The sequence below is a fragment of the Paraburkholderia sp. UCT70 genome (assembly GCF_050434085.1).
In the GTDB taxonomy this organism is placed as follows: Bacteria; Pseudomonadota; Gammaproteobacteria; order Burkholderiales; family Burkholderiaceae; genus Paraburkholderia; species Paraburkholderia tuberum.
Genome location: NZ_JBNPVZ010000002.1, coordinates 1,888,513 through 1,946,183 on the forward strand (window position 1 = coordinate 1,888,513; position 57,671 = coordinate 1,946,183).

Annotated in this window: 47 protein-coding genes and 4 pseudogenes (2 of these 51 only partly in view); 38 read left to right on the forward strand and 13 right to left on the reverse strand. The window is 65.5% G+C overall.

All coding sequences use genetic code 11. From position 1 onward, the window contains the following. From OKW41_RS11020 to OKW41_RS11040, 5 genes and pseudogenes are all read left to right on the forward strand, one after another. Positions 1-4,766, forward strand: a pseudogene (locus OKW41_RS11020) (SDR family NAD(P)-dependent oxidoreductase); it begins 2,886 nt to the left of the window's first position. Continuing rightward, on the forward strand, positions 4,766-5,680 hold the full coding sequence (locus OKW41_RS11025; RefSeq protein ID WP_429572492.1) for a UDP-3-O-acyl N-acetylglycosamine deacetylase: 915 nt from the start codon (positions 4,766-4,768) through the stop codon (positions 5,678-5,680). The pseudogene OKW41_RS11020 and the gene OKW41_RS11025 overlap by 1 nt, the downstream one beginning before the upstream one ends. Positions 5,681-5,703: 23 nt before the next feature. Beyond that, on the forward strand, positions 5,704-7,041 hold the full coding sequence (locus OKW41_RS11030; RefSeq protein ID WP_429572493.1) for an aminotransferase class I/II-fold pyridoxal phosphate-dependent enzyme: 1,338 nt from the start codon (positions 5,704-5,706) through the stop codon (positions 7,039-7,041). A gap of 28 nt (positions 7,042-7,069) precedes the next feature. Continuing rightward, the gene (locus OKW41_RS11035) at positions 7,070-7,780 is read left to right on the forward strand and encodes a GNAT family N-acetyltransferase (protein ID WP_429572494.1); all 711 of its coding nucleotides are present in this window, start codon (positions 7,070-7,072) and stop codon (positions 7,778-7,780) included. A 98-nt stretch (positions 7,781-7,878) separates the two neighbouring features. After that, positions 7,879-9,309, forward strand: a complete 1,431-nt coding sequence (locus tag OKW41_RS11040; protein WP_429572495.1) for a mannose-1-phosphate guanylyltransferase/mannose-6-phosphate isomerase — start codon at positions 7,879-7,881, stop codon at positions 9,307-9,309. Between the two features lie 220 nt (positions 9,310-9,529). Here the strand turns inward: OKW41_RS11040 and OKW41_RS11045 are convergent, their stop codons facing one another. The 4 genes from OKW41_RS11045 to OKW41_RS11060 all read right to left on the reverse strand — a co-directional run bounded on the left by OKW41_RS11045 (position 9,530) and on the right by OKW41_RS11060 (position 14,112). Further along, positions 9,530-9,784: a hypothetical protein gene (locus OKW41_RS11045; RefSeq protein WP_429572496.1), complete on the reverse strand. Its 255-nt coding sequence runs from the start codon at positions 9,782-9,784 to the stop codon at positions 9,530-9,532. A 208-nt stretch (positions 9,785-9,992) separates the two neighbouring features. Then, positions 9,993-10,679, reverse strand: coding sequence for an HAD family hydrolase (locus OKW41_RS11050; RefSeq protein ID WP_429572497.1), 687 nt, complete (start codon positions 10,677-10,679; stop codon positions 9,993-9,995). Positions 10,680-10,778: 99 nt separating this feature from the next. Next, a complete protein-coding gene (locus tag OKW41_RS11055; protein ID WP_429572498.1) occupies positions 10,779-12,224 on the reverse strand; it encodes a cytochrome-c peroxidase in 1,446 nt (481 codons plus the stop codon). 163 nt (positions 12,225-12,387) lie between these two features. After that, the gene (locus OKW41_RS11060; RefSeq protein WP_429572499.1) at positions 12,388-14,112 is read right to left on the reverse strand and encodes a phospholipase C; all 1,725 of its coding nucleotides are present in this window, start codon (positions 14,110-14,112) and stop codon (positions 12,388-12,390) included. 289 nt (positions 14,113-14,401) lie between these two features. Here OKW41_RS11060 and OKW41_RS11065 point away from each other — a divergent pair, with 289 nt between their 5' ends. The 6 genes and pseudogenes from OKW41_RS11065 (at position 14,402) to OKW41_RS11090 (ending at position 19,269) form a co-directional block, all read left to right on the forward strand. Next, complete coding sequence (locus OKW41_RS11065; protein WP_429572500.1) at positions 14,402-14,719, forward strand: YXWGXW repeat-containing protein; 318 nt, start codon at positions 14,402-14,404, stop codon at positions 14,717-14,719. A gap of 244 nt (positions 14,720-14,963) precedes the next feature. Then, positions 14,964-15,554 (forward strand): annotated as a pseudogene (locus OKW41_RS11070) (RNA polymerase sigma factor); the annotation flags it as partial. Then, positions 15,551-15,967, forward strand: coding sequence for a hypothetical protein (locus tag OKW41_RS11075; RefSeq protein WP_429572501.1), 417 nt, complete (start codon positions 15,551-15,553; stop codon positions 15,965-15,967). The pseudogene OKW41_RS11070 and the gene OKW41_RS11075, both read left to right, overlap by 4 nt. Further along, the gene (locus OKW41_RS11080) at positions 15,964-16,476 is read left to right on the forward strand and encodes a periplasmic heavy metal sensor (protein ID WP_429572502.1); all 513 of its coding nucleotides are present in this window, start codon (positions 15,964-15,966) and stop codon (positions 16,474-16,476) included. The genes OKW41_RS11075 and OKW41_RS11080 overlap by 4 nt, the downstream gene beginning before the upstream one ends. 82 nt (positions 16,477-16,558) lie before the next feature. After that, a complete protein-coding gene (locus OKW41_RS11085; RefSeq protein ID WP_429572503.1) occupies positions 16,559-18,115 on the forward strand; it encodes a DUF1800 domain-containing protein in 1,557 nt (518 codons plus the stop codon). Between the two features lie 5 nt (positions 18,116-18,120). Further along, on the forward strand, positions 18,121-19,269 hold the full coding sequence (locus OKW41_RS11090; RefSeq protein ID WP_429572504.1) for a DUF1501 domain-containing protein: 1,149 nt from the start codon (positions 18,121-18,123) through the stop codon (positions 19,267-19,269). Between the two features lie 221 nt (positions 19,270-19,490). Here the strand turns inward: OKW41_RS11090 and OKW41_RS11095 are convergent, their stop codons facing one another. Next, on the reverse strand, positions 19,491-20,054 hold the full coding sequence (locus OKW41_RS11095; RefSeq protein WP_429572505.1) for a flavin reductase: 564 nt from the start codon (positions 20,052-20,054) through the stop codon (positions 19,491-19,493). Then, a complete protein-coding gene (locus tag OKW41_RS11100) occupies positions 20,047-21,459 on the reverse strand; it encodes an LLM class flavin-dependent oxidoreductase (RefSeq protein WP_429572506.1) in 1,413 nt (470 codons plus the stop codon). Before OKW41_RS11100 ends, OKW41_RS11095 begins: the two co-directional genes overlap by 8 nt. Before the next feature lie 294 nt (positions 21,460-21,753). Here OKW41_RS11100 and OKW41_RS11105 point away from each other — a divergent pair, with 294 nt between their 5' ends. From OKW41_RS11105 to OKW41_RS11115, 3 genes and pseudogenes are all read left to right on the forward strand, one after another. Further along, positions 21,754-22,044, forward strand: a complete 291-nt coding sequence (locus OKW41_RS11105) for a nucleotidyltransferase family protein (protein WP_429572507.1) — start codon at positions 21,754-21,756, stop codon at positions 22,042-22,044. Between the two features lie 242 nt (positions 22,045-22,286). Next, positions 22,287-22,403: pseudogene (locus tag OKW41_RS11110) on the forward strand (recombinase family protein); the annotation flags it as partial. Between the two features lie 14 nt (positions 22,404-22,417). Next, complete coding sequence (locus OKW41_RS11115; RefSeq protein WP_184046833.1) at positions 22,418-22,987, forward strand: helix-turn-helix domain-containing protein; 570 nt, start codon at positions 22,418-22,420, stop codon at positions 22,985-22,987. 18 nt (positions 22,988-23,005) lie between these two features. Here OKW41_RS11115 and OKW41_RS11120 read toward each other — a convergent pair whose 3' ends face one another. Then, positions 23,006-23,383 carry a BON domain-containing protein gene (locus OKW41_RS11120; protein ID WP_429443443.1) on the reverse strand — a complete coding sequence of 126 codons (378 nt, stop codon included), beginning with the start codon at positions 23,381-23,383 and terminating at the stop codon, positions 23,006-23,008. Positions 23,384-23,628: 245 nt separating this feature from the next. Beyond that, positions 23,629-24,051, reverse strand: coding sequence for a hypothetical protein (locus tag OKW41_RS11125; RefSeq protein WP_429572508.1), 423 nt, complete (start codon positions 24,049-24,051; stop codon positions 23,629-23,631). Positions 24,052-24,333: 282 nt separating this feature from the next. Here OKW41_RS11125 and OKW41_RS11130 point away from each other — a divergent pair, with 282 nt between their 5' ends. The 5 genes from OKW41_RS11130 to OKW41_RS11150 all read left to right on the forward strand — a co-directional run bounded on the left by OKW41_RS11130 (position 24,334) and on the right by OKW41_RS11150 (position 29,182). After that, complete coding sequence (locus tag OKW41_RS11130) at positions 24,334-24,645, forward strand: DUF4148 domain-containing protein (protein WP_026226638.1); 312 nt, start codon at positions 24,334-24,336, stop codon at positions 24,643-24,645. A gap of 66 nt (positions 24,646-24,711) precedes the next feature. Then, on the forward strand, positions 24,712-25,839 hold the full coding sequence (locus OKW41_RS11135) for a VIT1/CCC1 transporter family protein (RefSeq protein ID WP_184072966.1): 1,128 nt from the start codon (positions 24,712-24,714) through the stop codon (positions 25,837-25,839). 259 nt (positions 25,840-26,098) lie between these two features. Then, positions 26,099-27,274: a quaternary amine ABC transporter ATP-binding protein gene (locus tag OKW41_RS11140; protein ID WP_184038311.1), complete on the forward strand. Its 1,176-nt coding sequence runs from the start codon at positions 26,099-26,101 to the stop codon at positions 27,272-27,274. After that, entirely contained in the window at positions 27,267-28,169 is a 903-nt protein-coding gene (gene choW, locus OKW41_RS11145) for a choline ABC transporter permease subunit (RefSeq protein ID WP_429443452.1), read from the forward strand. Before OKW41_RS11140 ends, choW begins: the two co-directional genes overlap by 8 nt. 20 nt (positions 28,170-28,189) lie before the next feature. Beyond that, entirely contained in the window at positions 28,190-29,182 is a 993-nt protein-coding gene (locus OKW41_RS11150) for a GlxA family transcriptional regulator (protein ID WP_429572509.1), read from the forward strand. Positions 29,183-29,213: 31 nt separating this feature from the next. On the opposite strand, the gene OKW41_RS11155 is transcribed toward OKW41_RS11150, so the two are convergent. After that, complete coding sequence (locus OKW41_RS11155; RefSeq protein ID WP_429572510.1) at positions 29,214-30,296, reverse strand: GlxA family transcriptional regulator; 1,083 nt, start codon at positions 30,294-30,296, stop codon at positions 29,214-29,216. Positions 30,297-30,621: 325 nt separating this feature from the next. On the opposite strand from OKW41_RS11155, the gene OKW41_RS11160 reads away from it, so the two are divergent. The 6 genes from OKW41_RS11160 to OKW41_RS11185 are packed head-to-tail and all read left to right on the forward strand — an operon-like array spanning position 30,622 to position 37,593. Continuing rightward, the gene (locus tag OKW41_RS11160; RefSeq protein ID WP_429572511.1) at positions 30,622-32,016 is read left to right on the forward strand and encodes an L-serine ammonia-lyase; all 1,395 of its coding nucleotides are present in this window, start codon (positions 30,622-30,624) and stop codon (positions 32,014-32,016) included. A 39-nt stretch (positions 32,017-32,055) separates the two neighbouring features. Then, positions 32,056-33,300: a sarcosine oxidase subunit beta family protein gene (locus OKW41_RS11165; protein ID WP_429572512.1), complete on the forward strand. Its 1,245-nt coding sequence runs from the start codon at positions 32,056-32,058 to the stop codon at positions 33,298-33,300. A gap of 17 nt (positions 33,301-33,317) precedes the next feature. Further along, entirely contained in the window at positions 33,318-33,653 is a 336-nt protein-coding gene (locus tag OKW41_RS11170) for a sarcosine oxidase subunit delta (RefSeq protein WP_429572513.1), read from the forward strand. Next, positions 33,650-36,652: a sarcosine oxidase subunit alpha family protein gene (locus OKW41_RS11175; RefSeq protein WP_429572514.1), complete on the forward strand. Its 3,003-nt coding sequence runs from the start codon at positions 33,650-33,652 to the stop codon at positions 36,650-36,652. Before OKW41_RS11170 ends, OKW41_RS11175 begins: the two co-directional genes overlap by 4 nt. Continuing rightward, positions 36,642-37,298: a sarcosine oxidase subunit gamma gene (locus tag OKW41_RS11180; protein ID WP_429572515.1), complete on the forward strand. Its 657-nt coding sequence runs from the start codon at positions 36,642-36,644 to the stop codon at positions 37,296-37,298. Before OKW41_RS11175 ends, OKW41_RS11180 begins: the two co-directional genes overlap by 11 nt. 31 nt (positions 37,299-37,329) lie before the next feature. Then, complete coding sequence (locus tag OKW41_RS11185) at positions 37,330-37,593, forward strand: hypothetical protein (protein ID WP_429333907.1); 264 nt, start codon at positions 37,330-37,332, stop codon at positions 37,591-37,593. A 12-nt stretch (positions 37,594-37,605) separates the two neighbouring features. On the opposite strand, the gene ampC is transcribed toward OKW41_RS11185, so the two are convergent. Continuing rightward, positions 37,606-38,787 carry a class C beta-lactamase gene (ampC, locus tag OKW41_RS11190; protein ID WP_429572516.1) on the reverse strand — a complete coding sequence of 394 codons (1,182 nt, stop codon included), beginning with the start codon at positions 38,785-38,787 and terminating at the stop codon, positions 37,606-37,608. A gap of 281 nt (positions 38,788-39,068) precedes the next feature. On the opposite strand from ampC, the gene fdhA reads away from it, so the two are divergent. Further along, positions 39,069-40,268, forward strand: coding sequence for a formaldehyde dehydrogenase, glutathione-independent (gene fdhA / locus OKW41_RS11195; protein ID WP_429572517.1), 1,200 nt, complete (start codon positions 39,069-39,071; stop codon positions 40,266-40,268). Positions 40,269-40,287: 19 nt separating this feature from the next. Here fdhA and OKW41_RS11200 read toward each other — a convergent pair whose 3' ends face one another. Further along, entirely contained in the window at positions 40,288-41,283 is a 996-nt protein-coding gene (locus tag OKW41_RS11200) for a GlxA family transcriptional regulator (protein ID WP_429353764.1), read from the reverse strand. 418 nt (positions 41,284-41,701) lie between these two features. Between OKW41_RS11200 and OKW41_RS11205 the strand changes: the two genes are divergently transcribed. From OKW41_RS11205 to OKW41_RS11250, 10 genes are all read left to right on the forward strand, one after another. Next, positions 41,702-42,976 carry a serine hydroxymethyltransferase gene (locus OKW41_RS11205; RefSeq protein WP_429572518.1) on the forward strand — a complete coding sequence of 425 codons (1,275 nt, stop codon included), beginning with the start codon at positions 41,702-41,704 and terminating at the stop codon, positions 42,974-42,976. 18 nt (positions 42,977-42,994) lie between these two features. Further along, positions 42,995-43,966, forward strand: a complete 972-nt coding sequence (locus OKW41_RS11210; RefSeq protein ID WP_429572519.1) for a dipeptidase — start codon at positions 42,995-42,997, stop codon at positions 43,964-43,966. Between the two features lie 45 nt (positions 43,967-44,011). Then, complete coding sequence (locus OKW41_RS11215; protein WP_018425095.1) at positions 44,012-44,551, forward strand: DUF5943 domain-containing protein; 540 nt, start codon at positions 44,012-44,014, stop codon at positions 44,549-44,551. A 25-nt stretch (positions 44,552-44,576) separates the two neighbouring features. Next, positions 44,577-46,640, forward strand: a complete 2,064-nt coding sequence (locus tag OKW41_RS11220; RefSeq protein WP_429572520.1) for an FAD-dependent oxidoreductase — start codon at positions 44,577-44,579, stop codon at positions 46,638-46,640. 2 nt (positions 46,641-46,642) lie between these two features. Next, a complete protein-coding gene (locus tag OKW41_RS11225; RefSeq protein ID WP_429572521.1) occupies positions 46,643-48,568 on the forward strand; it encodes a (Fe-S)-binding protein in 1,926 nt (641 codons plus the stop codon). Positions 48,569-48,575: 7 nt separating this feature from the next. Further along, on the forward strand, positions 48,576-49,763 hold the full coding sequence (locus OKW41_RS11230; RefSeq protein ID WP_429573387.1) for an electron transfer flavoprotein subunit alpha/FixB family protein: 1,188 nt from the start codon (positions 48,576-48,578) through the stop codon (positions 49,761-49,763). Then, a complete protein-coding gene (locus OKW41_RS11235; protein WP_429572522.1) occupies positions 49,760-50,524 on the forward strand; it encodes an electron transfer flavoprotein subunit beta/FixA family protein in 765 nt (254 codons plus the stop codon). Before OKW41_RS11230 ends, OKW41_RS11235 begins: the two co-directional genes overlap by 4 nt. A 73-nt stretch (positions 50,525-50,597) precedes the next feature. Continuing rightward, a complete protein-coding gene (locus tag OKW41_RS11240) occupies positions 50,598-51,884 on the forward strand; it encodes an aromatic ring-hydroxylating oxygenase subunit alpha (RefSeq protein ID WP_429572523.1) in 1,287 nt (428 codons plus the stop codon). 34 nt (positions 51,885-51,918) lie between these two features. Next, positions 51,919-53,109, forward strand: a complete 1,191-nt coding sequence (locus OKW41_RS11245) for an FAD-binding oxidoreductase (RefSeq protein ID WP_429572524.1) — start codon at positions 51,919-51,921, stop codon at positions 53,107-53,109. Between the two features lie 183 nt (positions 53,110-53,292). Further along, positions 53,293-54,150, forward strand: coding sequence for a glycine betaine ABC transporter substrate-binding protein (locus OKW41_RS11250; RefSeq protein WP_429572525.1), 858 nt, complete (start codon positions 53,293-53,295; stop codon positions 54,148-54,150). 58 nt (positions 54,151-54,208) lie between these two features. On the opposite strand, the gene purU is transcribed toward OKW41_RS11250, so the two are convergent. Together purU and OKW41_RS11260 are read right to left on the reverse strand one after the other, a co-directional pair. Then, positions 54,209-55,084 carry a formyltetrahydrofolate deformylase gene (purU, locus tag OKW41_RS11255; protein WP_429443488.1) on the reverse strand — a complete coding sequence of 292 codons (876 nt, stop codon included), beginning with the start codon at positions 55,082-55,084 and terminating at the stop codon, positions 54,209-54,211. A 136-nt stretch (positions 55,085-55,220) separates the two neighbouring features. Next, positions 55,221-56,135, reverse strand: coding sequence for a LysR family transcriptional regulator (locus tag OKW41_RS11260; protein ID WP_429443490.1), 915 nt, complete (start codon positions 56,133-56,135; stop codon positions 55,221-55,223). 109 nt (positions 56,136-56,244) lie between these two features. Here OKW41_RS11260 and OKW41_RS11265 point away from each other — a divergent pair, with 109 nt between their 5' ends. Further along, on the forward strand, positions 56,245-56,886 hold the full coding sequence (locus OKW41_RS11265; protein ID WP_429572526.1) for a glutathione S-transferase family protein: 642 nt from the start codon (positions 56,245-56,247) through the stop codon (positions 56,884-56,886). A gap of 43 nt (positions 56,887-56,929) precedes the next feature. Further along, a pseudogene (locus OKW41_RS11270) lies at positions 56,930-57,671 on the forward strand (pyridoxamine 5'-phosphate oxidase family protein) (its annotated part continues 215 nt past the right edge of the window); the annotation flags it as partial.

Below are 57,671 nucleotides of genomic sequence, written 5' to 3' on the forward strand. Positions count from 1 at the left end.
GTCGAAATCCGTTTGCCTGTCGTATTCCAGCCGCAGCATTCGAAGCTGTTCCGCTTCACCGTCGACGTGCGGACCGCGAACTTCACGATCGAAACGCGCGATCGCATGTCGGACGAAGCGTGGTCGCTGAACGTGACCGGCCGTTTGCTCGCGAGCGGGTGCGCGCTCGGCGACGCGGCGGCCAACTTGCCGCTTCTCGATCTGACTAGCCTGCTCGCGCAGCCCGCGATGCCGGGCGACACGCTGTACGCGAACACCGCCGCGATCGGCCTGAACTACGGACCCGCGTTCCGTTGGGTGCGAGCGGTCCACGTCGACGCAAACGCCGGCATGGCGCTTGCCGAAGTGGACATGCCCGCGGCGCTCGCGCAGTCCGCCGACGCCGCGAACGCCTACGCATTGCATCCCGCGCTGATGGACAGCGGTTTTCATCCGCTGTTTGCGCTGCTCGCTTCGCCGCGGCATGGCGAGATCGAGCATGCGGCTTACGTGCCGGTGCAACTTGGCCGCATCGACTATCTGCGCGGCGACGCGATCCGCTATGTGCTCGCTCGCATCGAGCGGCGCAGCCCGCATTCGGTCGTCGCATCGTTCGAATTCGCCGACGCGCGGGGCGCGGTCGTCGCGCGTCTGAGCGCCTGCCGGTTCCGTCGCGTCGATCTGCTGAGCCGGCGCCAGCAGGCACCTGGACGCTATACGTATATCGTCGAAGCGAAGCCGCTCGCCGCCGATGTCAACGCGCACGCGTTGCCCACGGCCGCCGCGTTGCTGGCCGATGCGGCGAGCGCGCTCGCCGTGCAGGAAGACGAAGCGCGCCGGCACACGCATCTGACCGAGATGCTGCCGCTGCTCGATGTGCTTGCCGGCGCGTACGCGTTGCAGGCGCTCGATGCGCTCGACGTGTTCGCGCAGCCGGCGCTGCCCGATTGCGCGCATCCGGCGTTGCTTGCGCGGCTCGTGCAGATCGTCGTCGAAGATGGTCTCGCGCGTCGCGAGGGCACCCGCCTCGTGCGCGACGACAACGCCTGCGCGAACCTGCCCGCCATCGACGAGCTGTGGCGCGAACTGCTCGCGCAATCGCCTGCGCATGTGGCGGAACTGACGCTGCTCGCGCATTGCGGCGCGGCGTTGCCTGCCGTGCTGCGCGGCGAATTGAGTGGCGCGCAGATTCTGCCGCCGTCGCGCAGCAGCCTCGTCGAGCATTTCTTCGAAGCGTCGCCGACGTGGACGCACGCCAATGCGCTGAGCGGTGCGTGTCTGCATCGCGCGATCGAAAGCTGGAGTGAGCCGCGCCGTCTGCGCGTGCTCGAACTCGATTCGCCGCTCACCGACGTGCTGCAACCGCTCGCGATCCACGTGCCGGTCTCGCGTTGCGATTACACGATCGCTGGAACGCGCGAGCAGTTGAGCGGCTTCGACACGACTGAGCATCCGTCGCTCCATATCGCGACTGTCGAATTCGGCGATGCGCCGCGCCTCGCTGGCGTCGACGCGAGCGAACGCTACGACGTCGTAGTCGCGAGTCACGTGCTCGCTGCGCAAAGCGAGCCACGCGCATTGCTCGCCGCGTTACGCGGCTGGCTCGCGCCGGGCGCGCTGGTCGTGATCGCGGAACCGCGCAACAGCCGTTTCGCGGATCTGGTGTTCGATCTCGACGCGGACGCCGCGCATGCCAACGCGCGCCGCGCGGCGTGGCTGTCGCCGCAGGCGCTGACGCAACTGCTCGAACAGGCTTGCTTTGAACAGGTCGCGCGCCATACGGAGCAGGGGCTCGATCTCGAAGGCGCGCCGACGCTGCTGGTAGCGCGGGCGCCGCTTGAAGTGGCTGGGAACGATGCGGCGGGCGCGACTCAGGCGAACACGTCGCCTGCGCATTGGTCGTTGCTGTACGCGACGTCCGACGCGATCGACGACACGCTGAGCACAGCGCTGCGAGCCGCCGGCCACACGACGTCGAGCACGACGCTTCAGGCATTGCGTCACGATATGAGCAAGCTGGCCGCGCCGGCCGGGGGTGGGCAGCACATTGCGCATCACGTGGTATTCGTTGCGCCCGATCAGCCGTTGTCCGCCGACGCGGACGGCGCCGAAGTGATGCACGCGCAGCGGCAGACCACGCTCGCGCTCGCACAGCTCGTGCGCGACCTCGCGGTGGCGTCGAACGAAATGCGCCCGCAACTGTGGATCGTCACGCGTGGCGGCGCGCCGGTCGCGACGCCGTTCGTGGATGCCGCGTCTCTGCGTCCCGAGCAGGGCGCGCTGTGGGGGCTCGTGCGCGTGCTGGCCAACGAGCATCCCGAACTATCGTGCCGTCTGATCGATGTGTGCGCGACGCAAGCGGACGCGGGCGCGCTGCTCGCGCGCGAACTGCTTGCGTCCGACGGCGAGGAAGAAGTGCTGCTGACGCCGCGAGGCCGCTACGTGACGCGTATGCTGCCCACCCCGAACGCGGCGCTGCGCGACACATCGTGGCCGAGCCGCTGCGTGCGCGCAATGAAGCGGCAGTGCTCGGTTTCGCGTCGCCGGGTTCGTTGCGCAACCTCGAATGGTTCCCGCTGCCGCAGAGCGAGCTCGCTGCGGATGAGGTCGAGATCGAACCGGCCGCGACGGGCCTCAATTTCCGCGACGTGATGTACGCGATGGGCCTGCTGTCCGACGAGGCCGTCGAAAACGGCTTCGCGGGCGCGACGGTCGGCATGGAGCTGTCCGGGCGCGTCGTACGCGTCGGCCGCGACGTGCAGCGTTTCGCGGCGGGCGATGCGGTGCTTGGCTTCGCGCCGGCGTCGTTCGCGAGCCGAGTGCGCACGAAAGCGGAAGCGATTGCGCACAAGCCCGCGCGTCTGACGTTCGAGGAAGCGGCGACCGTGCCGACGACGTTCTTCACCGCGTACTACGCGCTGTGCGAGCTCGCGCGTCTGCGCCGTGGCGAACGGGTGCTCGTGCACGGCGCGGCGGGCGGCGTCGGGATCGCGGCGATCCAGCTCGCGCGGCATCTCGGCGCGGAAGTGTTCGCGACCGCGGGCAGCCGCGAGAAGCGCGAGTTCGTGCGTCTGCTCGGCGCCGATCATGTGTTCGATTCGCGCAGCCTCGCATTCGCCGATCAAATCCGCGAGCGCACGCAAGGCGCCGGCATCGACATCGTGCTCAATTCGCTGGCCGGCGAAGCGATGGTGCGCAGCATCGACACGCTGCGTCCGTTCGGTCGTTTCCTCGAACTCGGCAAGCGCGATTTCTATGAAAACAGCCGCATCGGTTTGCGGCCGTTCCGTAACAACATCAGCTATTTCGGCATCGATGCGGACCAGTTGATGAGCGCGTTGCCGGGGCTGACCGCGCGTCTGTTCGAAGACGTGATGCGGCTTTTCGCGGACGGCGTGCTGCATCCGCTGCCGTATCGCGCGTTCCCGGCCGAGCGCGTCGAGGAAGCGTTCCGCCATATGCAGCAGGCGCGGCAGATCGGCAAGATTCTCGTCACGTATCCGGCGGGCACGCCGAGCCCGGCGAGATCGGCGCAGGTTGATGCCACGCTGCAACTCGACCCCGCGGCCGCGTATCTGGTCGTCGGCGGCACCGGCGGGCTCGGCTTTGCGACCGCTCGCTGGATGATGTCGCGCGGCGCGCGTCATCTCGTGCTCGCGAGCCGCTCGGGCACGCTCGCGCCCGAACTGGCCGAAGAAATCGCGCGCTGGCGCGCAAGCAGCGGCGCGCAAGTACGCACGGTCGCCTGCGACGTGACCGACGCGGCCGCGCTCGATGCGTTGCTTGCCGACCTCGCACAACGCGGCACACCGTTGAAGGGCGTGCTGCATTCGGCGATGGTGATCGACGACGGTCTCGTGCGCAATCTCGACGACGAGCGCTTTGCCGCCGTGCTCGCGCCGAAGGTGGCGGGCGCGTGGAACCTGCATCGCGCGACGCGTGAGCTGCCGCTCGATTTCTTCGTGGTCTATTCGTCGGCGACGACCTTCCTCGGCAATCCGGGGCAGTCGAGCTACGTCGCGGCGAACAGCTTCCTCGAAGCGCTGATCGCGCAGCGGCGCGCGGCCGGTTTGCCGGGCACCTGCATGGCATGGGGCCCGCTCGACGACGTCGGCTTCCTCGCGCGCAACGCGGAAACACGTGAAGCGCTGCAGGCGCGGATCGGCGGCGTGTCGATCAACTCGGCCGAAGCGATGGCCGCGCTCGAACGCGCACTCGTCGCGATGCATGCGGGCGAGGCGGTGGTGCGGCTCGATTGGCACGCCCTTGCGCTCGGCATGCCGGCGGCGCGCGCGCATCGCTATACCGAGCTGCAGACGCGTGGCAGTCACGAACCGGCGCCTCAGGGCAGCGTGCAGATGCGCGAGCAGATCGCGGCGATGGCGTTCGACGATGCGCGGCGATTGGTCGAGGAGACGCTGCAGGCGCAGATCGCGCGCATTCTGCACATGTCGCCGGAGAAGATCGAAACCGGCCGCTCGATTCTCGACATGGGCATGGATTCGCTGATGGGCATGGAACTCGGCATGGCCGTCGAAGAGCGCTTCGAGGTCAAGCTGTCGATCATGACGATGGCCGAGGGCGCGACCGTGCATTCGCTCGCGCAACGGATCGTCGAGTCGATCCAGACGCAGGATGAGGCTGCCGAGCCGAACGGCGCCGCCGCGCAGATGGCGGCGCAGGTCGCGGCAGTTGCCGCGCAACATGCGCTCGATGTGGGTGCCAGCGCGCTGGCCGATGTGGCGGATGCGCTGTCCGCTCAGTCGTGCGCGACGGAGCCCGTCTAATGCGCGCGCCCGCGGGCTGGAGTCATCGAGAGGGGACGCTCGCACGCGTGCTGACGGTGAGCGGTCACGGCTTGCACACGGGCCGGCGCGTGAACGTGCGGATCCTGCCGGGCACGGCGAACAGTTCGCGCGGCATCGTGTTCAGGCGCATGCAGCAGGGTCGCGCGCTGGCCGAATTCGCGGTGAACCCCGCGTTGCGGCGCGGGCAACCGCTGTGCACGATGCTCGAATCGGCCGATGGTGTGCGCGTGCGCACGGTCGAGCATCTGCTGGCTTCGCTGCTAACGTGCGAAATCGATCGCGCGACGATCGAGCTCGATGCCGAGGAGGTACCGATTCTCGACGGCAGCGCGCAACCTTGGCTCGACGAGATTCGCGCGTGCGGACGCCTCGCGCTACCGCATGCGAAGCGCTTCATTCGCGTGCTGCGGCCCGTGAAGATTGCCGACGGCGCCGGCACGCGCGACGAGCGCAGCATGTCGATCGAACCGGCAGCCGCCTATGAATTGAGTGTGCGCAACGATCTGAAGGGCTTCGGCGAATTGCGCTGGGACGGCGCGCTGACGCCGGAGAGCTTTGCCAGCGAGATCGCGCCGTCGCGCTCGTATGGACGCGTCAAGTGGGCGATCCCGGCGATCGCGGCGGGCTACGTGCGCGGCACGCCTATTCTGCGCGGCGCGCGCCTGTCGTGCACGGCGGCGATCGTCGGCAATCGGGTGCTCGGCGGCATGCGCGTGCCCGACGAGTTCGTGCGGCACCGCGTGCTCGATCTGGTCGGCGACATGGCGATGGCCGGCGCGCCATTGCTGGGCCGCGTGAGCGCGTTGCGGCCGAGTCACGAAATGAACTACCGGCTCGTCGCCGCGCTGCTCGCGGATCGCGACGCGTGGGAATGGGCGGAATTCGCGAGCTGAACGTACAGGATTAGCCAAACACTATGGGACTGGGTGATCACCTTCGCCAGCAACTCGCCGCGAAGGCGTTGATGAGGCAGCTGGAGCGCGTGTCCGACGAGGCGCGCGAGCCAGGCGCGCCGCTCGCGTCGAACGGCACTCGCGCGGCGCAGGACGCCGCGCGCGCAGAGCTGTGCAGCTTCGAAAGCATGCCGGGTTATCAGCAGGTCGAGATCTTGCGACAGATGGGTGACAAGCTGCAGGTGCAGTCACCGTTTTTTCGCGTGCATGAAGGCGTAGCCGGCGCGACGACGCGCATCGGCGGCGCCGAGTATCTGAACTACGCGAACTACAACTATCTTGGTCTGGCCGGCGATCCGTACGTATGTGCGCGGTCGAAAGAGGCGATCGACCGCTATGGCACGTCGGCGTCCGCGAGCCGCATGGTGGCGGGCGAGCGACCCGTGCAGCGCGAACTCGAAACGGCGCTCGCGTCGTTCTACGAGGTCGACGATTGTGTCGTGTTCGTCAGCGGCCACGCGACCAATGTGACCGTGATCGGCTCGCTGTTCGGTCCTGGCGACCTGATCGTGCACGACTCGCTCGCCCATAACAGCATCGTGCAGGGCGCGCAATTGAGCGGCGCCAAACGGCTGAGCTTTGCGCACAACGACTGGCAGGCGCTCAACGCACTGCTCGCGCGCGTGCGGCACGACTACCGGCGCGTACTGATTGCGATCGAAGGCCTGTACAGCATGGACGGCGACATTCCCGATCTCGCGCAATTCGTCGACATCAAGCGCCGTCATGCGGCGTTCCTGATGGTCGACGAGGCACATTCGCTCGGGGTGCTCGGTGAGCGCGGCGAGGGCGTGCGCGAGCATTGCGGCGTCGCGAGCGGCGACGTCGATATCTGGATGGGCACGCTCAGCAAAACGCTGGCCGGTTGCGGCGGGTTTATCGCCGGCACCCAGGCGTTGATCGATATCCTGCGGCATCTCGCGCCGGGCTTCCTGTACAGCGTGGGGCTCGCGCCTGCGCTGGCGGCGGCGTCGCTCGCGGCGCTCGAGCGTCTGATCGCCGAACCCGAGCGGGTCGCGCGCTTGCGCGCACGCGGGCGGCAGTTCATCGACGAGGCGCGTGCCGCCGGTCTCGATACCGGCAAGAGCGCGGGGTATGCAGTCGTGCCGATCATTTCCGGCAGCACGCTGAAGGCCGCGCAATGGGCGAACGCGATGTTCGCCGAAGGCATCAACGTGCAGCCGATCTTCTACCCGGCCGTCGAGGAAAAGGCGGCGCGCCTGCGCTTTTTCATCTGCTCGACGCATGAACCCGAACAGATCAGCCGCACGATCGTCGCGCTCAGGCGCATCGCTCGCTAACCACACCGCAAACACGGGGCAGCCTGTCATGTATGCCGTAGATCCCGCGCGCGCGGACTCGCCAGATCGCGAATACGAACCGCCCGCGCTGCGCTGTCGCGCCGCGCGCGCCGGCGATGCCGAAGCGTGCGCGCCGCTGATCTTCGCATCGGGCGTGCGCGAATTCGGTTTCTTTCTCGGCGAGCCAGCCGATGCGTGCACCGAGTTTCTCGCGTTTGCGTTTGCATCGAAGCTCGGGCGCTTTTCGTATCGACGCCACCGTGTGGCCGTGACTGAAGGCGACCAGCCGGTCGCAGTGCTAGCGCTCCATGACGGACGCAGCACATGGTTCGACGATCCGCATGTCGCGCTGATGCTGCTGCTGTTCTTCGGCGTGCGCCGCACGGTTCGCATGCTGTTGCGCGGCCTCGTGCTCGAAAGCGAATTGCCTGCGCCGAAATCGTCGCAGACGCTGATTGCTCACTGCGCGACGCATGAGCGCCTGCGCGGCACGGGTGTTTTCAGCACGCTCTTTGCGGATGCGATGCGCTCGGCGGAGCTGATGAGTGTGCGGGCTCGCGCGGCGCGCGGCGAACACGATCGGCGGCAACTCGTACTCGACGTGCTGGTCAGCAACAAGCGCGCATACGCGCTGTACCGGCGTCTTGGGTTCGTCGAATTGCCTCGCCGGGCGCTGGTTTCCGCGCGCCTGCCGCGCGAGCTCGAATCGGTGCGGATGGAGTGGGTTGGGAAGGCATAAACGGGGGCGGACGCAAAAAGACGGCCGAAACATACGACGCACGCGCGGCAAACGCGCGATACAGTCGATTGATAAAACACAAACGAGGACCTGAAGAAATGCACATTCATCCCGTAGTTCTTTGCGGCGGCAGCGGCACGAGACTGTGGCCGATGTCGCGCGGCGGCTACCCGAAGCAGTACCTGGCACTGACCGGCGAACACACGCTCGTCCAGCAAACCGCGTTGCGGCTGCGTGGCATCGATAGTGTGACCGCGCCGATCGTCGTCACGAACAACGAGCAGCGTTTTCTCGTCGCCGAGCAACTGCGCCAGGTCGACGTCGGGTCGGCAAGCATCGTGCTGGAACCGGCAAGCCGCAACACGGCGCCGGCCATCGCCGTGGCCGCGCTGCTCGCATTGCGCGACACCCCCGACGCGTTGCTGCTCGTGCTGCCGTCCGATCATGTGATCGCGGGCGAGGCCGCCTTCGTCAGGGCAGTCGAAGCGGCGGCGCAGATCGCGAAGGACGAGCGTCTGGTCACGTTCGGCATCGCGCCGACCGAGCCGCATACCGGCTATGGTTACATCCACGCGGGCGCGGCGCTGATCGACGGCACGCAGACGTTCGCGGTCGACTCGTTCGTCGAGAAGCCCGATGCCGCGACCGCTCGGCGCTTCATCGACGAGGGCCGCTACTACTGGAATAGCGGCATGTTCATGCTGAAGGCGTCGACCTATATGGACGAACTGCGCCGCTACGAGCCGGAGATCGCGCGTCAGGCCGAGCTGTCGCTGCAGAACGCGCAGCAGGACTACGATTTCGTGCGTCTCGATGCCAAGGCGTTCGCGGCCAGCCCGAACATTTCCGTCGACCACGCGGTGATGGAGAAGACCCAGCGCGCGGCCGTCGTCGCGGTCGCCGATCTTGGCTGGAACGACATCGGTTCGTGGACCGCGCTCGCCGACATCGCCGAGCGAGATGCGCAGAACAACGCGCTGATCGGCGACGTGCTGACCGAGGCGGTGAGCAACTCGTACATTCGCGCGGAGCATCGGCTCGTGGCGGCGATCGGGCTCGAGAGCGTCGTGATCGTCGAGACCGCGGACGCGGTGCTGGTCGCGCATCGCGATCAGGCGCAGGACGTGAAGAAGATCGTCGCGCAGCTCAATGCGATGGGGCGTCACGAGTCGGTCACGCATCGTCGCGTGGTGCGGCCGTGGGGGTCGTATGAAGGCATCGATAGCGGCGAGCGCTTCCAGGTCAAACGCATCGTCGTCAATCCGGGCGCGCAGCTGAGTCTGCAGATGCATCATCATCGCGCGGAGCACTGGATCGTCGTGAAGGGCACCGCGCTCGTGACGAACGGCGACAAGGAAATCATGCTGACCGAAAATCAGTCGACCTACATCCCGCTCGGTGTCACGCACCGGCTGCTGAACCCCGGCAAGATTCCGCTCGAGTTGATCGAGGTGCAGTCGGGCGCGTATCTCGGCGAGGATGACATCGTACGGTTCGAGGATACGTACGGGCGTGTGGCGAAGGTTTAACGCCGTCGACGTTTAGCCTCGGCGACGTGTTTCAAAGGCCACCGGTCGAAGAACCGGTGGCTTTTTTCATTTGCGTGAGCGCATCCGGAATCCGACTGACCGCACGCGAAGGGGCATTCGAATAAGAGCATGAAGCGCGCGATGCGGCCCGATCGCGCCAACCCGGGCCGCAACACATGCGTGATTGCGCCGTCGTACGCAACGGCGCTGGGCCTCGTGCTTACAGCGGCACGATTTTGCCCGGCTCCGGATGGCAGACCGGGGTGTAGACCGGCCCGCAGCCGTAATGCACGGGCGGGCAGGGATTGTAGGAGGGCGGGTTGTAGTACGACGGGCCGCGAACCGGCGGTTTTTCGCCGTAACACGAAGGCGGGTATTCGTGCGGGAAACACGAGTGGCCGCCGCGCACGGACTGTGCAACTGCGTGGTCGAGGTCGTCGCAGCGCGACAGGTCGGCAAGGGTCAAGTTCGACATGATGAATCTCCGGCAACGTTGGATGGGCATAGAGCGCGCAAATGCTTTACGCTCGGGCGTTCCAGCTGCACGCACCATGCCATGCGGCGGGATTCAACGTCTGTGCTGGCTCGAGCGCTGATCGACCGTATCTGCGCAGTCGAAAACTGATCGGCGTTGGCCAACTTGCGGCAAGCCGGTGTCGTTCAACCGCCAACACGTCGGTCGATCAGCGCGTGCCCCATCCCGCGAGCAACGCCGGTAGCGCAGCCATCTCCCTGAACACGTGCACCGCGCCCACGCCATGCAACGCGGTCGCGCTGCTATGGCCGAGGTGCGTCGGGCAATAGCCGAATACCGTCGCGCCGGCCGCGACGCCCGCGGTCGCGCCCGTCACCGTATCCTCGATGACCGCACAGCGTGTCGGCTCGACGCCGAGTGCCGCGGCCGCGGCGAGGTAGACGTCGGGAAACGGCTTGCTGCGCGGCGTTTCGTGGCCGCTGAAGATGCGTCCATCGAAGCAGTCGAGGAGGCCGGCCTTCACGAGCTGCAATTCGATCTTGATGCGATCCGCGCCCGACGCCACCGCGATGCGTCCATTCAACCTCTGCTGCAGCGCGCGGACCGCGAAAGGCGCGCCGTCGATCGCGCGCAACTCATTGTCGAGCGCCACGTTGCGACGCGCACGGAACTGCGCCAGCCACTCGGCCGTGATCGCGAAGCCGGTGCGCGCCTCGATCAACGCGGCTTCGTCCCTGACCATCTTGCCGACGAAAATGCGCATCGTCTCTTCGACGCTCAAATGCCAGCCGAGCTCGCCGAGCATCTCGGTGAGCACGCGGTTCGTGATGGGTTCGGAATCGACGAGCACGCCGTCGCAGTCGAAGAGCACGGCGTCGAAAGGAAAATCGGCCATCGGGGATGGGTAGGGATAAGGTCGCGGACCGGCAAGGATACCGCACCGGGCCGCGTGCCGCGGCCTGGAAGCTGCAGCGGCGGCGTCCAGCGCGGCTGCTCAGTCCTTGTACCCGTCGCTCAGCGTCTTCATGAACGCGATGATGTCCTGGATGTCTTGATCGGTCATCGCGGGCTGGTCGCCGAACTTGCGGTCGAACGGCGCATCGGCGACATCCACGTTCGCATGGTATTGCGGCGGCAGATCGTCGTACTTCTGCACCTTGCCCGACGCATCGCGCGGATAGATTCTGTCCGGCGACGTATTGCGCAGGTTGTAAAAGTCCAACACCTGCTTGAGGTCGTGATAAACGCCATTGTGAAAGAACGTCTTGCGTTCGGCGGCATTGCGCAGTGTCGGCGTCAGGAACATGCCGCAATACTGCGTCTCCCTGGCCATGTCGGTCCGGAATGGCCCACAAATGCCCATGTCGTAGAACTTCGGATTCCTGTTCTGCGCAAGTTCGCGATTGCGCGGCACGCCGAGCGCTTCATACTGCGTGTCGGTAAAAAGAGGTGGAAGGCCGTCCGACGTCGGCTGGCTCAGGTGGCAACCCGCGCAATTGGCCTTGTCCTTGTCGTTGAACAGACGCAAGCCACGTAGTTCGGCTTGCGTGAGGCGTGCACGTCCTTCGAGCCAGGCGTCGTATTTGCTCGAGAATGGATGGAACGCCGGGTCTTCGAATTCATACCGACCGATCGCGAACATGGCTTCCGACACGAGCAGATCGGGATCGTTGACGACGTGTGGACCGAAAAGTTGTCTGAGCGTATCGATGTGCTTCGAGTGGCTTAGCTTGTCGGCAACCGAAGCCAGATCGGGGTTCGCCATCTCTACCGGGTTGGTCAGCGGCCCAAGCGCCTGGTCCTGCAGCGTGCTTGCCCGGCCGTCCCAGAAGAGTCCCCCTTGCGGCACCATAGCCGGCGCGGCAGGCGCAACGCCCGCGGTTTTCTGGGCGCGCTGCACGCCTAGCGCGGCCGATGCCTGCGTATCGAGGCTGACCGGTGCGGCGTCGGTATCGCCCTGATCGGGACCGATGCTGAACGGCGCCTGGCGATACAGGTACGCGAGCGATGGCACCGGCCGATAGCCCGCTTCCGTCATGTGAAGGCCGCCTGGTTGTACCGTCAGGTCGTTGGGAGGCGAGAAAGCGTGCGCGGCGCTGTGGCACGACGCGCACGACTGTTTGCCCGACGCCGAAAGCGACGGATCATTGAACAAGTCCCTGCCGAGTACCGCGACCGCGCTAAGGGGCGCGACGGGGGGACGCAGGAGCTTGACCGGATGGGCGTTGAGGCCCGTCAGATTCTCGACCGTATCGCCGATCGCCGCGGGCATACGCTCGGGATAGATCAGCGCGTAGCCAACCAGAGCGGCGCCCAGCAGCACGATGCCCAGCACTATCCGGAGGATCAGGCGACGCCGCGTGCTGCTCGCAGCGCGAGGGGACGGGCCGCTTCCGGTGGGTAGTTGCGAAGACAAGGTGGCGTTCGAACGACGATTCATGGCGATAGCGGTAGTCAAGCTGAACTGCAAACAAGCACGTCGAGCCACCGTACCGGCTGGCTCGACGTCATCACTGATTGACGGGCATCAACAGCTCCGTTCCCTGAACGTCACACCGCGTACTTCTCTGTGCGGCGGAACGGACGGATAAACGGGTGGCTCCCTAGTTCGTTGCAGGAGGAGCCGACAGCTTGGTGCCAAGGTTCGTGTCGAGGTACAACGCCGGCGTTTTGCCACCGTTGGTGAAGTCGAACAGCGACGCGATGCTCCCCGTCGTCGCATCGTGCGATCCGTTGCCGATGCGGCTGCCGCCGAGCCAGTTGTCTTCGATGAACCTGACAACCGAAGCCTGAGTGATCGCCGTGTGGTCAACGTAGTTGCTACGTGCGTACGGCGAGATCACCAGAAGCGGAACACGCGTTCCCGGGCCGCAACGGCCGTTGACAGCCGCGCCTGTCACGCCGACGCCTTGCTTCGCGCCCGTTGCGTTGCAGGTGCCCGCGCCGTTCAGCTGGTCGGCGGTGGCGTCAAACGACGAAGTCGTCGGCGTCGCATAAGCGTGGTCGTACCAGCCATCCGAATCGTCGTACGTGATGATGACGGCGGTGTTCTTCCAGTCCGGCTGTTGTTGCAGGAAGTTGACGACCTTCGTGACGAACGCCTGCTCGTCGATCGGATCCGAGTTGCCCGGGTGCGCATCGCCGACGGCCGGTGCCTTCAGGTAGCTGACCGACGGGAAGTTGCCCGCCGAGACGGCCGTGAAGAAGTCGTTGACGTCGTATTGATGGTGCACTGGCGTAGCCGTCGAATCGAGCGGGTCGGTCTGTCCAATCAGCGCGGTCGACGTCGGGCGCGTGTGCGCCAGGTTGGCCGTCGTAGAGTAGTACTGGAACCAGTTGTGGTGAGGTATGTAGTCCGTCTTCGTTGCGCCGAGGACCGACGAGTAGCTACTGCGCTTGCACGCCGTGGTGCCGTTAGAGTTGGTGGCGCTCAGGTCGAAGCCGCCCATGAAGCCGCCCCACGTAATGCCTTTCGCGTTGAGGAGGTCACCGATGTTTTTGTTATTCGAGCTCAGCGTGGCCTGTCCACTCGACGTCGAGGTGTTGCACACGTCCCCGGTCGGGTCGGAATCGCCGTTCATCGTGAAGCTGCCCGCGCCGTCGGCAATCACGTTGTCGCCTTGAGCGGCACCGTTCGCAGGAATAGCGCCGTTGGTCTGGCCGGAAACCACCTCGAGCGCGCCCGGTGTCGACGGACCGTACGTGTCGGTGTACATGTTGTCGCTCATCGCGAAGTTCTGCGCGTAATTCCACATCGCGGTGACCGTGTTGCCGTCGAAATAGCCCATCACGAGACCCGGCGTGCCGAACGTCGAACCGCTGCCGGCGCTGTTGTTACCCGTGTACTTGGGGAACAGGTCCGCCGCGCCGTTGTCGTAGGCGAGCTGTTCCTTCATGTAGTCGTGCGACTGGCCGTTGGTGTTGGCCTGGCTGCGGTCGAGGCGGAACGGATTGATGCCGCTGCCTGCGGAGGCCGCGTTGTTCGCCGTGTTCAGGAAGTTCGGGTTGCTCGTCAGAAGCGAATTCCGATTCAGATTGTTGATCTGGGCCGGCGTGTTCGCCGCCGTGAACGCCGGTTCACCGACCGGGTTCTGCGCGTTCGGATAGGTGCCGAAGTAGTGATCGAAAGAACGATTCTCACCGAAGATCACGACGAGGTGTTTGATCGGCGTTGCCGTGGACAACGCGTCCTGGGCGGATACGGTAGCAGCCGGTGTGGAGGCCGGCGCGGATGCAGTCGAAGGAGAGCTGACGCTGCTGCTTCCGCATGCGCTCAGCACGAACAGTGCGGCGGCAAACGGAATGGGCAAAAGGGCTTTACGAAACATTCTTTGGTGGCTCCACATTCGCGGTCCAGCCCTTCCATCGATAGGTATGAACGGTGCTGGAAATTGTTGTTAGAAGCGTAACGGCCGACGCCATTGATTGCAGCCCGTGCATTGGACCATCAAAAAGTGAAAATTTTCGGGCAATACGCCGACTATTGCCTTTCGTGAGCCCGACTGTATTCGTGCTTTTTTGCCAATAGCGCGACGGATTTCTTCCGCTGCCGCGTTCAAGTAGAAACGGGGCCGTCCTGGGCGCCGACTTGTTCCAGCTTTGAAGGGAGAAATCGACATGAACACCAACCGCATCACTCGTCTGCTCGGTTCCGCGCTGATCGCCGCGCTGTGCTGCGCGGCCACGCTGACGGCCGCGCCCGCCTCCGCACAAGTGATGATCGCGCCGATGGCACCGCCGTCGCCGCGCGTCGAAGTCGTGCCCGCGCCACGGGACGGCTATGTGTGGGATCAGGGCCGCTGGCGCTGGGAGCACGGCCGCTATGTGTGGGTGCCGGGCCACTGGCAGCCGGTGCGCGTCGGCTATCACTGGGTGCCCGGGCATTGGGCGCAACGTGGGCCGCACTGGCGCTGGATCGAAGGACATTGGGCTTGAACGAGGCTTGCGATGAAAACACTCGTGATGATTCTGCTGGCGGCCTCGCTCGCCGGCTGTGTGGTCTATCCGGCACGCCCGGCCTATTACCGGCCGGCGCTCGTCGTATATTGACTGCGTACGTGATACCTGGCCGGATAGCGGCGTAGCGGCACGACAACATAACGACACGACAGCTGAAGGAGCGGCGGCAAGTGAACGACGTTGATCCCGTGATGCGGTCCTCACGCGAAAGCGCGCGCGTGATGTCGCGACCGAGCCGCACACCTTGAGCGACGCACCACCCGATCCGGACGCCGAGCTGATCGCGCGGGTGGGCCGCGCGGAGCCCGGCGCGGTCCGCTCGCTGGTCGCGCGCAAGCTGCCGCGGCTACTTGCGCTCGCCACGCGCATGCTCGGCGATCGCATGGAAGCGGAGGACATCGCGCAGGAGGTCTTCGTGCGAATCTGGAAACAGGCGGCCCGCTGGCGTGAAGGCGAAGCGAAGTTCGACACGTGGATGCATCGGGTCGCGCTCAATCTTTGCTATGACCGTCTGCGCGGCCAGCGCGAAGACCTGAGCGACGAACTGCCCGATTCGGCCGATCCCGCCGCGCCGCCCGACGCGCGGCTCGAAGCACGTGCCGACCACGCGCGCGTGCGCGCGGCGCTCGCCGCGCTGCCGGCGCGACAGCGCGAGGCACTCGTGCTGACCTACTACCAGGAGATGTCGAACCTCGACGCTGCCGCCTTGATGGGCGTCAGCGTCGATGCACTGGAGAGTCTGCTGAGCCGCGCGCGCCGCGGTTTGCGCGCTCAACTGGCCGGCAGCGGCCTTAGCAAGGACAAGTCATGACGCCCGAAAGATTCCATCAGATCGTTGCAGCGTACGGCGCCGACGCGCGCCGCTGGCCGGAGCGCGAACGCGAAGCCGCGCAGGCGTGGGCGCGCGCGCATCGCGACGAAGCCGATGCGGCGTTGAGCGAAGCGGCCAGCCTCGACGCGTGGCTCGCCGCCGACGAGCTCGAGCCGCCGAGCCTCGAACTGCAGCGTCGCATCATCGAGCGCGCGCCGTCGCGACGCCCAGCCGCGCGCTGGCGTTTGTGGTGGTCGGGCGCGGCGGTGGCAGGTGTCGGGCTGCTCGGCGGCGTGGCGGGGGCGTTCGCGGTGTCGTTCTTCGTGCTGACCGAGAACGCGCCGGTCGTGCATGAATCCTCGTATCTGACTTCGAGCTTCGGCGGCAGCTCCGCCGATTGGAGCGGCGAATGAACGGGCGCTCGTGGAAATTTGCGCTGCTGGGCTCGGCGGTGCTCAACGTGTTCCTGCTCGGCGCGATCGCCGGCGGCGCGTATCAATGGTTCGCCGCGCACGGTGCGAATCCGCCGGCGGCGGCGCAGGACCAGCGCGCGCTGCGGTTTGCCGCCGAGCCGCTGTCGGCGCAGCAGCGGCAGGCGTTTATCGACGGCCTGAAGAGCGCGCGGCGCGACGGGCGCCAGTATGCGCGCGACGCTCGCGAAGGGCGTCGTGAGGTGCTGCGTCTGCTGGCCGCGCCGCAGTTCGATCGCGCCGCACTCGATGCCGCGCTCGCGCGCACGCGCGCGGCCGACGTCAGCCTGCGCGCGATGGTCGAAGCGAGCGTCGCCGATTTCGCGGCGACGCTGACGCCCGAGGAGCGCGTCGAATTCGCCGAGAGTTTGAAGTTGCGCGGGCAATGGCGCGAAGCGCAGCCGGCGCCGAACGCGAAAAAACCGGCGGCGAATGCCGCATCGAGCGAATAAAAAATGCGCGCGATGGCGACGGATTTCAGCGTGTCGGCCGTTTAACGGACATGCAGGTGCCCTACCTGCCGACGAGGATCGTATGGCCAACTCACCGAACCTGAATGCCGCGGCGATCGCACTGAACCGCTTCGGCCTCGGCGCGCGCACCGACGACACGCCGCCCGCCGATCCGAAGGGCTGGCTGCTCGCGCAGTTCGAGCAATATCAGCCGCGGCCCGACGCGTGGGCGAGCCAGCCCGATTCGATCGCATTGTCGACGCAGCTCGTGCAGCAGCGCATGCAGATGGAGCAGCAGTCGAAACAGAAGGCGGGCGAGGAGACCAACCCGAGCCAGAATGCGAACCACGGCGCAAACAACAGCGCAAACAACAGCGCAAACATCAGCGCCAGCAACACCGCAGCACCCAGCCAGACCGACGCGCAAGCCGCCAGGCAAGCCGAAAGAAAAGCACTGCGCGTCGAGATACTCGACATGTACCGCTCGTCGGTCAATGCGCGCGTCGCAAGCGCGCTGACCACGCAGACGCCGTTCATCGAACGCCTCGTGCATTTCTGGGCGAATCACTTCGCGGTGTCGACCGAAAAGCCCGGCGTTGCGGCGCTCGCCGGGTCGTTCGAAGCGGAGGCGATTCGCCCGCACGTGCTCGGCCGTTTCGAGGACATGCTGGTGGCCGTCGAGCGTCATCCGGCCATGCAGCTGTTCCTCGACCAGACCCGCTCGGTCGGTCCCGACAGCATGGCCGCGCTGCGCGCCGCGCAGCGCAATCCGGACAACAAACGCGGACTCAACGAGAACCTCGCGCGCGAAATCATGGAGCTGCATACGCTCGGCGTGCGCAGCGGCTATAGCCAGGACGACGTGACCGAGTTCGCGCGTGCGCTGACTGGCTGGAGCCTCGTCGGTAATCGGGGCAACGGCGCGGGGAACGGCGGCGCCAATGCAAACCGGCGCGCGCTGGAACAGAACGGCGAACCCGGCAGCTTCGTGTTTCGTCCCGCGCTGCACGAGCCCGGCTCGCGCACGATCATGGGACGCCGCTACGACGAAGCCGGCGAACAGCAGGCGCTCGCGATCCTCCACGACCTCGCGCACGCACCGGCCACCGCGCGGCATATCGGCACGAAGCTCGCGCGCCATTTCGTCGCCGACAATCCGCCACCTGGCGTCAGCGAACGTCTGGCCGATGCGTTCACGCGCAGCGACGGCGATCTGCCGACCGTCTATCGCGCGTTGATCGATACGCCGCAAGCGTGGTCGCCGGCCGCGGTGAAGTTCAAGACGCCGTGGGAGTGGACCATCTCGTCGATGCGCGGACTCGGCTGGCACGAGCCCGGCAATCTGCAGAGCGCGCCGATCCTCACGCAGCTTGGCCAGCCGGTGTGGCGGCCCGGTTCACCCGCCGGCTACGACGATATCGCCGCGAGCTGGGCCGCGCCCGATGCGCTCGTGCGCCGCGTCGAAGTCGCGCAACGTTTCGCCGCGCGCGTGGGTGACCGGCTCGATGCGCGCTCGCTCGGCCAGACCTTGCTGGCTGGCTCGCTCAGCGAGCCGACGGCCACGGCGGTGTCGCGCGCGGAAAGCGCATCGACGGCGATCGCGCTGTTGCTCGTATCGCCCGATTTTCAACGGAGATGAACGCCATGCTGTCACGTCGCCAGTTTCTGAGCGTCGCCGCCGCCGGTGCCGGCGCACTACTCGTGTCGCCGCGGATTGCGTTCGCGCATGTCGCGACCGACCGCCGCTTCGTGTTCGTGATCCAGCGTGGCGCGGCCGACGGGCTGAACATCGTCGTGCCGTACGCGGACCCCGCGTATGCGACGCTGCGCGGGCCGCTCGCGATCGATGCGTCGAACGCGCCGCATCTGGACGGCACGTTCGCGCTGCATCCGGCGCTCGCGCAGATGGCGAAGCTGTACGCGCAGCGCGAGGCGTTGTTCGTGCACGCGGTCGCCTCGCCGTATCGCGACCGCTCGCATTTCGACGGACAGAACGTGCTGGAAACCGGCGGCACGTCGCCGTATCAGACGAAGGACGGCTGGCTCAACCGGCTCGCCGCGCAGCTGCCCGCCACCCGCGAAAACGCGATCGCGTTCGCGCCGACCGTGCCGATGGCGCTGCGCGGGCCCGCGACGGTGACCTCGTATGCACCGTCGGCCTTGCCGCAGGCGCCCGATGATCTGCTCGCGCGCGTGTCGCAACTGTACGAGCAGGACGCGCAGCTGCGTCCGCTGTGGGAATCGGCGATGGCGGCGCGCGGCCTTGCGGGCGACGCTGGCGCGCGCCAGGACCCGGCGAGCCTCGGCAAGCTCGCGGCCAGTTTTCTGGCGCGCGACGACGGTCCGCGCATCGCGATGATCGAGACCGGCGGGTGGGACACGCACAGCGCGCAGAACGCCCGGCTCGCGAATCAACTGAAGGCACTCGACACGATGCTCGCGGCGTTGCGCGACGGCATGGGTTCATCGTGGAGCAAGACCACGGTGCTGGTCGCGACGGAGTTCGGCAGGACCGCCGCCGCGAACGGCACGGGCGGCACCGATCACGGCACCGGCTCGGTCGCGATGGTGCTGGGCGGGTCGGTGCAGGGCGGACGCGTGATTGCGGATTGGCCGGGCCTCGCGCCGCATCAGCTGTATCAGTCGCGCGACCTGAAGCCGACCACCTCGCTCGATGCGTTGATCGCCGGCACCGCGAGTGAAAGTCTCGGGCTCGATCCCGAACGGACGGCGTCAGCGCTGTTTGGCCGGACCATGGCGGGCAGGCCGATGACGGGCGTCGTGCGGGCGTGACGCGTTGATCGCACAACGGCGTGCAATGACGATGGCACGGAGGCGTAATGGGCGATCGAGGATTCCGTGGGCGAGCGATGTGCGATCGCGGCGGACGGGGGTTCGCGTCGCATCGGCATGGCGAGTCGCGTGAGCCGACGCTGACTGCTTTGCTCGACGCGTTGATCGTCGGTGCAGCGAGCGAAAGTATTGCGCTCGATCCGGAGCGCACCGCGGCCGCGCTATTCGGCCGGACGATCACTGCCGGGGCGTTGGCGAGGCTGGGGCGGGGCAGGTGAAGCGGCGGGCGTCGCGTGAACCGAGCGCTCGCCGACGCGATGATAGCGGCGGCCGTAGTAGATCAGCGCATCGCCCGCGCCCTGCGTGCGCGCGGCTTTCACCGCACAGAAGAACACCGTGTGCGTGCCGACTTCGGTCACCGACTCGATCTCGCAGTCGAGCGACGCGAGCGCGTCCTGCAACACCGGTGCGCCGGTTGCGAGGTCGTCCCATTGCGCGGCGGCGAAGCGCTCTTCGATCGCGAGCGCGCTCGTAGCGAAGTGCGCGGCAAGCGCCTGCTGCTCGGCGCTCAGCACGTTCACGCAGAGCTTGCCGTTGCTGCGAAACGCCGCGTTGTTGCGGCTGCTGCGGTTGATGCAAACGAGCAGGGTGGGCGGCTCGTCGGTGACGCCGCAGACCGCCGACGCGGTGCAGCCCGCAAGGCCGGCTTCGCCGTCGCTGGTGATGATGTTGACGGCCGCGCCAAGCCCGGCCATCGCGTCGCGGAACGTGCTCTTGTCAAGCATGGGGGTCTCTGCTGGAAGTCGGGTTCGCCAAAACAACGGTGGCGCAAGCCGGCGAACGGAAGCGCGCCGCCGTGTGGCTCTCAGGCAGCCGCGCGTGGCCGAACAGCTTTTCGCGCAGCGTGCCGTCACGATACGCGCGCTTGTACGCGCCACGTTCCTGCAGCAGCGGCACGACCAGTTCGATGAAATCGTCGAAGCACTCGGGGACGACGGTGCGCGACAGATTGAAGCCATCGACGCCGGTTTCCTCGGTCCACGCGATCAGATCGTCGGCGATTTTGTCGGCCGAACCGACGAGCGGCCGCTGGCGGCTGCCGAGCACCATCTGTTCGAGCAGCTTGCGCTTCGTCCATTGCGGACCGGCCGCGCGCGTCATCGCTTCGACGTTCGACACGATCGCCTGGCTCTTGCCCGTTTCGATCGGCTCGTCGAGGTCGTAGCGCGCGAAGTCGATGCCAAGCGATGCGGCCGCATGCACCAGCGCCGCCTCCGAGCTCACATAGCGGCGGTACTCCTCGAATTTCTCCCGCGCTTCCTGATCGGTGCGGCCTGTGATCACGGTCTGGCCGAGCAGTACCTTGATGTCGTCGGCGCGGCGGCCGCCGGCGACCGCGTGCGCGCGGATGTCGTCGACGATCGTCTTGACCGCTGGCTTTGCCTGGCCGTTGACGAACACGCACTCAGCGTGTGCCGCCGCGAACTGTTTGCCGCGCGCGGACGAACCGGCCTGATACAGCACCGGCGTGCGCTGCGGCGACGGCTCCGCGAGATGGATCGCATCGACGCGGTACTGCTTGCCTTTGTGATGGATCACGTGGACTTTCGACGCGTCCGCATAGACGCCGCGCGCCTTGTCGCGCAGCACCGCGCCGTCTTCCCAGCTGCATTCCCACAGCTTGTACACGAGCTCCATGTACTCGTCGGCGAGATCGTAGCGGTCGTCGTGCGCCATCTGGCCGCTCAGGCCGATCGCGCGCGATGCGCTGTCCAGATAGCCGGTCACGATGTTCCAGCCGACCCGGCCGCGCGTCAGATGATCGAGCGTCGACATGCGGCGTGCGAACAGAAACGGCTGCTCGACCGACAGATTCGACGTGACGCCGAACGACAGATGCCGCGTGAGCGCGGCCATCGCCGGAATCAGCAGTGTCGGATCGTTGACCGGCACCTGCACGGCGCCGCCGATTGCCGCGTCCGGGCTGCCGCCGTAGACGTCGTACACGCCGACCACGTCCGCGAAAAAGATGCCGTCGAACAGGCCCGCTTCGAGCTTGCGCGCGTAGTCGGTCCAGTACTGCAGATCCGTGTAGCGCGTGGACTGATCGCGCGGATGGGTCCACAGCCCTTGCTGGATGTGGCCTACGCAGTTCATGTCGAACGCGTTGAGAACGATTTCCTTCGGCATGGTGTGTTCCTGCTGACGAGCGGGTTCGGGCGATGGCGTTTCGTTTAATATAGTGGACGAAAAATCACTATGCAAGACATCGTTGGCTGGCTGTGCCGGTTGCGGTGGTCGTAGCGGCCTGAACTGGTCTGCGCTGATCCTGGCGCTGCTGCGTCAAAGCTAATCAGCTTGGCGTAGGCCGTGCCGGGGCAGCAAGCCCGCCAACGCGACCGGCATGGCACGGGAGGTGAAGGCATTGCGAGTCTCGACTCAATCGCTTATCGTCTCGATGAGTTTCGATAAGAAAGGATGCCCATGCGACCGTCCGTTGTTCTCGACATGAAGCGCAGCGTAGTGCGCGAAGCGACGAGTCGCTTCCGCGCAGCGAACCCGCGCGTGTTCGGCTCGGTGCTGCACGGCACCGATCGGGACGGCAGCGACCTCGATCTGCTGGTCGATGCGTTGCCAGGGGCGACGCTGTTCGACCTGGGGGGGTTGCAGGATGAACTGGAAGCGCTACTCGGCGTCCACGTCGATCTGCTGACCCCGGCCGACCTGCCGCAGAAGTTCCGGGCCAAGTTGCTTGCGGAGGCGCAGCCGGTATGAACGAGAACCGCTTGCCGGACTACCTCGACCACATGCAGCAAGCCGCAACCGATGCTTGCAGTGCAAACGGCGCTACCAGAGCTACTGAAACAACTGCGTGCCGCGTGCCAGGATGCCGAAGATGAAGACCGCAAGGACGATGGAATAAAGCAATGACCGAGCGGATGGAGTTAACGGAACTGAAGGCAACTATCTCGGCCGCCGGCGGCAACGAAGTCGTCAATGGGCACTGTCACGCCACGATGGTCGGCTATGCCCGTGTCTCGACGCAGGATCGGAACCTTGAGTTGCAACAGGAGGCCTTGACCAAGGCCGGTTGTCGGAAGGTCTTTGAGGATAAGGTGCCCCCCACTTGCGCAACGACGACCCCGCCATGTCCGAAACTTCCGCCATCGATCTGACCCAGGCGATCTCCGCGCGCGTGAAGACCGAGCGCGAGGCGCGCAACTGGTCGCTCGCCGAGCTGGCCGAGCGCTCGGGTGTATCGAAGGCGATGATCAGCAAGATCGAGCGTGGCGAGGCGAGTCCGACCGCGACGGTGCTCGGGCGGCTGTCGGGCGCGTTCGGGCTGACGCTGTCCACGTTGCTCGCACTCGCCGAGCAGACCGGCGAGCGGCTCGTGCGTCATGCGGACCAGTCGCTGTGGGAGGACCCCGAAACCGGCTATACGCGGCGGCGTATTTCACCGCCGACCGGCGGCGTGCTGGAACTGCTCGAAATCGAATTGCCGACTGGGGTGAGGGTGCCTTATCCGTCGGATGCGTTCGTGTTTCAGCATCAGCAGATCTGGGTCACGCAAGGGGTGCTGACGTTTCGCGAGGGCGCGCTGACGCACCGGCTCGAAGCGGGGGATTGTTTGCAACTCGGTGCGCCGGTCGAATGCGAGTTCTTCAATGCGGGCACCGAGGTGTGCAGATATGTGGTGGGGTTGGTGCGGCGCTGAGTTTCGTCCAGCTTGTACTCAGCTCCCGCCACTCCCGCGGGATGGCAGGTTCAGGGAGAGTCTGTTGGTCACCGAGGTCACGCCCGGCACGCCTTTCGCAACATCGCCGGCCTGCTGGATCATGTCGCCCTGAGGCACCGAGCCGGTCAACGTCACCGCGCCGCCGCGCGCCCGCACGAACACGTTCGATACATTGAAGCCCGGCGCTTTACCGAGCGCGCGCCGCACGTCGCGGCCGAGCTTGCGATCCGCCGCACGCGTCGACTGGGCGGTCGTGGCCGGCGCGGCTGCCGTGGCGGCGGGCGCTTGCGCGTCGCTTGCCTGGGCATAGGCGCTGGCTGCGGTTGCCACGCACAATGCCATACCGAGCACCTTCAAAAGATTGACTGTTTTCACGGTTTCACCTCCTCGATAAGATGATGTCGCTTCGCTGCATGTTAGAAACGCCGCGCTTTGTCGAGCAGGTCTGGACTCTGGGAAGCGCCTGTCTTGTAGAGGAGTGGTGGTGTTGGCGCTTCCGGCGCGGTTAAACGATACTCCTGGCTGGGAGGCCTTGCCAAAGAGACTCAATCACGGAGGGAAATGCTCGTGGCCTAGATGCTGTCGCGCGAGGTGCGGGCTCGTGCATACGAGGCAGTTGACTACAAGCGCGGACGAGCGGCGACCAGTTTGTCCCAGAACGACGGAGGTAACGAAATACTCGAATCTCCTTTACCGCCATCTCCGCGGGAAAATTCGACGGACGGACCGAGATAACCGGGCGGCGAGTACGGATTGAGCGAGTATCGCAGGCCCGTTGACCAGAAGAGACCGGGGACTGGCGTGCTGAAAGTGCGCTGTGCAAGCAGCTTTCCACTCCTGGCATCGAATAGCCGGCCGACATATTCAGGGCTTCCACTACGGCCCGGAATCCATCGCAACAGGCAAAGCTCTGCCGTGTACAGGCCGTGGGCAGGTGCCGAATGGCGACATTCGCTTCCTTGCGGAGTACGGTCGAACAGGCCGAGATAAAGCACGGCGATGAGACCCGCGAACAATGCGACACGCGTAGAGATGCGTTTCATAGATAGAGCACGATCGGCGGAAAGAGTGGAACGAAGCGACGGTCCGAGTAGATGATGAAATCGATCCGCGCCACTATTGTTCATGAGTCAATCTCGGCAAAACCCGGAGAATTCTGAAAGCGAGGCCGCCCGCAGCCGTTCACGCTCCCGACCCACCTCCCGCCATTTGGCTGTAAGCTCCCGTTGACGGGTTCGCGTGGAGGCTGCGCGACCCGGCGTGGGGTTCACGATTCGCAGACGCAACTCGTACGTTATTGCCAATTTTTTCAGGGGATATCAGTGATGAAGAGCTTCGCCATTAAACGAATCATGCTGGGCGTTTCGGCCGTCGCACTGATGGCCGGTACGATTCCGCTCGCGGTCGCGCAGGGCTCGACGGATGCCGCAGCCCAGGAAGGCGCGACGACGACCACCCCAAAGCCGACCAAGGCCGAGCGCAAGGCAGAGCGCAAACAGGCTCGCGCGAAAAAGAACGCCGAGTTGAAGAAACTCGAAGACGCGGGCTACCAGCCGGCGCAGAACGATCCGAACTATCCGGACAAGCTGCAGGCAGCCCAGAAGAAGGCCGGCGTTGGTGCGCCTGCCAGCCAGTAACGGACACCGGACGCCCGGCGTGGCATTCATCGTTGATGAGGCGCCGGGCAGTTGCGAGGCGCGATCATGGCAACGAAACATGAAGTGAAACGCTACAAGGCGAATCTCTCCGACGAACTGCACAGCGCCGCCCTCTATGAGACGCTCGCGCAGGTCGAGAAGGACGAGACCCGCAAGCAGGTCTATCAGGATCTCGCGCAATCCGAACACAGCCACGCGCAAGTGTGGGCCGACAAGCTCAGAGCCAATGGCATCGAACCGAAGGGCCGTGGACACGCGGTCAAAACGCGTCTGATGAAGGGGCTCGTGCGCGTGTGCGGCGCGGACTTCGTGCTGCCGACGCTCGCCGCAGCCGAATACGCGGACCGCAACAAATATCAAGGCCAACGCGACGCGGGCCACATGTCGGCCGACGAACATCATCACGCGGCCGTCGTGCAGACGCTCGCGAGCACCGGCAATGCCAACCTGTCGTCCGGCGCGCGCATTGCCGCGGCCGAGTCGTGGCACAAGGGCGTCGCGTCGGGCAACGATCTGCGCGCGGCGGTTCTCGGCGCGAACGATGGCCTCGTGTCCAACTTCTGCCTGATCATGGGCGTCGCCGGCGCGGGCACCGGCAACAAGGCGATCCTGTTGACCGGCCTCGCCGGGCTGATCGCCGGTGCCTGTTCGATGGCGCTCGGCGAATGGCTGTCGGTTACCAATGCGCGCGAACTCGCGAGCACGCAGATCGCCAAGGAAGCCGAGGAGATCGAAGAACAGCCCGAAGCGGAGGAGCACGAGCTCGCGCTGATCTACCGCGCGAAAGGGCTCGACGCGAGCGAGGCGAAACGCGTGGCCTCGCAGATGATGCGCGACAAGGACAAGGCGCTCGACACCCTCACGCGCGAGGAGCTCGGTCTCGATCCGTCGGAACTGGGCGGCAATCCGTGGTCGGCGGCGGGCGTGTCGTTCTGCCTGTTCTCGCTCGGTGCGATTTTCCCGGTGATGCCGTTCCTGTGGACGCGCGGCGTCAGCGCAATCGTTCAGTGTGTCGTGCTGAGCATGCTGGCGCTCGCGTCGATCGGCGTGTTCACGTCGTTGTTCAACGGACGCAGCGCGGGGTTTTCGGCGCTGCGCCAGATCGTCATCGGGCTCATCGCGGCAGGGTTCACGTTCGGCGTCGGGCGCTTGCTGGGCGTGTCGATTTCCTGAACCCGGCGCCTCTCAGGCGCCTCGCGCTCGCCGCCGTCCGGGAGCGCCGCTTGCTTTCTTGCGACAAGCTCCGCGCGCGGGCCAACCCGCGTCAATCCTTTCTCCCACAAGGGTTTGCTCGCCGCGCCGAGCGTCCACGGCATGGCCGGGTGTCGCATTTCCTCATGTGGTTGTCGGAATTAGTCGGTTAGCCGCACTTTTTTCTGGCAACTATGTAGGCACAGCGCGGACGGACGTCCGCAAGCGAGGAGAGCACTCGATGAATTCCCCCAAGGTCGTGGTCGAAGGGCTGTGCAAGGTGTTCGGCAGCAACCCGAAACAGGCGCTCGCGATGCTGGCCAGCGGCGCCACGAAAGAAGAGGTGTTTGCCCGCACCGGTCAGATCGTCGGCGTCCACAACGCGTCGTTCGAGGTTCGCGAGGGCGAGATCTTCGTGCTGATGGGCCTGTCCGGCTCGGGCAAGTCGACGCTGATTCGCCTGATCAATCGGCTCGTCGAGCCCAGCGCCGGCAAGGTGCTGATCGACGGCCGCGATGTCGCGGGCGTGCCGCGCGCCGAGCTGACCGCGCTGCGCCGCAAGGACATGAGCATGGTGTTCCAGTCCTTCGCGCTGATGCCGCAGCGCAACGTGCTGGCCAACGCGGCGTTCGGCCTCGAAGTCGCGGGCGTCGGCCGTAAGGAGCGCGAGGCGCGGGCGCTGACGGTGCTCGAACAGGTCGGCCTTGCACCGTTCGCGCAGAAACTGCCGGCCGAGTTGTCGGGCGGCATGCAGCAGCGCGTCGGGCTCGCGCGCGCGCTCGCGGTCAACCCGTCGCTGATGATCATGGACGAGGCGTTCTCCGCGCTCGATCCGCTCAAGCGCAAGGAGATGCAGAACGTGCTGCTCGATCTGCAACGCGAGCAGCAGCGCACGATCCTGTTCGTGTCGCACGATCTCGAGGAGGCTATGCGCATCGGCACGCGCATCGCGATCATGGAGGGCGGGCGCGTGGTGCAGATCGGCACGCCGCGGGAAATCATCAAGAACCCGGCCGACGACTACGTGCGAGCGTTCTTCGAAGGCATCGACACGAGCCGCTATCTGACGGCCGGCGATCTGATGCAGACCGACGACGTGCCGCTGATGCACGCGCCGCAGATCGACGCGTCGAGCGTCGCCGCGACGCTCAACGGCAGCGCCGACTACGCGTTCGTGCTCGATAGCGAGCGCCGGATTCGCGGCTTCGTGTGCCGCGATGCGACGGGCAGCGCGTCGCCGAAGCTCAACCAGATCGAATGCATCCGCCGCAGCACGCCGCTCGACGACGTGGTCGCGCGCGTGGTGGCGAGCCGCGCGCCGCTGCCGGTCGTCGAAGCGGACGGCTCCTACTGCGGTTCGGTCAACAAGACGAACGTGCTGAACGTTCTCACGCGCCATCGAGGTTCCCATGTCTGAAGTCATTCCAGTTGGCGCCTGGGTCGATCACGGCGTTCACTACCTGCTCGATCACGACGCGAAGACGTTCGACACGATCGGCAAGGTCATCGAGACTTTCGCCGCGGCGGTCGAGCACGGTTTGCAGGCCGTGCCGATGTGGGCGCTGATGGCGTTTTTCGTCGGCATCGGCTTGTGGCGCGTCGGCTGGCGCTTCGCGCTGTTCACGCTGGCGGCGCTGCTGCTGATCTACGGCACCGGCTTCTGGGATCAGATGGTGATCACGCTCGGCCTCACGCTGTCATCGACGGTGATCAGTCTCGTGCTCGGCGTGCCGCTCGGCATCTGGATGGCGAGGAGCCGCGCCGTCGAAATGATCGTGCGGCCGGTGCTCGATCTGATGCAGACGATGCCCGCGTTCGTCTACCTGATTCCGGCCGCGATGCTGTTCGGTCTCGGCCGCGTGCCGGGCATCCTGTCGACGGTGATCTTCGCGATGCCGCCCGCGGTGCGTCTGACCGCGCTCGGCATCAAGCACGTGAATCGCGAAATCGTCGAAGCGGGACAGGCGTTCGGCTGCACGCCGTGGCAACTGCTGTACAAGGTACAGTTTCCGAACGCGCTGCCGTCGATCATGACCGGCGTGAACCAGACCATCATGATGGCGCTGTCGATGGTGATCATCGCGTCGATGGTCGGTGCGGGCGGCCTCGGTAACGACGTGCTCGCGAGCATCCAGCGGCTCGATATCGGACTCGGCTTCGAAAGCGGGATGTCGGTCGTGATGCTGGCGATCATTCTGGACCGCATCACCGAGAGCTTCGGCCGGGCGCCGGGCAAGGTACGCGCCCCCCTGTTCGCCGGTTTGCGCAATGCGATGAAAGTGCGCCGCGAGCCGGCGGCGCAACACGGTTGACGGCCTGATTCGATACGTCCATGAAGCGCGACGCAATCGCCTCCGCCGAAGCCGATGCGCGGCTGTGTGCCGTCGCGCACGTCGGCTTCCTGACGCTGCCGAACTTCTCGATGATCGCGTTCACGAGCGCGGTCGAGGTGCTGCGCATGGCGAACTACGTGGGCCGCGCGCAGCACTACCGGTGGTCGGTGATCACGCCGGACGGCGAGCCGGCGCGCGCGAGCAATGGCATCACGGTGAAACCGACCACCACGCTCGCCGAGGCCGGCATGCCGGACCTGCTGTTCGTGTGCGCGGGCTGGCACGTGCGCGAGTATGTGAACGACGCGGTGATCGCGCTGCTGCGCGAGGCGGCCGCGCACCGCGTGCCGCTCGGCGGCATCTGCACGGGTCCGTATGCGCTGCTCGCGGCCGGGCTGCTCGATGGCTATCGCGCGACCGTGCATTGGGAGGACATGTCGCCGTTGCACCAGCGGTATCCGCACGTGCATTTCGACGACGAACTGTTCGTGATCGACCACGACCGGCTGACCTGCACCGGCGGAACCGCGCCGCTCGATCTGATGCTGCATCTGGTGGGCATGCGGCTGGGGGCCGCGGTGGCCGCGCAGGTGTCCGAGCAATTCATCGTCGAGCGGATTCGCGGCTCGACCGATTACCAGCACATTCCGGTCGACGCGCGGGTCGGCCTGTCGCGCACCGAACTGATCGAAGTGGTGCGGCTGATGGAAGCGAACATCGAGGAGCCGCTATCGCTCGACGAACTCGCCCGGCTCGTCAACCTGTCGCAGCGTCATTTGCAACGGATGTTCAAGCTATTCCTGAACGTGTCGCCGACGCATTACTACCTGAGCTTGCGGCTGCGCCGAGCGCGCGATCTGCTGCGCAATACCGACGCGTCGATCGCGCGCGTGACCACGGTGTGCGGTTTTCATTCGCCGTGTCATTTCAGCAAGGCCTATCGCGCGCAGTTCGGACATGCGCCGAGCGTCGAGCGGCGCATGCCGGAGTAGCGGGTGCCGCGGCCTCGCATGCCGCGCGGATTCAGATCGCCTGGGCGCGGCCCGGAAACGTTTCGTCGTAGCACGAGCCGTCGTCGGCTTGCTCCGCCGTGCCGCGCTGCTCGCGATACATCATCGGCGGCACGCCGAACTGTTTGCGAAATTCCCGTCCCAGGTGCGAGGCGTCCGAAAAGCCGCAGCTCGACGCGATATCGGCGACGGTCTTGTCCGAACTCGTCAACAGCCACGCGGCGGTGCGCAGGCGCACCAGCTTCGCGTAGGCTTGCGGCGCCTTGCCGGTCTGCGCCTTGAACAGCCGCTCGAGCTGACGTGGCGACAGATCGAGCTTGCCCGCCAGTTCGTCGAGCGACAGCGCGCGGCCCACGTGCTGCTCCATCAGCAGGATCGCGCGCTTGACCTTTGGATGCGAGGCCGGCGCGAGACCGGGGGGATGAGGCTGCGGCGCGTTGCCTTTCTGCAGGTCGTCGACGAGCAGGATGCGCAGCGCCTTCTGCACCGTCGCCGTTTCGAAATGACGCAGCAGGATCGCGGCGGCGACGTCGATCGACGCGCGGCCGCCGGAACACGTGATGCGCCGCCGGTCGATCACGAACAGCCGGTCGGCGACCAGCATCTGTTCGTCGACCGACGGAAAGCGCTCGATGAAATCCCAGTAGTGAAACCAGCTCACGCAGATCCGATGGCCGTCGAGCACGCCCGCGCGCATCAGCGAGAACACGCCGGTGCACATGCCGACCAGCGTCGCGTCGCGGGCGGCGGCGCGGCGGATGAACGCGAGCGTCGCCTCGCTCGCGGCCGGCCCCGAGTGCAGCAGTCCGCCGACCACTACCACGTAGTCGAACTTCTCGGCGGTCTCGAAGGTTTCCCACGGCGTGATCTGGATGCCGCAACTCGCCCGCACCGGAGCCAGGGTTTCCCCGATCACGCTCCACGAACAGCGCACCGGCTTGCTGAAGTCGCCTTCGTCGGCGGACAGGCGCAGCAGGTCGACGAAACCCGAGAATGCGGTCAGCGTGAAGTTCGGCAGCAGGATGATGCCGAAGCGGATGCGCTGCTTCGTGGCTGTGTCGAGTGAGGGAGGGGCAAGCGTTTCAGCGGAATTCATACGCGCGGCGGGTCGGTGAAAAGAACGGCGAAAGAGGAACGAACGTTGACCGAAACGGTGAAGCCGAGGATAGCACCACGGACCTTCAGCATTGCCCGCCGCAATCGGGCCGCCTGTCGCAAATGCGTCCCAAGTCATCGCAAATGCGCCGGGAGACCCGCGTGGCGGCTCACTTGACGACGCCATCCCATTGCGATGCCGTTTTTATTCTATCGATCCGGCCCGGCGTGCGGTGCAATAGACGCACATTCCATCCGGGCGCATGAGTCGAGTCGAAGCGCTTCCGGCCATCGCAACACGCAAGACACAACGCACAAGGCACGCCATGAACGTCAGCGTCTTCGATCTGTTCAAGATCGGCATCGGTCCATCCAGCTCGCACACGGTCGGGCCGATGATCGCCGCATGCCGCTTTGCATCGCACATCGAGGACGCGAATCTGCTCGGCTTCGTGCGGCGCGTCAGAGCCGGGCTGTTCGGCTCGCTCGGCGCGACCGGCAAGGGCCACGGCACCGACAAGGCGGTGCTGCTCGGCCTCGAAGGCAATCTGCCCGACCGGCTCGATCCTGAGCTGATCGAGCCGCGGCTGCGCGCGATCCGCGAGACCCGACAGCTCGTGCTGCTCGGCAAGCATCCGGTCACGTTCGACGAGCGCGAACATGTCGGCTTCTTCCGCAAGCTGATGCCGGGCGCGCCGGGCTCGGGCGTCGTGCATCCGAACGGCATGCGCTTCCAGGCCTTCGACGAGAACGGTCAACTGCTCGTCGAAAAAGAGTACTTCTCGATCGGCGGCGGCTTCGTCGTCAATCGCGACGGCGACCGCGTGAACGGCCGGCGCGCCAACGCGGAGGTGCCATATCCGTTTCGCACCGGCGACGATCTGATGCGCGTGTGCCGCGAAAGCGGCCTGTCCATCGCCGAAGTGACGTTGCGCAACGAATGCGCGACCCGGCCCGAGCCCGAAGTGCGCGAGGGCCTGCTGGCGATCTGGCGCACGATGGCCGCGTGTGTCGAGCGCGGTTGCAAGGTCCGCGGCGAACTGCCCGGCCCGATGCACGTGAAGCGCCGCGCGGCCGAGCTGTGCGAGCGCTTGCGCGCACGCTCGGAGGAATCGCTGCGCGACCCGCTGTCGATGCTCGACTGGGTCAACCTGTACGCGATGGCCGTCAACGAGGAGAACGCCGCGGGCGGCCGGGTCGTCACCGCGCCGACCAATGGCGCGGCCGGCGTGATCCCGGCAGTGCTGCACTACTACGTGAAATTCATGCATGCGGCGAACGACGCCGGCATCGTCGACTTCCTGCTGACCGCCGCGGCGATCGGCATCATCTACAAGGAAACGGCGTCGATCTCCGGCGCCGAGGTGGGCTGCCAGGGCGAAGTGGGCGTGGCCTGCTCGATGGCCGCCGCCGCGCTTGCGGCGGTGATGGGCGGCACGCCCACCCAGGTCGAGAACGCCGCCGAAATCGGCATGGAACACAACCTCGGCATGACCTGCGATCCGGTCGGCGGGTTGGTGCAGATTCCGTGCATCGAGCGCAACGCGATGGGCGCGATCAAGGCGATCAACGCGGCCCGCCTCGCGATGAAGGGCGACGGCAAGCACGTGGTGTCGCTCGACAGTGTGATCCGCACCATGCGCGAAACCGGCGCCGACATGAAGACGAAATACAAGGAGACGTCGCGCGGCGGACTGGCCGTGAACGTCATCGAGTGTTGAACCGCTACACCGCATCTGCAAAACCGCAAAGGACCGACGATGAGCCGCTATTCGATATTCAGCCTGCTACGCAACGGGATGTCGTATCACGAGAACTGGGAGCGGCAATGGCGCAGCCCCGAGCCTAAACGTGAATACGACGTCGTGATCGTGGGCGGCGGCGGGCACGGTCTCGCGACCGCGTACTACCTCGCGAAGGAGCATGGCGTGCGCAATGTCGCGGTGCTCGAGAAGGGCTGGATCGGCGGCGGCAACACCGCGCGCAATACGACGATCGTGCGGTCGAACTACCTGTGGGACGAATCCGCCGCGCTCTACGAGAAGGCGATGAAGCTGTGGGAAGGACTCGCGCAGGATCTGAACTACAACGTGATGTTCAGCCAGCGCGGCGTGATGAATCTCGCGCATACGCTGCAGGACGTGCGCGACACCGAACGCCGCGTCAACGCGAACCGCCTGAACGGCGTCGACGCCGAATTTCTCACGCCCGCGCAGATCAAGGAACTCGAGCCGACCATCAATCTGAACAGCCGCTATCCGGTGCTCGGTGCATCGATCCAGCGGCGCGGCGGCGTGGCCCGGCACGATGCGGTGGCGTGGGGCTTCGCGCGCGGCGCCGATCAGGCCGGCGTCGATATCGTGCAGAACTGCCAGGTCGTCGGCATTCGCCGCGACGGCAGCCAGGTGATGGGCGTCGACACGACGAAGGGTTTCATCAAGGCGAAGAAGGTCGCGGTGGTCGCGGCCGGCAACACGTCGACGCTCGCCGACATGGCCGGCGTGCGGCTGCCGCTCGAAAGCCATCCGTTGCAGGCGCTGGTGTCGGAGCCGATCAAGCCGGTCGTCAACACTGTCGTGATGTCGAATGCGGTCCACGCGTATATCAGCCAGTCCGACAAGGGCGATCTCGTGATCGGCGCGGGCGTCGATCAGTACACCGGGTTTGGGCAGCGCGGCAGCTTCCAGGTCATCGAGGGCACGCTCGAGGCGATCGTCGAAATGTTCCCGGTGTTTTCCCGCGTGCGGATGAACCGGCAGTGGGGCGGCATCGTCGACGTGTCGCCGGACGCGTGCCCGATCATCAGCAAGACCGATGTGAAGGGACTGTATTTCAACTGCGGCTGGGGGACGGGCGGCTTCAAGGCGACGCCCGGCTCGGGATGGGTCTATGCGCACACGATCGCGCAGGACGAACCCCATCCGTTGAACGCGCCGTTTTCGCTGGACCGGTTCTATACCGGTCATCTGATCGATGAGCATGGCGCTGCCGCCGTGGCCCACTAGTCGACAAGGAGACACAGATGCTGCTGATCGAATGCCCCTGGTGCGGACCCCGCGCCGAAACCGAATTCACGTGCGGCGGCGAGGCGGACATCGCCCGCCCGCTCGACACGGACAAGCTCACCGACAAGGAATGGGGCGACTACCTTTTCATGCGCAAGAATCCGCGCGGCGTGCATCGCGAGCAATGGTTCCACACACAGGGCTGCCGCCGCTGGTTCAAGGCGCAGCGCGACACCGTCAGCTATGCGTTTCAGGGCTATCAGACGTTCGAGCGTCCGTTGCTGGCGCTGGACAGCCGCGATACACAGGCAGCAAACGCACAGGTAAAGGCACAGGAGGGCAAAGCATCATGAGCCAGAAAGACCGACTCCCGACCGGCGGGCGCATCAATCGCGCGATCGCGCTGAGCTTCACGTTCAACGGCGTCGAGTATCAGGGTTATCAAGGCGATACGCTCGCGTCCGCATTGCTCGCGAACGGCATGCATTTCGTCGCGCGCAGTTGGAAATATCATCGGCCGCGCGGCATCGTGACCGCAGGCGTCGAGGAGCCGAACGCGGTCGTGCAACTGGAGACCGGCGCCTACACGGTGCCGAACGCGCGGGCCACCGAGGTCGAGTTGTACCAGGGGCTCGTCGCGAGCAGCGTGAACGCGAAACCGAGCATCGAGAAGGACCGCATGGCGATCAACCAGAAGATCGCGCGCTTCATTCCGGCGGGCTTCTACTACAAGACCTTCATGTGGCCGCGCAAACTCTGGCCGAAGTACGAGGAAGCGATTCGCGACGCGGCCGGCCTCGGCACCGCGCCGCGACAGCGCGACGCGGACCGCTACGACAAGTGTTTCGCGCATTGCGACGTGCTGGTGGTCGGCGGCGGCCCGACCGGGCTCGCGGCCGCGCACGCGGCGGCCTTGTCCGGCGCGCGGGTGACGCTCGTCGACGATCAGCCCGAGCTGGGCGGCTCGCTGCTGTCCTGCGGCGCGGAGATCGACGGCAAGCCCGCGCTGCAGTGGGTGCGGAAAATCGAGGACGAATTGCGGCAGTTGCCCGATGTGAAGATCCTGAGCCGCAGCACCGCGTTCGGCTATCAGGACCACAATCTCGTCACGGTCACGCAGCGCCTGACCGATCATCTGCCCGTGTCGCAGCGCAAGGGCACGCGCGAACTGCTGTGGAAGATCCGCGCGAAACGCGTGATTCTCGCGACCGGTGCGCATGAACGGCCGATCGTGTTCGGCAACAACGATCTGCCTGGCGTGATGCTCGCGTCGGCAGTGTCTAGCTATCTGCATCGGTATGCGGTACTGCCGGGTCGCAATGCGATCGTGTTCACGAACAACGACGACGGCTATCAATGCGCGCTCGACCTGAAAGCGGCCGGCGCGCAGGTGAGCGTCATCGATCCGCGCGCGGGCGAATCGAAGGGCACGCTGCCGGCGCTCGCGCGCCGCCATGGCATCAAGGTGCTGAACGGCGCGGTCGTCACGGCGGCGCATGGCAAGCTGCGCGTCGCGTCGGTGTCGCTCGCCTCGTATGCGAAAGGGCAAATCACCGCTCAGCAGGGCCAACTGCCGTGCGACCTGCTCGCGATGTCGGGTGGCTGGAGCCCAGTGCTGCATCTGTTCGCGCAGTCGGGCGGCAAGGCCCATTGGCATGACGACAAGGCCTGCTTCGTGCCGGGCAAGGCGGTCCAGCCTGAGACCAGCGTCGGCGCCTGCGCGGGCGACTTCACGCTCGGCCAGGGCATCCGCTTCGCGGTCGACGCCGGCGTCGAAGCGGCGCGCGCGGCCGGGCACATCGTCGCGCGGCCAAAGCCGGTGCAGGTCGCCGAACTGAGCGAAACGAAGCTGGAACCGCTGTGGCTCGTCGGCGGACGCGAGTTGGCCACGCGCGGGCCCAAGCAGTTCGTCGATTTCCAGAACGACGTCGCGGCGGCCGATATCTTCCTCGCGGCGCGCGAAGGCTTCGAATCCGTCGAACACGTGAAGCGCTACACCGCGATGGGCTTCGGCACCGACCAGGGCAAGCTCGGCAACATCAACGGCATGGCGATTCTCGCCCAGGCGCTCGGTAAGACCATTCCCGAGACCGGCACGACGACGTTCCGGCCGAACTACACGCCAGTCACGTTCGGCACTTTCGCCGGCCGGGAATTGGGCGAATTGCTCGATCCGGTGCGCAAGACGGCGGTGCACGAATGGCACGTGGAACACGGCGCGGCGTTCGAGGACGTCGGCAACTGGAAGCGTCCGTGGTATTACCCGAAAGCGGGCGAGGATCTGCACGCGGCGGTTGCGCGCGAAGCGCTCGCGGTGCGCACGAGCGTCGGCATTCTCGATGCGTCGACGCTAGGCAAGATCGATATTCAGGGCCCCGATTCCGCGAAACTGTTGAACTGGGTGTACACGAATCCGTGGAACAAGCTCGAAGTCGGCAAGTGCCGCTACGGCCTGATGCTCGACGAAAACGGCATGATCTTCGACGACGGCGTGACCGTACGCCTCGCCGAGCAGCACTACATGATGACGACCACCACCGGCGGCGCGGCGCGTGTGCTCACGTGGCTCGAACGCTGGCTGCAAACCGAATGGCCCGACCTGCGCGTGCGGCTCGCGTCGGTCACCGATCACTGGGCAACTTTTGCAGTAGTCGGTCCGATGAGCCGCAAGGTGCTGCAAAAGGTCTGCGACGACATCGACTTCGCGAACGCGGCGTTTCCGTTCATGACGTATCGTGAAGGCACCGTCGCGGGCGCGGCGGCGCGCGTGATGCGCATCAGCTTCTCGGGCGAACTCGCGTATGAGGTGAACGTGCCGGCCAACGTCGGACGCGCGGTGTGGGAAGCGTTGATGGCCGCGGGCGCGGAGTTCAACATCACACCGTATGGCACCGAGACGATGCACGTGCTGCGCGCGGAGAAGGGCTACATCATCGTCGGCCAGGATACGGACGGCTCGATGACGCCGCACGACCTCGGCATGGGCGGGCTCGTCGCGAAGTCGAAGGACTTTCTCGGCAAGCGCTCGCTCGCACGCCCGGACACCTCGAAGGCGGGACGTAAGCAACTGGTCGGGCTGCTCGCGGAGGATGCGGCGTTCGTGATACCCGAGGGCTCGCAGATCGTCGCCGGTCCGTTCCAGGGCGACACCGCGCCGATGCTCGGGCACGTCACGTCGAGCTATTACAGCCCGATTCTGCAACGCTCGATCGCGATGGCGGTCGTCAAGGGCGGTCTCGACAAGATCGGCACGACCGTCACGATTCCGCTCGCGAGCGGCAAACAGATCGCGGCGAAGATCGGGAGTCCGGTGTTCTACGACAGCGAAGGAGCACGTCAACATGTGGAATGAAACAGGCGGAACGGTGTCCATCGTGGACCGCACGCTCGGGCGGCAAAACGGCGCGTGGCAGGAGTCGCCGCTGGTCGGTGTGGATGGGCTGCTGAAACAGCATCAGGCCAACGCGACTGCCGCGTTCCGGCTCGGCGAGCGGCCATTTCTCGAACTCGTGAACGTGCGCGGCGATACGCGCGACACGGCGTTCATTCGCGCGGTGGAACAGGTGATCGGCTGCAAGCCGCCGGAGAAGCCGAACACCGTCGCGCGCGGCAACGGCTACGACATGGTCTGGCTCGGCCCGGACGAATGGCTCGTGCGTTCGGAGACCGCGCACGATGCGACGCGCACGGCGCCGTTGCAGGCGAAGCTCGGCGCGGCGTTCGCGGGCGTGTTCGCATCGGCGGTCGATGTGGGCAGCGGCTATACGGTGCTCGAAATCACCGGCACGCGCACGCGCGACGTGCTCGCGCGCGGCTGTCCGCTCGATCTGCATCCCAAACTTTTCGGCCTGGGGCAGTGCGCGCAGAGCCACTATTTCAAGGCGTCGATCACGTTGCTGCCCACGGGCACCGACAGTTTCGACATCGTCGTGCGTCGCAGCTTCGCGGATTACTTCGTCAGGATCATGCTCGACGCCGCCGAGCCATTGATGTGCTGAGCGACGCGCGGTTCGCTTTGCTGATTTCGCCATGACGTCGGCACGCGCGGCCACCTCGCTTCTCACGGCACGCGCGCGCGATGAGCGCGATGCCGGCGCCGCGCTCGCGCTGCTCGATCAAAGTATCGCGCTGCGTCATCGGCGCATTGCGCTGATCCGCTATCTGCTCGCGCGGGAGCTCGGTGCGCCGCTCGAAGCGCGGCATCATGCGTACGTCGAGAAAATCGCGGCCCGTCTGAGCGCGGATGCGCTCGCGCGGATCGCCGGCGCAGCGCGTGCGCGGCTGCGCCCGTAAGTCCACGCCGTATCAGGGCTTGCCGCCATCCAGCGCCGTGAGGATCTGATGCGCGGCGCTCACGCGCGCTTCGTTTGGGAAATTGCGATTGGCGAGCATCACGATACCGATGCGTTTTTGCGGCACGAACGCGACATACGCGCCGAAGCCGTTCGTCGATCCGGTCTTGTTGATCCAGACGTTCTGCTGCGGCTGCAGCGGCGGTTTGATTGCGGTCGACGGCGTGCCGTTCAAGGCCATCTCGAGCGAGTTGCCCGCTTGCAAGGTGCGCAACTCGACCGGATACGGGTACTGCTCCCACATCAGATCCTGGGTCAGCACGCCGGACTGGAAGTAGCCGGTATGCGTGTCCGTGATCGCGCGCTGCCACTGACTGTCGAGCGGAATCAGGTTCATGTTGGCCTGCACGTAACGCAGCATATCCGCGGCGGTCGACTTCACCCCGTAGGCTTCGGCGGAAATCACGCCGCCCGTCAGACGGACCGGCGCGCCGTCTTTCGCATAGCCCTGCGCATAGTCCGGCATTTTCGCCGCGGGGACGTCGATGTAGCTGTTCTTCATGCCGAGCGCCGGAAACACGCGTTGCTGCATCAGCACGGTGAAATCCTGCCCCATGGTCTTCGCGGTGATCAGGCCGAGCGTGCCGATGCCGGGATTCGAGTAGGTGCGGAACGTGCCCGGCGCATGAGCGGGCTCCCAGTCGTGGAAGTACCGCAGCAATTGCGCGTCGTTATGGATGTCGTCCGGCACCTGGAGCGGCAGACCGCCAGGCGTGTGCGTGCCGAGGTTCAGCAGGCTGACTTTGCCGAACGGGCGGCCGCGCAGCGTCGGCAGATAGCGTTCCGTGTCGTCCGACAACGACAGCTTGCCGTCGAGCTGCGCATACGACGCGAGCGTCGCCGTGAAGGTCTTGCTGACCGAGCCGAGTTCGAACAGCGTATCGCGTGTGACCGGCTTGCCGGTTTGCGTCGATGCGACGCCATAGTTGTAGACGTAGGGCTTGCCGTTGTCGATCACGCCGATCGCCATGCCGGCGATATGGTACTTCGCCATTAGCGGCCTGATCGCGGCATCGATGGTCGGTTGGAGTTGCGCGGCGGTGGGCTCGGCCGCGTGGCCGACGGGTGAGATCGCGCAGAGCGTGAACAGCGCGAACGTGGCGGTTGTTATCAGTTTGAGCGCTCGGGTCTTCATGGCAAACGGGGCCTCGGTCGGGGGAGTGTGAATCGGTGGATCGGCGATTCGGCTGAGGCAGCACTATCGGGCTTTTGCGAACCGCTGGCAAACGAGGATATGTTGCGCGGGGGTAAAGAAAAAGTTGTAGGCCGCAACGCGAGCGACGCCGGCGTTGTCGGTTGTAGCCAAACGCGTGTCGGGTTCGACACAGGTGTCGCTCCGGACGGCCCGCTACGCTGGTGAAACGGCGCGCCGCGCAGCGTGCGGGGCGTGCCGCTCACGAACATGGAGACGAGACAATGAGCAGCAATCGCGGCGTCGTGTATCTGGGGCAGGGCAAGGTCGAAGTGCAGTCGATCGACTATCCGAAGATGGTCGATCCACGCGGCCGTTCGATCGGCCACGGCGTGATCCTGAAAGTGGTCAGCACGAATATCTGCGGCTCCGATCAGCATATGGTGCGTGGCCGCACGACTGCCGAGGTCGGCCTGGTACTCGGGCACGAGATTACCGGCGAAGTGATCGAGGTAGGGCGCGACGTCGAGACGCTGCAGGTCGGAGATCTGGTGTCGGTGCCGTTCAACGTCGCCTGCGGACGCTGCCCGACTTGCAAGGCGCAGCATACGGGAGTGTGTCTGAACGTTAATCCGTCGCGCGCGGGCGGCGCGTATGGTTATGTCGACATGGGCGGCTGGATCGGCGGGCAGGCCGAATACGTGCTGGTGCCGTACGCGGACTTCAATCTGCTGAAATTTCCGGACCACGCGCAGGCGCTGGCGAAGATCCGCGACCTGACGTGCCTGTCCGACATTCTGCCGACCGGCTATCACGGCGCGGTGATGGCCGGCGTGAAGCCTGGCGCGACCGTCTACATCGCGGGCGCCGGACCGGTCGGCATGGCGGCGGCCGCGTCCGCGCGCCTGCTGGGGGCGGCCTGCACGATCGTCGGCGACATGAACGAGGCACGCCTCGCGCATGCGCGCAAGATGGGCTTCCAGACCATCAATCTGTCGAAGGATGCGACGCTCGGCGAACAGATCGAGCAGATCGTCGGCAAGCCCGAAGTGGATTGCGCGGTGGACTGCGTCGGCTTCGAAGCGCACGGTCATGGCAGCAGCGGCTCACACGAGGAAGCCCCGGCCACGGTGCTCAATTCGCTGATGGAAATCACCCGCGCGGCCGGCGCGATCGGCATTCCCGGACTCTACCTGACCGACGATCCGGGCTCGGCCGATGCCGCCGCGCGTCGGGGCAGCCTCAGCTTGCGTTTCGGGCTCGGCTGGGCCAAGTCGCATTCGTTTCATACCGGGCAGACGCCGGTGATGAAGTACAACCGCGATCTGATGCAGGCGATACTTTGGGATCGTTTGCCGATCGCCGATATCGTCAACGTGACGGTGGTGTCGCTCGACGATGCGCCCGAGGGCTACCGGCAATTCGACGGCGGCGCGCCGAAGAAGTTTGTGATCGACCCGCACGGGTTGTTGAAGGCGGCTTGAGGTTCGTTGGCCGCTGGTATCAAGCGGCCATCACCGGCGCATTCGATAGCGAAGGCACCTGCTTGCGACGCTCGCGCGTCGGCGCGGTGCCGAACGCATCGCGATAGCTCTTCGAGAAGTGGCAGGCCGACTGGAAGCCGCAGGCCATCGTGATGTGCATGATCGACATGTCGGTCTGCAACAGCAGTTCGCGCGCGCGCCGCAGGCGCAGTGTCAGATAGTAGTGCGTCGGCGTCATGCCCAGATGTTCGCGGAACAGCCGTTGCAACTGCCTTTGCGACATCCCGGCGAGCCGCGCCAGTTCTTCGCGCGACAGCGGCTCCTCGATGTTGTTCTCCATCAGCGAGATCACTTCGAACAGCGACTTGTTGGCCGAGCCGAGCCGCGCGACGAGCGGCATCTTCTGCTGCGCGCTGGTGTCGCGCACGTGTTCGACGATGAACTGCTCGGCGATCTGCGTGACGCGCGCAGTACCCACGCGCGGCGCGATCAGGTTCAGCATCATGTCGAGCGGCGCGACGCCGCCGGTGCAGGTCACGCGATCACGATCGATCACGAACAGTTCTTTCAGAAAGCGCGTATCGGGAAACTCTTCCTTCAGCGCCGACATGTTTTCCCAATGGATCGCGCACGCATAACCGGCCAGCAGGCCGGCGCGCGCGAGCGCATAGGTGCCCGTGCAAAGACTGCCCAGCACGCAGCCCATGCGCGCGAAACGGCGCAGCGCGGACAGATGCTCGGCGGTGGTGGAGCGCTGCACGTCGATGCCGCCGACCACGAACACGATATCGGGTTGCCCGACGCATTCGACCGGACCCGTATCGACGGATAGCCCGTTGCTCGCCATGACCGGCCCGCCGGCGGGACTCACGATCGACCAGCGGTAAAGCGTCTGGCCCGTCAGATAGTTCGCCATGCGTAGCACTTCGATCGCGTTCGAGAAGGCGATCATCGTGAAGTTGGGTACCGGCATGAATGCGAAATGCGACAACGATGCCGTGCGATCGGTGGACATGGGAACGGTGATTCCTGATGTAAATGTCGCGTCGCCGTGGGGAGGGCGACTATCTGAATTCTGAGTATCAGGGCAACTAACGTGCCATCAGGCTAAACCCTTGGATACTGCGCACAAAGCCTGGAATAGCTAAGCAATCGACTGATGAAAGCATCCGCGCGGCACCGGAACAGCGCGGCGACGCCCTTGCAGCGCACCCGATCGGCGCAGGAATACTGCGTCGTAGTGCAGCGCTGAGCGCGCGGATCGCGCCGACTTGTCGAAAAAGGTTGCGCATGGCGGAAAAGGCAAAGAACGCGTCTGAATTCGTAAATAGACGCGCCGGATGACCGTCAAGAATAGACCCAAGGCAAAGCGGTAGCGCGATCCCGCCGGCAACCCGCAGCGGCCTTCCCGTCAACGATCTCACGGACCTTCCATGTCGAACCCGAATCCCTTCTTCGAAGACTCGCTAGCGGCGCGCGACCCGGCCGTGCGCGGCGCCATTCTGAAAGAGCTCGAGCGTCAGCAGTCGCAAGTCGAGTTGATCGCGTCGGAAAACATCGTGTCGCGCGCGGTGCTCGACGCGCAGGGCTCGGTGCTGACCAACAAGTACGCGGAAGGGTATCCGGGCAAGCGTTACTACGGCGGTTGCGAATACGTCGACGCGATCGAGACGCTCGCGCTCGATCGTATCAAGCAGCTGTTCGACGCGAAGTTCGCCAACGTGCAGCCGCATTCCGGCGCGCAGGCGAACGGCGCGGTGATGCTCGCGCTCACCAGGCCGGGCGATACGGTGCTCGGCATGTCGCTCGACGCGGGCGGGCATCTGACGCACGGCGCGAAACCCGCATTGTCGGGCAAGTGGTTCAACGCGGTGCAGTACGGCGTGCGGCGCGACACGATGCTGATCGACTACGAGCAGATCGAGGAACTGGCGCAACAGCACAAGCCGACGCTGCTGATAGCCGGCTTCTCCGCCTATCCGCGCGCGCTCGACTTCGCGCGGCTGCGCGCGATCGCCGATGGCGCCGGTGCGAAGCTGATGGTGGACATGGCGCATATCGCCGGCGTGATCGCGGCCGGCCGCCATGACAATCCGGTCCCGCATGCGCACGTGGTCACGTCGACCACCCACAAGACCTTGCGCGGTCCGCGCGGCGGATTCGTGCTGACCAACGACGAGGAGATCGCAAAGAAGATCAACTCTGCCGTGTTCCCCGGCTTGCAGGGCGGCCCGCTGATGCACGTGATCGCCGGCAAGGCGGTCGCATTCGGCGAGGCGCTGCAGCCGGGCTTCAAAACCTATATCGACAGCGTGCTCGCGAACGCGCGGGCATTGGGCGAGGTGCTCAAATCGGGCGGCGTCGATCTTGTGACGGGCGGCACCGACAACCATCTGCTGCTGGTCGATCTGCGGCCGAAGCGGCTCAAGGGCAATCAGGTCGAACAGGCGCTGGAGCGCGCGGGGATCACCTGCAACAAGAACGGCATTCCGTTCGATACGGAGAAGCCGACCATCACCTCCGGCATCCGCCTCGGCACACCGGCGGCCACGACACGTGGCTTCGGCGTCAGCGAGTTTCGCGAGGTCGGGCGTCTGATCGTCGAGGTGCTCGATGCGCTGCGCGCGTCGCCCGAAGGCGATGCCGCAACCGAACAACGCGTGCGCCGCGAGATTTTCGCGCTGTGCGAGCGCTTTCCCATTTACTGAGTACGCGTGGAGCAAACGATGAGTCAACTGCACGAGAACAGCATCATCATCGACGGGCTGAACATTTCGAAGTTCGAGCGCTCGGTGTTCGAGGACATGCGCAAGGGCGGCGTGACCGCGGTGAACTGCACGGTGTCGGTCTGGGAGAGTTTTCAGAAGACCGTCGACAACATCGCCGAAATGAAGCAGCAAATCCGCCAATACAGCGAGATCCTCACGCTGGTGCGCACCACCGACGACATCTTCCGCGCCAAGAAAGAGAACAAGACCGGCATCATCTTCGGCTTCCAGAACGCGCATGCGTTCGAGGACAACCTCGGCTATATCGAAGCGTTCAAGGATCTCGGCGTCAACGTGGTGCAGCTTTGCTACAACACGCAGAACCTGGTCGGCACCGGCTGCTACGAACGCGACGGCGGTCTGTCCGGCTACGGGCGCGAAGTGATTCAGGAGATGAACCGCGTCGGCATCATGGTCGATCTGTCACATGTGGGCGGCAAGACGTCGTCGGAGGCGATCGCGGCGTCGAAGAAGCCGGTCTGCTATTCGCATTGCTGTCCGTCCGGGCTCAAGGAGCATCCGCGCAACAAGACCGACGAGCAGCTCAAGGAGATCGCGGACGCGGGCGGCTTCGTCGGCGTGACGATGTTCGCGCCGTTCCTGAAGCGCGGACCGGAGGCGACCGTCGAGGACTATATCGAGGCGATCGAGTACGTGGTGAACCTGATCGGCGAGGACCAGGTGGGGATCGGCACGGATTTCACGCAGGGCTACAGCACCGAGTTTTTCGACTGGATCACGCACGACAAGGGCCGTTATCGCCAGTTGACGAACTTCGGCAAGGTCGTGAATCCCGAAGGCATTCGCACGATCGGCGAGTTTCCGAACCTGACCGCCGCGATGGAACGCGCCGGCTGGAGCGAGACGCGCATCCGCAAGATCATGGGCGAAAACTGGGTACGGGTGTTCGGCGAAGTCTGGAAGGTGTGAGCTTTAGCCCTTGTTTTCATAGCGGATACGAAACGGAGTCTCCAAATGCAACCGCAACTGCCTATCGACGTCGATCCCGACACCGGCGTCTGGACCACCGACGCGCTGCCGATGCTGTACGTGCCGCGCCACTTCTTCACGAACAACCACGTCGCCGTCGAGGAAGCGCTCGGCCGCGACACATACGCCGGGATTCTCTACAAGGCCGGTCACAAGTCCGCCTATTTCTGGTGCGAGAAGGAAGCGAAGCAACATGGTCTTGCCGGCATGGCGGTATTCGAGCATTACCTGAACCGTCTGTCGCAGCGCGGCTGGGGCATCTTCAGGATCATCGAAGCCGATCCGGCCAGCTCGCATGCGCGGATCGAATTGCGGCACTCGTCGTTCGTGCTCGCGCAACCGGGCAAGACCGGCAAGCTTTGCTACATGTTCGCCGGCTGGTTCGCGGGCGCGATGGACTGGGTCAACGATACCGCGCCCGACGGCGCGCGCAAGGGCCCGCCGTCGCAGTCGAAAGAAGCACGCTGCGCGGCGGAGGGACACGAGCACTGCGTGTTCGAAGTCTCGCCGCTCGCGTCAATCTAATCCGAGCATTCCGAGGTCGATTGCGATGCGTTACCCGAACCTTTTCAAGCCGCTCACGTTGAACAAGCTGACGCTGCGCAATCGCATCGTCAGTACCGCGCACGCGGAGGTCTATGCGGAGCCGGGTGGCCTGCCCGGCGACCGTTATATCCGGTACTACGAGGAAAAGGCGAAGGGCGGAGTCGGACTCGCCGTGTGCGGCGGTTCGAGCCCGGTGTCGATCGACAGCCCGCAAGGCTGGTGGAAGTCGGTGAATCTCGCCACCGACCGGATCGTCGATCCGCTCGCGCGGCTCGCCGAAGCGATGCACGCGCATGGCGCGAAAATCATGATTCAGGCCACCCACATGGGACGCCGCTCGGCGTTTCACGGCGAGCACTGGCCGCATCTGATGTCGCCGTCGGGAGTACGCGAGCCGGTGCATCGCGGCAACGCGAAGATCATCGAGGTCGAAGAGATCCGCCGCATCATCGGCGACTTCGCGGCGGCCGCGAAGCGCGTGAAGGATGCGGGCATGGACGGCATCGAGATCTCGGCGGCGCACCAGCATCTGATCGATCAGTTCTGGAGCCCGCGCACCAACTTCCGTACCGACGAATGGGGCGGCTCGCTCGAAAACCGCATGCGTTTCGGCGTCGAAGTGTTGCAGGCGGTGCGCGCGACGGTGGGCGCCGACTTCTGCGTCGGCCTGCGCATGTGCGGCGACGAATTCCACGAAGATGGGCTCGATCACGAACAGCTGAAAGAGATTGCCCAGGCGATGAGCGAAAGTGGTCTGATCGACTATCTCGGCGTGATCGGTTCCGGCGCGGACACCCACAATACGCTCGCCAACTGCATGCCGCCGATGGCGCTGCCGCCCGAGCCGTTCGTGCATCTCGCGGCCGGCATCAAGCAGGTCGTCAAGGTGCCGGTGATACACGCGCAAAGCATTCGCGACGCGGGCCAGGCCGAGCGGCTGCTCGCGAGCGGCATGGTCGATCTGGTCGGCATGACGCGCGCACAGATCGCCGATCCGCATATGGTCATCAAGATCCGCGATGGCCGCGAGGACGAAATCAGGCAGTGCGTCGGCGCGAACTACTGCATCGACCGTCAGTACAACGGGCTCGATGTGCTGTGCGTGCAGAACGCGGCGACCTCGCGCGAAGCGACGATGCCGCACGTGATCGCCAGGTCACGCGGGCCGAAGCGCAAGGTCGTGGTGGTCGGCGCGGGGCCGGCGGGGCTCGAAGCGGCGCGCGTCGCGAAGTCGCGCGGTCACGACGTGGTGCTGTTCGAACAGAACGATCACGTGGGCGGCCAGATCATGCTGGCGGCGAAAGCGCCGCAGCGCGAGCAGATGGCGGGCATCGTGCGCTGGTTCGACATGGAGACGAAGCGCCTCGGCGTGGACCGCCGCCTCGGTGTCGCCGCCGACGAGCGGACCATCATGGCCGAGAAGCCCGACATCGTCGTGCTCGCCACCGGCGGTTCGGCGTTCACGTCGCAGGTCGCGGCGTGGGGCGTCGACGCGGGGCTCGCGGTCAGTTCGTGGGACGTGCTGGCCGGCAAGGTCGAGCCGGGCAGGAACGTGCTCGTGTACGACGGCGTCAGCACGCATGCCGGCGCGGGCGTCGCCGATTTCATCGCGAGCCGCGGCGCCAACGTGGAGATCGTCACGCCCGACGTGAAGGTCGCCGACGACGTCGGCGGCACCACGTTCCCGATCTTCTATCGCCGTCTGTACGCGCAAGGGGTGATCCATACGCCCAATTACTGGCTCGACAGGGTGTACGAGGAGGACGGCAAGAAGATCGCCGTGATCCGCAACGAGTACACCGAGGAGCAGGAGGAGCGCGCGGTCGATCAGGTGGTGATCGAAAACGGCAGTACGCCGAACGATCAGCTTTACTGGAAGCTGAAGCCTGAATCGGTCAATCGCGGCCAGGTCGACGTGCACAAACTGTTCGCGTCCGAACCGCAACCGTGTCTCGACGAGCAGCTCGGCGACGGCCGCTTCCTGCTGTTCCGGGTCGGCGACTGCATCTCGATGCACAACATTCACGGCGCGATCTACGACGCGCTGCGCCTTTGCAAGGATTTCTGACGATGAGCCCCGTGTTTGTCATCACCGTCCTGCTGTGGGGGTCGGTGGCCGGTCTCGCGTTCGCGCTGGCGCGCCGCGCCGCCTACTGGCGCGAGGGCCGCGCGACCGTCGCGGGCGCCTATGGCTGGACCAATCTGCTCGCGATCCCGAAGCGTTACTTCGTCGACCTGCATCATGTGGTCGCGCGCGATCCGTATATCGCCCGCACGCACGTTGCCACGGCGGGCGGAGCGATCCTCGCGATGGCGCTCGTGTTCGTCAACTACGGTCTCGCGATCTACTCGCCGTGGCTGGACAAACTGATCTTTCTCGCCGCGCTGGCGATGCTGATCGGCACGGTGTTCGTGTGGCGCCGCCGGCATGGCGCGAAGACGGTGCCGGCGCGACTCTCGCGCGGGCCGTGGGATCAGTTGCCGTTGCTACTGGGCGCGTTCGCGCTCGGTCTCGCGCTGTTCATCGCGCTTCCGGCGACGATGATGTCCGGCGCGCTCGCGGTGATCGTCGCGCTGTTGATCGCGGCGGGCGCGTTCACGATGACGTTCGGCGCGGCGCGTGGCGGCCCGATGAAACATGCGTTGGCCGGACTGCTGCATCTCGCGTTTCATCCGCGCCAGGAGCGCTTTGCCGATTCCACCGCAGCGCGTCACGCTCGCGATGCCGTGCCGCCCACCGCGCTTAAAACCCCGCTGCTCGACGCGAAAGAATATGGCGTCGGCAAGCCGGTCGAATTCCGCTGGAACCAGTTGCTCAGCTTCGACGCCTGCGTGCAATGCGGCAAATGCGAAGCGGCGTGCCCCGCGTTCGCGGCCGGTCAGCCGCTCAATCCGAAGAAGCTGATCCAGGATCTGGTAACCGGCATGGTCGGCGGCACCGACGCGCAGTACGCAGGCAGCCCGACGCCCGGCATTCCGGTCGGCAAGCACGCGGGCGCGCCAGGCAAGCCGCTGATCTCGACGCTGATCGAAGCGCACACGCTGTGGTCCTGCACGACCTGCCGCGCCTGCGTGCAGGAGTGCCCGATGCTGATCGAGCACGTGGACGCGATCGTGGACATGCGCCGCAATCAGACGCTCGTCGAAGGCAGCGTGCCGGGCAAGGGGCCGGTGACGCTCGCGAATCTGCGCGAAACCGGCAGCCTCAACGGCTACGACATCGGCGCGCGCTACGACTGGGCCGTCGATCTGCAGGTGCAGGTCGCGCAGCCGGGCCGTCACGTGGACGTGCTGCTGATCGCCGGTGAAGGCGCGTTCGACATGCGCTATCAGCGCACGCTGCGCGCGCTCGTCAAGGTGCTGAACCGCGCGGGCGTCGATTACGCGGTGCTGGGCGGTGTCGAGACCGATACCGGCGACACCGCACGGCGGCTCGGCGACGAAGCGACGTTCCAGCAACTGGCCCGTACGCTGATCGGGACGCTCGCGCAGTACTCGTTCGCGCGCATCGTTACCGCCGATCCGCACGTGCTGCATAGCCTGCGCAACGAATATCGCGCGCTCGGCGGGTTCTATCAGGTGCAGCATCACACGGCGCTGATCGACGAACTGATCGCGAGCGGCAAGCTGTCGCCGCGCGCGGCCGCCGCCGTCGCGGAGCGCAACATCACGTATCACGACCCATGCTATCTGGGTCGCTACAACGGCGAGACGGAAGCGCCGCGCCGGGTGCTGAAGAGCATCGGCATCAAGGTGGTCGAGATGGAGCGTCACGGCCTGCGCGGACGCTGCTGCGGTGGCGGTGGCGGCGCACCGTTGACCGATATCCCGGGCAAACGGCGAATTCCCGACATCCGTATCGACGACGCGCGCGCGAGCGGCGCGGAGATTGTCGCGGTCGGCTGTCCGAATTGCACCGCGATGCTCGAAGGGGTGGTGGGGCCGCGACCGGAAGTGCTGGACGTGGCCGAACTGGTCGCCGCGGCGCTGGAGTAACGCGATGATGAATACGCTCAAACGAATCGATCCGCGCCGGCCGTTCACGGTGACGGCACTGGGACTCAGGCGCATCACGCTCGGCGTCGTCGGCATCGCGGACGCGGGCGGCAGTGCGTCGCTGGCTGATGCGCGTCACACCGCGCATCGCGAACAGCCGAAGCCGCGCCGCACGACGGCCGCGCCGCGCCATGTGCTGCTGGTCGCGGCGCACGCGGACCGCGGCGCGCTCGATGAACATGCGCGCCAGACGCTCGCGGCCGCCGCGCTGATCGCGGACACGCACAGCGAAGTCGTGCTGCTGGTGTTCGGCGAATTCACCGGCGATGCCGCCGCGCTCGGCGCCGACAAGCTGATCGAATTGCCGATGTTCGATCGCCGCACGTACGCGCCGGACGATGAACTGAATGCGCTGGCGGCCTGCGTCGCGGCCTATGCGCCAGCCCATGTCTTGCTGCCCGACAACGCGACCGGCGACGGCGACCTCGGCCGCCGCTATGCGGCGGTGGCCGATGCAAGCGTCGCGACGCACGTCGTCGAGATCGCTGCCGGGCACGTGTGCACCTATATTCGCGCGGGTACGGCGCTCGCCAGCCGCGCGCTGCCCGAGGTCGTGCTGCTCGAGCCGAATGCGGTCGATCCGAAGCTGCCGTTCGTTGGCGCGGGCGAGCGGGTCGCGTGGCGCTTCGACCGCGAAGGGGACAGCACGGTCGCGCAACGCTCGATATGCGATCTCGGCATCGACGAAATCGACGCGGCGCAGGTCGCGCTGGAAGAGGCGGATTTCATCGTGTCGGCGGGCAACGGCGTCAGCGACGTGCCCGCGTTCGAGCGACTCGCGACGACCCTCGGCGCGGCGATCGGTGCCAGCCGGGTCGCCGTCGACGACGGCAAGTTCACGCGCGACAAGCAGATCGGCGCGACCGGCAAGACCGTCGAGGCAAGTGTGTATATCGCGTTCGGCATCTCGGGGGCGGTGCAGCATCTGCAAGGCATCAAGGATTGCCGCCATGTGATCGCGGTGAATCTCGACGCGAGCGCGCCGATCGCGAAGCGCGCGAATCTGACCGTGATCGCCGACGCGCAGGAAACCATCGCGGCGCTCAACGAGGCGGCGGCCGCGGCGCGCGGTGCCCGCGCCACCTCGGCCGCGCTGCTACGGCCGGGCAGGCTTGCCGAAGGAGTGCTCGCATGAAGATCGCCGTGCTGGTTTCAGTCGGACGTCATCCGGTCAGCGGCGTCGCGCGCTACAGCCGCAACGATGCGGCAGCGTTGACGCTGGCGCTGTCGCTCGTCAGAACGCATGGCGCGACGCTCGACGTGCTGCACGCGGGCGATCCGTCGAACGCCGCGTTGAACGAGTATCTGGCGCTCGGCGCGCGTTCGGTCGAAGTGCTCGAGTTGCCACCCGACGCCGATCCTGCGCCGCAACTCGCCGGGCGTTTGCGTGGCTACGAGCTGGTGCTGACCGGCACGCGTGCCGAAGGCGGTTTCGATAGCGGCATGCTGCCGTATCGCGTCGCGCATGCGCTGGCGGTGCCGCTCGTCGGCGCCGCCGTCGATCTGACGCTGCGCGACGGTCGAGCGCAGGTGCGGCAGTTCATGCCGAAGGGCCTACGACGGCGCCTCGAAGTGCGGCTGCCGGCATTGGTTGCCGTGCATCCGCTCGCGAACGTCGCGACGTCGTACGCGTATGCACGGATGCGCGAAGGCACGATCGAGCGCGCCGTCGCGCGGCACGGCACCACTCCCGAACAGTCCGTATGGACGATCGGCCCCGCCACAGCGAAACCGATGCGCCTCGCCGCCGCCGAAAAACGCTCGGGCCACGCGCGCATGCTGTCGGCGACGACGACCGAGAGCCGCGCCGGCAGCGTCGTAATTGAAGGGAGTTCCGTCGAAAAAGCACAAGTGATACTCGCGTACTTGCGCGAGCATCAACTGGTGGATTACTGAATTCCGGCTCGGGCCAGCATGCGACCAGGAGGGCCTGGCGCGGCGCCAGACGTGACACGCAACGGAGCACACAATGAAAGTTTCCGCAGACGTTCGCGCAATGATCGAACGCCGCAAGCAGAATTACACGCTGGAAGCGCCGTTCTATACCAGCGAGCACATCTTCGCGCTCGACATCGACGCGATTTTCCGCCAGCACTGGATTCAGGTCGCGGTCGAGCCCGACGTGCCCGAGCCGGGCGACTATGTGACGGTCGAGATGGGCGACGAATCGATCCTGATCGTGCGCGACGACGACATGCGGGTGCGCGCGTTTCATAACGTATGCCGCCACCGCGGCGCGCGTCTGTGCAATACCGGCAAGGGCTCGCTCGGCAATATCGTCTGTCCGTATCACAGCTGGACGTATAGCCTCAATGGCGACCTGATGTTCGCCGAGCACATGGGCGAGCAGTTCGAGCGCTGCAAACATAGTCTGAAAGCGGTGCATGTCGAAAATCTCGCCGGACTGATTTTCATCTGCCTCGCCGAGCAGCCGCCCGCTGATTTCGCCGTGATGCGCGCCGCGATGGAACCGTATCTGTTGCCGCATGATCTGGCCGGCTGCAAGATCGCCGCGTCGATCGACATCATCGAGGAGGGCAACTGGAAGCTGACGATGGAAAACAATCGCGAGTGCTATCACTGCGTGGCGAACCATCCGGAGCTGACCATCTCGCTGTACGAATACGGTTTCGGTTATCAGCGCACGCCGGCGAACGAGGAGGGCATGGCCGCGTTCGAGACGACGGTCGCGCGCCGCACCGCGCAGTGGGAGGCGATGCAGTTGCCCTCGGCGGAAATCGAGCGGCTCGCCGACCTGGTCACCGGGTTTCGTACCCAACGTCTGCCGCTCGATCGCGACGGCGAATCGCAGACGCTCGACGCGAAGGTCGCCTCGAAGAAGCTGCTCGGCGGTTTCAGGCATGCGGATCTCGGCGGCCTGTCGTTCTGGACCCAGCCGAATTCGTGGCATCACTTCATGAGCGACCACATCGTCAGTTTCTCGGCGATTCCGCTGTCGGCCGGCAAGACGCTGGTCCGCACTAAATGGCTCGTGCACAAGGACGCGCGCGAAGGCATCGATTACGACGTCGACAATCTGACCGCCGTGTGGCGCGCGACCAACGACCAGGATCGCGCGCTCGTCGAATATTCGCAGCGCGGCGCGACGAGCAGCGCGTATGAGCCGGGTCCTTATTCGCCGTTCACCGAAGGACTCGTCGAAAAGTTCTGCGAGTGGTATATCGGCCGTCTCGCGGATTACGACGCGAACCCACGGGCGGTGCACGACGAGAAAGTCGTGTCGTTCGTGCGCTGAGCGCAAGACCGCAATGAGGAGCGGGGGGACAACCATGATGCGCGATCAGGCCATGTTTCAACCGGACATCGAGCAGACTTCACAGAATCCAGCTGACGCGCCGAGCCGCGTCACGCTGCCGCGCTTCTGGGACGCGCTGCCGGCGCGCTGGAACAGCGACGCCGACGACACGCTGGAGTGCTGCCAGGTCCGCAGCGAAACGCACGACGTGAAGAGTTTCTTCTTCCGCGCGCCATCCGGTCGGGCGTTCGTGTTCGAGCCGGGGCAATTCATCACGCTGGAGTTGGAGATCGACGGCGAGCGCGTCAATCGCTGCTATACGATCTCGTCTGCGCCCACACGGCCGCATACGATTTCGATCACCGTCAAGCGCGTGCCGGGCGGCCAGGTGTCCAACTGGCTGCACGACCATCTGCATGCGGGTATGCAGGTACGCGTGCTGGGCCCTGCCGGCGAATTCACCTGCGCGCGGCACCCGGCGCGCAAGTTGCTGTTTTTGTCTGCGGGCTCGGGCATCACGCCGCTGATGTCGATGAGCCGCGCGCATCATGAACTCGGCGAGGACAGCGATATCGTCTTCGTGCACAGCGCGCGTACGCCGGACGACATCATCTTCGCGCGCGAGCTCGATCTGATCGCCGCCAATCAGGCGCGTTTCCGCACCGCGTTCGTCTGCGAACGCGTGGGCACGCGCACCAATTGGCCCGGCATCACCGGCTTTCTGACGCTGCCGCTGCTGAAACTGATTGCGCCGGATTTTCTGGAGCGCGAGATTTTCACGTGCGGCCCCGCGCCGTATATGCAGGCGGTGCGCAATCTGCTCGATGAAGGCGGCTTCGATCGCCAGCACTATCACGAGGAAAGCTTCTCGTTCGAGACCGTCAGCGAAGTGGCCGCGCAATTGGCCGAAGCGCATGTCGCGGACGCGCCGAACGATGCGTCCGCGCCGGCCGAAACCGCCACGCGTTTCAAGGTGAGCTTTACGCGCAGTCATCGCGAGATCGAGTGCGGCGGCGGCCAGCATGTGCTCGATGCGGCGAAGCAGGCGGGCGTGCGGCTACCGGCGTCGTGCACGCAAGGCATGTGCGGCACCTGCAAGGTGAAGCTCGTGTCCGGCGAAGTGGCGATGAAGCACGCGGGCGGTATCCGTCAGCGCGAGATCGATCAAGGCATGGTGCTGCTGTGCTGTAGCAAGCCGCTGACCGATCTCGTCGTCGACAAGTAATACGACTGATCACACCACAACAACACGGCAAACACTGGGCGGATTTGCGTGGATGTCGCATGCGGACAACTGCATGTCGAAAAACAACGCTACCCGGCAATTCTGGTTGGCGATTCTAAATACGCGATGTGCGGTTCGATGGCAAACGCGTCAATGGGCAAATGGATCAACGGGAGAACGTCGATGAGACTGATCGGAAAGATAGTGGTGGCAAGCGCGTTGGGGGTGATGCTGGCGGCGGTCAGTGCGGGCGTGTCGGCCGATTCGAAACCGACCATCAAGATCGGTTACGTGGAGGGCTGGGACGATAGCGTGGCGACCTCGAACGTGGCCGCGGAGGTGATCGAAAAACGCCTCGGTTATCAGGTGAAACTGGTGCCGGTGGCGGCCGGCGTGATGTGGCAGGGCGTGGCGCGCGGCGATCTCGACGCGACGCTGTCCGCGTGGCTGCCGGTCACGCACGGTGCCTACTGGAACAACTTCAAGGACAAGGTGGTCGACCTCGGGCCGAACTTCAACGACGCGAAGATCGGTCTGATCGTGCCGGACAACGTGGACGTGAAGAGCGTCGGCGATCTGCAGGCGAAGAAGGCCGAGTTCGGCGCGCGCATCGTCGGCATCGACGCCGGCGCGGGTGTGATGCAGAAAACCAGCGAGGCGATCAAGGCCTATGGGCTCGACTATCAGCTGATGCCGAGTTCCGGAAGCGCGATGACCGCCGAACTGGCACGCTCGGAGGCGGCCAGCAAGCCGATCATCGTGACCGGATGGAAGCCGCACTGGATGTTCGCCAAGTACAAGCTGAAATTCCTCGACGATCCGAAGAAGGTATTCGGTGAAGCCGAGCACGTGGATAGCGTGGTGAATCCCGAGCTCGAGAAAAAAGCGCCGACAGTGGTCGCGTTCCTGAAGAAGTTCCAATGGAAGCCGGGCGAGATCGACACGGTGATGCTGGCCACGCAGAATGGCGAAAAGCCGGCTGCAGCGGCCGACGCGTGGGTCAGCGCGCATTCGGACCGGGTGGATAGCTGGGTGAAGTAACTCGGCCAGGCGTCGGCGCAGCACACGAAAACGCCGCTTTTCAGCGGCGTTTTTCTGTTTACCGCAGCACGACGGTGCGCTCGCCGTTAATGAACACACGCCGCTCGACGAACGCCTTGACCGCGCGCGCGAGCGTAATGCATTCGACGTCGCGTCCGGTCGTCAGCAGCCGTTCGGGGCTGTACGAGTGATCGACCGGTTCGACTCCCTGCTCGATGATCGGACCTTCGTCGAGATCGTCGGTGACGAAATGCGCGGTGGCGCCGATTACCTTGACGCCGCGCGCATGGGCCTGATGATACGGTCTCGCTCCCTTGAAACCGGGTAGGAACGAATGGTGGATATTGATCGCGCGCCCGGCGATCGCCCGGCTCGTTTCGGCGGACAGGATCTGCATGTAGCGCGCGAGAATCAGCAGTTCCGCGCCGGACGTATCGAACAGCTCGAGCAGGCCGGCTTCCTGTTGTGGCTTCGTGTCGGCTGTAATCGGCAGATGATGGAACGGCAGGCCGTGCGCTCGCGCGAGCGGTTCGAGATCGCGATGATTGGAGCCGATGCCGACGATGTCCATCTTCAGTTCGCCCATGCGCCAGCGAAACAGCAGGTCGGCGAGACAGTGTTCGAGCCTGGAAACCATGATCAGGACTTTCGGCCGGCTCGACAGATCGTGGATCGCCCACGTCATCCGGAAGCGTTCGGCGATCGGCGCGAATTCCTGCTTCAGCGTGGCGATCTGCAGCGCATCGTCGCGATCGACGTGGTGAAACACGCAGCGCACGAAAAAGCGCTCGCTCAGTTCGTCGTCGAATACGGTGAGTTCGTCGACATAGCAACGATGCCGTTCGAGAAAGCCAGCGACGGCGGCAACCTGGCCCGCCGCGCTCGGACACGCGACGGTGAGAACCCCTTGAGCAGCACGGGAAATGGCGGACATAAGCTCTCCACATTGACGATCAGGCGAGGCCGCGGGGTGCGGCGCGCATCGTCGCAGTAGAGCAAATCGGGCGATAACGCGGATAGAAGCTAACCGCCGTTGCGCTGGAATGGGAGCGCCAGAAGGATCTGCCGTGCTAATCCGCAGGTTCCGCCGCGAGCCTTCGCTTCAGCGTATCGATCAATGCGCGCACCTTCGCCGGCGGGTGACTCGTCGGCGGGAATACGGCCTGAATGCTCGCCGGTGCGCTCGCCCATTCGGGCAACAGCCGGATCAGCCGTCCCGCCGCGACGTCGTCCGCGATCGAAAAATCCGTCAACAGACCGATGCCGCCGCCCGCGAGCGTCGCCGCGCGGCAGGCATCGGCCGTGTTGACGCGCAACGCGGACGCGCAGCGCACGCTCGCGATCTTGCCGTCGACGTGCCGCAAGTCGAGCGTCAACGGATGCGGCAGCACCGACAACGCGCAATAGGGCAGCGTCTCCAGTGCGGCCGGCGTGCCCGGCGCGCCCCACGTCCGCACGAACTCCGGACTCGCGACGAGCCATTTGACGAAACTGCCGAGCTTCACCGCGCGATAGTTGGAATCCGCGAGGCGACCAAGCCGGATCGCTACATCGATGCCATCGGCGATCAGATCGACGTAGCGGTCGCTGCTCAGCAGCTCGACGTCGAGCTGCGCATGCGTGCGGCGCAATTCGACCAGCGCGGGCGCGACGACGAGCGTGCCGTAGTCGTTCGGCGCACTGACGCGCAGCGTGCCGCGCACCGGTGAGGTTTCCCCGCCGAGCGCGTTCAGCGCGTCCTCGGTGGCGCGCAGAATCTTTACGCTCGCCTCGTAGAACGTGCGGCCCGCCTCGGTGACGCCGAGCCGCCGGGTGGTGCGCACCAGCAGGCTCGCGCCGACCTCCGCCTCGAGCCTCTGCATGTGCGTGCTGACCATCGTCTTCGCGAGCCCGAGCCGCGTCGCGGCGGCGCTCAGCGAGCCCGCGTCGATGACGGCGACGAAGATCGCGAGGCGGTTCAGGTTCACGTTGCGCACATCGGCCATGATCGATTGTCCATTCTCGCTTGACTGTGTTTCCCGGATTATCGGGCTTCCGCGCGACAGTGCCTACGCCTTATGCTGGGCGTGTCATTCAACGTATCCGGAGCCATCCATGCCCGCTGCCAGACCCGCCGAGCCTATCAAGCTGTACACGACGCTGCTTTCAGGCCACGGTCATCGCGTGAAGCTGTTTCTGACGCTGCTCGATCTGCCGTTCGAGGTCGTCGAGCTGAACATGAAGGCGGGCGACAACCGCAAGCCCGAGTACCTCGCGCTGAACCCATTCGGTCAGGTGCCGACGATTCAGGACGGCGAGCTCACGCTGTTCGATTCGAACGCGATTCTGGTCTATCTGGCGAAGCGCTATGGCGACGCATCGTGGCTGCCGGACGATCCGCGCGGCGCCGCGGCGGTGCAGCGCTGGCTGTCGCTCGCGGCTGGCCAGATCGCCTACGGGCCGTGCGCCGCGCGGCTCGTGACCGTGTTCGGCGCGCCGCTCGACCACGAACGTGCGAAGCAGATCGCCGTCAAGCTGTTCGACGTGATCGACGAGGAGCTTGCCGGTAAGCCGTTCGTGGCTGGCGCACACGTCACGATCGCCGACATTGCCGCGCACACGTATATCGCTCACGCGCCCGAGGGCGGCGTGTCGTTGCAGCCGTATCCGAACATTCGCGCGTGGCTGCAGCGCGTGGAGGCACTGCCGCGTTTCATCGCGATGCCTTCGACGAAGGCGGGCTTGCTGGCGGCGTGATACGCGTTGACGGCTGCGTCAGATCTTGCAAAGGAGTCCGATCATGTCCGAGTTCGTCCCGTTGAATAACTGGGGAAGCGACGCGTCGCCGTTTCATGCCGGCGAGCAGGATGCGCAGCAGCGCGCGGGTGTGCGTGAGGTGGCCGAGTCGATGGGACGTCGGGGCATTCGCCGATTCATGCCTGAGCAGCATCGCGAGTTCTTTGCCGCGCAGCCGTTCGTCGTGATTGGCGGCGTCGATGCGAGCGCTCAGCCGTGGGCGACGCTGCGTGCGGGTGCGCCGGGTTTCGTCTCGTCACCGGATGCGCGGACATTGCGCATCGAAGGTGGCGCATTGGCTGGCGATCCGCTCGCCGCGGGTTGGCGGGAAGGCGCGCAGCTTGGTGCGCTGGGCATCGAGCCGCGTACGCGGCGGCGCAATCGGGCAAATGGCGTCGTCCGGTCCGTGGCAGGCGACACGTTGCAGATCGAAGTCACGCAGAGCTTCGGCAATTGCCCGAAGTATATCCAGAGCCGCGCGCCGTCTTTCATCGAGCGGGACGTGGCCGCGACGCGCGCGCAGCCCGAGATCGCCACGCTTCTGAGCAGTGCCGACCGCGAGTTGCTCGCGAGCGCGGACACGTTCTTTATCGCCAGCGCGAATCTGAGCGAGGAAGCGGGACCGGGAAAGGGGATCGACGTTTCCCATCGCGGCGGTGCGCCGGGCTTCGTGCGCGTGGACGACCCAACTACGCTGACCACGCCCGACTACAGCGGCAACCGCTTTTTCAACACGATCGGCAACC

Bases quoted from the DNA above. Each gene is read 5' to 3' on its own strand.
- OKW41_RS11025 (WP_429572492.1), top strand. From the start codon at position 4,766: ATGCGCGCGCCCGCGGGCTGGAGTCATCGAGAGGGGACGCTCGCACGC.
- OKW41_RS11030 (WP_429572493.1), top strand. From the start codon at position 5,704: ATGGGACTGGGTGATCACCTTCGCCAGCAACTCGCCGCGAAGGCGTTG.
- OKW41_RS11035 (WP_429572494.1), top strand. From the start codon at position 7,070: ATGTATGCCGTAGATCCCGCGCGCGCGGACTCGCCAGATCGCGAATAC.
- OKW41_RS11040 (WP_429572495.1), top strand. From the start codon at position 7,879: ATGCACATTCATCCCGTAGTTCTTTGCGGCGGCAGCGGCACGAGACTG.
- OKW41_RS11045 (WP_429572496.1), bottom strand. From the start codon at position 9,784: ATGTCGAACTTGACCCTTGCCGACCTGTCGCGCTGCGACGACCTCGAC.
- OKW41_RS11050 (WP_429572497.1), bottom strand. From the start codon at position 10,679: ATGGCCGATTTTCCTTTCGACGCCGTGCTCTTCGACTGCGACGGCGTG.
- OKW41_RS11055 (WP_429572498.1), bottom strand. From the start codon at position 12,224: ATGAATCGTCGTTCGAACGCCACCTTGTCTTCGCAACTACCCACCGGA.
- OKW41_RS11060 (WP_429572499.1), bottom strand. From the start codon at position 14,112: ATGTTTCGTAAAGCCCTTTTGCCCATTCCGTTTGCCGCCGCACTGTTC.
- OKW41_RS11065 (WP_429572500.1), top strand. From the start codon at position 14,402: ATGAACACCAACCGCATCACTCGTCTGCTCGGTTCCGCGCTGATCGCC.
- OKW41_RS11075 (WP_429572501.1), top strand. From the start codon at position 15,551: ATGACGCCCGAAAGATTCCATCAGATCGTTGCAGCGTACGGCGCCGAC.
- OKW41_RS11080 (WP_429572502.1), top strand. From the start codon at position 15,964: ATGAACGGGCGCTCGTGGAAATTTGCGCTGCTGGGCTCGGCGGTGCTC.
- OKW41_RS11085 (WP_429572503.1), top strand. From the start codon at position 16,559: ATGGCCAACTCACCGAACCTGAATGCCGCGGCGATCGCACTGAACCGC.
- OKW41_RS11090 (WP_429572504.1), top strand. From the start codon at position 18,121: ATGCTGTCACGTCGCCAGTTTCTGAGCGTCGCCGCCGCCGGTGCCGGC.
- OKW41_RS11095 (WP_429572505.1), bottom strand. From the start codon at position 20,054: ATGCTTGACAAGAGCACGTTCCGCGACGCGATGGCCGGGCTTGGCGCG.
- OKW41_RS11100 (WP_429572506.1), bottom strand. From the start codon at position 21,459: ATGCCGAAGGAAATCGTTCTCAACGCGTTCGACATGAACTGCGTAGGC.
- OKW41_RS11105 (WP_429572507.1), top strand. From the start codon at position 21,754: ATGCGACCGTCCGTTGTTCTCGACATGAAGCGCAGCGTAGTGCGCGAA.
- OKW41_RS11115 (WP_184046833.1), top strand. From the start codon at position 22,418: ATGTCCGAAACTTCCGCCATCGATCTGACCCAGGCGATCTCCGCGCGC.
- OKW41_RS11125 (WP_429572508.1), bottom strand. From the start codon at position 24,051: ATGAAACGCATCTCTACGCGTGTCGCATTGTTCGCGGGTCTCATCGCC.
- OKW41_RS11130 (WP_026226638.1), top strand. From the start codon at position 24,334: ATGAAGAGCTTCGCCATTAAACGAATCATGCTGGGCGTTTCGGCCGTC.
- OKW41_RS11135 (WP_184072966.1), top strand. From the start codon at position 24,712: ATGGCAACGAAACATGAAGTGAAACGCTACAAGGCGAATCTCTCCGAC.
- OKW41_RS11140 (WP_184038311.1), top strand. From the start codon at position 26,099: ATGAATTCCCCCAAGGTCGTGGTCGAAGGGCTGTGCAAGGTGTTCGGC.
- choW (WP_429443452.1), top strand. From the start codon at position 27,267: ATGTCTGAAGTCATTCCAGTTGGCGCCTGGGTCGATCACGGCGTTCAC.
- OKW41_RS11150 (WP_429572509.1), top strand. From the start codon at position 28,190: ATGAAGCGCGACGCAATCGCCTCCGCCGAAGCCGATGCGCGGCTGTGT.
- OKW41_RS11155 (WP_429572510.1), bottom strand. From the start codon at position 30,296: ATGAATTCCGCTGAAACGCTTGCCCCTCCCTCACTCGACACAGCCACG.
- OKW41_RS11160 (WP_429572511.1), top strand. From the start codon at position 30,622: ATGAACGTCAGCGTCTTCGATCTGTTCAAGATCGGCATCGGTCCATCC.
- OKW41_RS11165 (WP_429572512.1), top strand. From the start codon at position 32,056: ATGAGCCGCTATTCGATATTCAGCCTGCTACGCAACGGGATGTCGTAT.
- OKW41_RS11170 (WP_429572513.1), top strand. From the start codon at position 33,318: ATGCTGCTGATCGAATGCCCCTGGTGCGGACCCCGCGCCGAAACCGAA.
- OKW41_RS11175 (WP_429572514.1), top strand. From the start codon at position 33,650: ATGAGCCAGAAAGACCGACTCCCGACCGGCGGGCGCATCAATCGCGCG.
- OKW41_RS11180 (WP_429572515.1), top strand. From the start codon at position 36,642: ATGTGGAATGAAACAGGCGGAACGGTGTCCATCGTGGACCGCACGCTC.
- OKW41_RS11185 (WP_429333907.1), top strand. From the start codon at position 37,330: ATGACGTCGGCACGCGCGGCCACCTCGCTTCTCACGGCACGCGCGCGC.
- ampC (WP_429572516.1), bottom strand. From the start codon at position 38,787: ATGAAGACCCGAGCGCTCAAACTGATAACAACCGCCACGTTCGCGCTG.
- fdhA (WP_429572517.1), top strand. From the start codon at position 39,069: ATGAGCAGCAATCGCGGCGTCGTGTATCTGGGGCAGGGCAAGGTCGAA.
- OKW41_RS11200 (WP_429353764.1), bottom strand. From the start codon at position 41,283: ATGTCCACCGATCGCACGGCATCGTTGTCGCATTTCGCATTCATGCCG.
- OKW41_RS11205 (WP_429572518.1), top strand. From the start codon at position 41,702: ATGTCGAACCCGAATCCCTTCTTCGAAGACTCGCTAGCGGCGCGCGAC.
- OKW41_RS11210 (WP_429572519.1), top strand. From the start codon at position 42,995: ATGAGTCAACTGCACGAGAACAGCATCATCATCGACGGGCTGAACATT.
- OKW41_RS11215 (WP_018425095.1), top strand. From the start codon at position 44,012: ATGCAACCGCAACTGCCTATCGACGTCGATCCCGACACCGGCGTCTGG.
- OKW41_RS11220 (WP_429572520.1), top strand. From the start codon at position 44,577: ATGCGTTACCCGAACCTTTTCAAGCCGCTCACGTTGAACAAGCTGACG.
- OKW41_RS11225 (WP_429572521.1), top strand. From the start codon at position 46,643: ATGAGCCCCGTGTTTGTCATCACCGTCCTGCTGTGGGGGTCGGTGGCC.
- OKW41_RS11230 (WP_429573387.1), top strand. From the start codon at position 48,576: ATGAATACGCTCAAACGAATCGATCCGCGCCGGCCGTTCACGGTGACG.
- OKW41_RS11235 (WP_429572522.1), top strand. From the start codon at position 49,760: ATGAAGATCGCCGTGCTGGTTTCAGTCGGACGTCATCCGGTCAGCGGC.
- OKW41_RS11240 (WP_429572523.1), top strand. From the start codon at position 50,598: ATGAAAGTTTCCGCAGACGTTCGCGCAATGATCGAACGCCGCAAGCAG.
- OKW41_RS11245 (WP_429572524.1), top strand. From the start codon at position 51,919: ATGATGCGCGATCAGGCCATGTTTCAACCGGACATCGAGCAGACTTCA.
- OKW41_RS11250 (WP_429572525.1), top strand. From the start codon at position 53,293: ATGAGACTGATCGGAAAGATAGTGGTGGCAAGCGCGTTGGGGGTGATG.
- purU (WP_429443488.1), bottom strand. From the start codon at position 55,084: ATGTCCGCCATTTCCCGTGCTGCTCAAGGGGTTCTCACCGTCGCGTGT.
- OKW41_RS11260 (WP_429443490.1), bottom strand. From the start codon at position 56,135: ATGGCCGATGTGCGCAACGTGAACCTGAACCGCCTCGCGATCTTCGTC.
- OKW41_RS11265 (WP_429572526.1), top strand. From the start codon at position 56,245: ATGCCCGCTGCCAGACCCGCCGAGCCTATCAAGCTGTACACGACGCTG.